Annotated in this window: 37 protein-coding genes and 4 pseudogenes (1 of these 41 cut by a window edge); 11 read left to right on the top strand and 30 right to left on the bottom strand. The window is 38.1% G+C overall.

All coding sequences use genetic code 11. The features are described 5' to 3' along the window. From HNQ69_RS05005 to HNQ69_RS04910, 20 genes and pseudogenes are all read right to left on the bottom strand, one after another. Positions 1-224, bottom strand: a pseudogene (locus HNQ69_RS05005) (BID domain-containing T4SS effector); the annotation flags it as partial. A gap of 314 nt (positions 225-538) precedes the next feature. Further along, a complete protein-coding gene (locus HNQ69_RS05000; RefSeq protein ID WP_183228971.1) occupies positions 539-1651 on the bottom strand; it encodes a BID domain-containing T4SS effector in 1113 nt (370 codons plus the stop codon). 308 nt (positions 1652-1959) lie between these two features. Continuing rightward, the gene (locus HNQ69_RS04995; RefSeq protein WP_183228970.1) at positions 1960-3558 is read right to left on the bottom strand and encodes a BID domain-containing T4SS effector; all 1599 of its coding nucleotides are present in this window, start codon (positions 3556-3558) and stop codon (positions 1960-1962) included. 136 nt (positions 3559-3694) lie between these two features. Then, complete coding sequence (locus HNQ69_RS04990; RefSeq protein ID WP_183228969.1) at positions 3695-4033, bottom strand: hypothetical protein; 339 nt, start codon at positions 4031-4033, stop codon at positions 3695-3697. A gap of 104 nt (positions 4034-4137) precedes the next feature. Continuing rightward, complete coding sequence (gene traG / locus HNQ69_RS04985; RefSeq protein ID WP_183228968.1) at positions 4138-6057, bottom strand: Ti-type conjugative transfer system protein TraG; 1920 nt, start codon at positions 6055-6057, stop codon at positions 4138-4140. Between the two features lie 177 nt (positions 6058-6234). Further along, complete coding sequence (locus HNQ69_RS08170) at positions 6235-7371, bottom strand: BID domain-containing T4SS effector (protein WP_281380936.1); 1137 nt, start codon at positions 7369-7371, stop codon at positions 6235-6237. A gap of 10 nt (positions 7372-7381) precedes the next feature. After that, positions 7382-7588: an antitoxin VbhA family protein gene (locus tag HNQ69_RS04975; protein WP_183228967.1), complete on the bottom strand. Its 207-nt coding sequence runs from the start codon at positions 7586-7588 to the stop codon at positions 7382-7384. Between the two features lie 69 nt (positions 7589-7657). Then, a pseudogene (locus tag HNQ69_RS04970) lies at positions 7658-8032 on the bottom strand (P-loop NTPase family protein); the annotation flags it as partial. Positions 8033-8660: 628 nt separating this feature from the next. Then, the gene (locus HNQ69_RS04965) at positions 8661-10289 is read right to left on the bottom strand and encodes a BID domain-containing T4SS effector (RefSeq protein ID WP_183228966.1); all 1629 of its coding nucleotides are present in this window, start codon (positions 10287-10289) and stop codon (positions 8661-8663) included. A gap of 10 nt (positions 10290-10299) precedes the next feature. Then, entirely contained in the window at positions 10300-10506 is a 207-nt protein-coding gene (locus tag HNQ69_RS04960) for an antitoxin VbhA family protein (RefSeq protein ID WP_183228965.1), read from the bottom strand. 67 nt (positions 10507-10573) lie between these two features. Then, entirely contained in the window at positions 10574-11644 is a 1071-nt protein-coding gene (gene virB11 / locus HNQ69_RS04955) for a P-type DNA transfer ATPase VirB11 (RefSeq protein WP_183228964.1), read from the bottom strand. Then, positions 11641-12798, bottom strand: coding sequence for a type IV secretion system protein VirB10 (gene virB10 / locus HNQ69_RS04950; RefSeq protein ID WP_183228963.1), 1158 nt, complete (start codon positions 12796-12798; stop codon positions 11641-11643). The genes virB11 and virB10 overlap by 4 nt, the downstream gene beginning before the upstream one ends. Then, positions 12791-13657, bottom strand: a complete 867-nt coding sequence (gene virB9 / locus HNQ69_RS04945) for a P-type conjugative transfer protein VirB9 (RefSeq protein WP_183228962.1) — start codon at positions 13655-13657, stop codon at positions 12791-12793. The genes virB10 and virB9 overlap by 8 nt, the downstream gene beginning before the upstream one ends. Beyond that, positions 13654-14358: a VirB8 family type IV secretion system protein gene (locus tag HNQ69_RS04940; RefSeq protein ID WP_210302685.1), complete on the bottom strand. Its 705-nt coding sequence runs from the start codon at positions 14356-14358 to the stop codon at positions 13654-13656. The genes virB9 and HNQ69_RS04940 overlap by 4 nt, the downstream gene beginning before the upstream one ends. Further along, positions 14312-14626, bottom strand: coding sequence for a type IV secretion system protein VirB7 (locus HNQ69_RS04935; RefSeq protein WP_183228960.1), 315 nt, complete (start codon positions 14624-14626; stop codon positions 14312-14314). Before HNQ69_RS04935 ends, HNQ69_RS04940 begins: the two co-directional genes overlap by 47 nt. Positions 14627-14830: 204 nt before the next feature. After that, positions 14831-15796, bottom strand: coding sequence for a TrbL/VirB6 family protein (locus tag HNQ69_RS04930; RefSeq protein WP_183228959.1), 966 nt, complete (start codon positions 15794-15796; stop codon positions 14831-14833). Next, on the bottom strand, positions 15783-16244 hold the full coding sequence (locus tag HNQ69_RS04925) for a TrbJ/VirB5 family protein (RefSeq protein WP_183228958.1): 462 nt from the start codon (positions 16242-16244) through the stop codon (positions 15783-15785). Before HNQ69_RS04925 ends, HNQ69_RS04930 begins: the two co-directional genes overlap by 14 nt. Beyond that, positions 16241-18595 carry a VirB4 family type IV secretion/conjugal transfer ATPase gene (locus HNQ69_RS04920; protein ID WP_183228993.1) on the bottom strand — a complete coding sequence of 785 codons (2355 nt, stop codon included), beginning with the start codon at positions 18593-18595 and terminating at the stop codon, positions 16241-16243. Before HNQ69_RS04920 ends, HNQ69_RS04925 begins: the two co-directional genes overlap by 4 nt. 8 nt (positions 18596-18603) lie before the next feature. Next, complete coding sequence (locus HNQ69_RS04915) at positions 18604-18915, bottom strand: VirB3 family type IV secretion system protein (protein ID WP_183228957.1); 312 nt, start codon at positions 18913-18915, stop codon at positions 18604-18606. A gap of 14 nt (positions 18916-18929) precedes the next feature. Beyond that, entirely contained in the window at positions 18930-19256 is a 327-nt protein-coding gene (locus tag HNQ69_RS04910) for a TrbC/VirB2 family protein (RefSeq protein WP_183228956.1), read from the bottom strand. Positions 19257-19630: 374 nt separating this feature from the next. Here HNQ69_RS04910 and HNQ69_RS04905 point away from each other — a divergent pair, with 374 nt between their 5' ends. Next, positions 19631-20383 (top strand): hypothetical protein, encoded by a 753-nt coding sequence (locus HNQ69_RS04905; protein WP_183228955.1) that lies wholly within the window; start codon positions 19631-19633, stop codon positions 20381-20383. A gap of 1679 nt (positions 20384-22062) precedes the next feature. Here HNQ69_RS04905 and HNQ69_RS04900 read toward each other — a convergent pair. Further along, a complete protein-coding gene (locus HNQ69_RS04900) occupies positions 22063-22212 on the bottom strand; it encodes a tautomerase family protein (protein WP_425486677.1) in 150 nt (49 codons plus the stop codon). An 83-nt stretch (positions 22213-22295) separates the two neighbouring features. Between HNQ69_RS04900 and HNQ69_RS04895 the strand changes: the two genes are divergently transcribed. The 3 genes from HNQ69_RS04895 to HNQ69_RS04885 all read left to right on the top strand — a co-directional run bounded on the left by HNQ69_RS04895 (position 22296) and on the right by HNQ69_RS04885 (position 27602). Next, positions 22296-22445: a hypothetical protein gene (locus HNQ69_RS04895; RefSeq protein ID WP_183228954.1), complete on the top strand. Its 150-nt coding sequence runs from the start codon at positions 22296-22298 to the stop codon at positions 22443-22445. 3310 nt (positions 22446-25755) lie between these two features. Beyond that, on the top strand, positions 25756-26601 hold the full coding sequence (locus HNQ69_RS04890; RefSeq protein ID WP_183228953.1) for a TIGR01459 family HAD-type hydrolase: 846 nt from the start codon (positions 25756-25758) through the stop codon (positions 26599-26601). Beyond that, complete coding sequence (locus HNQ69_RS04885; protein ID WP_183228952.1) at positions 26601-27602, top strand: bifunctional riboflavin kinase/FAD synthetase; 1002 nt, start codon at positions 26601-26603, stop codon at positions 27600-27602. The genes HNQ69_RS04890 and HNQ69_RS04885 overlap by 1 nt, the downstream gene beginning before the upstream one ends. 266 nt (positions 27603-27868) lie before the next feature. On the opposite strand, the gene HNQ69_RS04880 is transcribed toward HNQ69_RS04885, so the two are convergent. Continuing rightward, entirely contained in the window at positions 27869-28171 is a 303-nt protein-coding gene (locus HNQ69_RS04880) for a beta-lactamase hydrolase domain-containing protein (protein WP_425486676.1), read from the bottom strand. A 539-nt stretch (positions 28172-28710) separates the two neighbouring features. Here HNQ69_RS04880 and HNQ69_RS04875 point away from each other — a divergent pair. The 7 genes and pseudogenes from HNQ69_RS04875 to HNQ69_RS08165 all read left to right on the top strand — a co-directional run bounded on the left by HNQ69_RS04875 (position 28711) and on the right by HNQ69_RS08165 (position 34454). Continuing rightward, the gene (locus HNQ69_RS04875; protein ID WP_183228951.1) at positions 28711-28995 is read left to right on the top strand and encodes a hypothetical protein; all 285 of its coding nucleotides are present in this window, start codon (positions 28711-28713) and stop codon (positions 28993-28995) included. A gap of 33 nt (positions 28996-29028) precedes the next feature. Then, a complete protein-coding gene (gene parA, locus HNQ69_RS04870; protein WP_183228950.1) occupies positions 29029-29658 on the top strand; it encodes a ParA family partition ATPase in 630 nt (209 codons plus the stop codon). Next, positions 29655-29885, top strand: a complete 231-nt coding sequence (locus HNQ69_RS04865; protein WP_183228949.1) for a hypothetical protein — start codon at positions 29655-29657, stop codon at positions 29883-29885. The genes parA and HNQ69_RS04865 overlap by 4 nt, the downstream gene beginning before the upstream one ends. 1333 nt (positions 29886-31218) lie before the next feature. Then, on the top strand, positions 31219-31485 hold the full coding sequence (locus tag HNQ69_RS04860) for an EexN family lipoprotein (protein ID WP_183228948.1): 267 nt from the start codon (positions 31219-31221) through the stop codon (positions 31483-31485). A gap of 1839 nt (positions 31486-33324) precedes the next feature. Next, on the top strand, positions 33325-33756 hold the full coding sequence (locus tag HNQ69_RS04855) for a flagellar protein FlgN (protein ID WP_183228947.1): 432 nt from the start codon (positions 33325-33327) through the stop codon (positions 33754-33756). Positions 33757-33999: 243 nt separating this feature from the next. Further along, positions 34000-34137 (top strand): annotated as a pseudogene (locus HNQ69_RS07885) (flagellar protein FlgN); the annotation flags it as partial. 185 nt (positions 34138-34322) lie between these two features. Beyond that, positions 34323-34454, top strand: coding sequence for a hypothetical protein (locus HNQ69_RS08165; RefSeq protein ID WP_281380932.1), 132 nt, complete (start codon positions 34323-34325; stop codon positions 34452-34454). Positions 34455-34903: 449 nt separating this feature from the next. On the opposite strand, the gene HNQ69_RS04850 is transcribed toward HNQ69_RS08165, so the two are convergent. The 8 genes and pseudogenes from HNQ69_RS04850 to HNQ69_RS04820 form a co-directional block, all read right to left on the bottom strand. Continuing rightward, positions 34904-37837, bottom strand: coding sequence for an autotransporter outer membrane beta-barrel domain-containing protein (locus HNQ69_RS04850; protein ID WP_183228946.1), 2934 nt, complete (start codon positions 37835-37837; stop codon positions 34904-34906). A 1471-nt stretch (positions 37838-39308) separates the two neighbouring features. Then, a complete protein-coding gene (locus HNQ69_RS08160; RefSeq protein WP_281380930.1) occupies positions 39309-39431 on the bottom strand; it encodes a hypothetical protein in 123 nt (40 codons plus the stop codon). A 684-nt stretch (positions 39432-40115) separates the two neighbouring features. Beyond that, positions 40116-42416 carry an autotransporter outer membrane beta-barrel domain-containing protein gene (locus HNQ69_RS04845; protein ID WP_183228945.1) on the bottom strand — a complete coding sequence of 767 codons (2301 nt, stop codon included), beginning with the start codon at positions 42414-42416 and terminating at the stop codon, positions 40116-40118. 568 nt (positions 42417-42984) lie between these two features. Continuing rightward, a pseudogene (locus HNQ69_RS04840) lies at positions 42985-43482 on the bottom strand (autotransporter outer membrane beta-barrel domain-containing protein); the annotation flags it as partial. A gap of 269 nt (positions 43483-43751) precedes the next feature. Beyond that, entirely contained in the window at positions 43752-44510 is a 759-nt protein-coding gene (locus HNQ69_RS04835; RefSeq protein WP_183228944.1) for an iron ABC transporter ATP-binding protein, read from the bottom strand. Continuing rightward, the gene (locus tag HNQ69_RS04830) at positions 44507-45457 is read right to left on the bottom strand and encodes an iron chelate uptake ABC transporter family permease subunit (RefSeq protein ID WP_183228943.1); all 951 of its coding nucleotides are present in this window, start codon (positions 45455-45457) and stop codon (positions 44507-44509) included. Before HNQ69_RS04830 ends, HNQ69_RS04835 begins: the two co-directional genes overlap by 4 nt. Beyond that, positions 45450-46406, bottom strand: coding sequence for an iron chelate uptake ABC transporter family permease subunit (locus HNQ69_RS04825; protein ID WP_183228942.1), 957 nt, complete (start codon positions 46404-46406; stop codon positions 45450-45452). The genes HNQ69_RS04830 and HNQ69_RS04825 overlap by 8 nt, the downstream gene beginning before the upstream one ends. A 93-nt stretch (positions 46407-46499) precedes the next feature. Further along, positions 46500-47355: the 3' portion of a siderophore ABC transporter substrate-binding protein gene (locus HNQ69_RS04820; protein WP_183228941.1), read on the bottom strand. 92 nt of this gene lie beyond the right edge of the window; the window shows 856 of its 948 coding nt (coding positions 93-948); its start codon lies off the right edge, out of view — the gene reads right to left on this strand; its stop codon occupies positions 46500-46502.

Below are 47355 nucleotides of genomic sequence, written 5' to 3'. Positions count from 1 at the left end.
TAAGCGTCTGGCCCCATATGTGGCGTCAGTAGATCAGTTACTGTATAGGGGTCTACTAGTTTTTGGGGATTTTCCCCACCACGCGGTCTCATATAGGCATTTTCTGGTGGTTTTTGGGGTGCGTAGACAGGTTCGACTGTTTCTGGACTGTGCTGTTTTTTGTGTAGTTTATTAACCTTTGCATAGAGATCTTCTGGGTTCGGTTGTGGATGATTTTTTTTCATGCACGTTTCCTTTCAAAAAATATTGGAAACCCTCTTTGGTGCCTTCTCCATCGTTTAGGCTTTGATAGCTTTTGTGCAAAGGAAAAGATGAATTTAAATGGCCTTCAAAGATTCTGCGCTATTCTCACTCATAGTAATCGACATTTATGTCTTTTATACAGTTTTTTTATGAAATTTTATTAAGTTGTTAGAAGGAAACGATGGGGGCTCTTTTGATGAAGATTTTTCACGATCCTTCACAAAAAAACTTAGCGCAATTCACCTCACGTGATTTGCGCCAAGAGATCAGAGGAAAAGTCAAAACTTATGCCTACTTACATGGCAAAAGCCATTCCTTTTTGAGGAGTCTGTTTGCGTGGTTGTCTGTGCTGTTCTGGAGCAGTTTGTTGTCTCTCTCTTGCTTGCTGAACATGTTGTGTCACTTCCTGTGTTAAACCACGGCGTTTTTGTTCTGCGCGAGGGGTGTGCATAAGTGTCTCTCTTGCCCCTTGTACAGCATTGGTATAATTGTCAATAGCACTACACAGATGTTGCAGACTCTCTTCAGCCTGTCTGCGTGCGCTTGTTTTTAAGCCACATATGTTATAACCAGCAAGCTTATGGACAGACCTAGGATTTGCTGCAACGTCCCATGAGAGCTGTTCTCCCATAGCAGGATTTTTTAAAACACTATCCATTTTTTCCTGCAAAATATTTTTGTTGCCATAAACCTTTTTGCACCAATATTGGATTTCTTCTCTATAGGCTTTGACCAGAGGAGAACCTGCAGTTTTCTCTAGAATTTCCTCGTTCGAGAGAGAATGTTGCCTTGCTTGTTGTGGGCGGACTTGTGCGTAGACGATGTCTTCTGAACGCGGTCCCCTTTGTCCTCTGTGTCCTCCTGGGCTGACTTGTGCGTAGACGACGTCTTCCGGGCTCGGTCCCCTTTGTCCTCTGTGTCCTCCTGTGTTGACTTGTGCGTAGACGATGTCTTCTGGTCGCGGTTCTCTTTGTCCTCTGTTTCCTCCTGTGTTGACTTGTGCGTAGACGACGTCTTCCGGGCTCGGTCCCCTTTGTCCTCTGTTTCCTCCTGTGTTGACTTGTGCGTAGACGATGTCTTCTGGTCGCGGTTCTCTTTGTCCTCTGTGTCCTCCTGTGTTGACTTGTGCATAGACGATGTCTTCTGGTCGCGGTTCTCTTTGTCCTCTGTGTCCTCCTGTGTTGACTTGTGCATAGACGATGTCTTCTGGTCGCGGTTCTCTTTGTCCTCTGTGTCCTCCTGTGTTGACTTGTGCATAGACGACGTCTTCTGGTCGCGGTCCTCGTCTTCCTGTATTGACATTTTCGTCTAAGGATTCTGTTTGTTGTGGAGAGGGCTGCCTTCTGCCCGGTTTCTTAACCTGTGCGTAGAGGGCTTCTGGGTTCTGTTGTGGATGATTTTTTTTCATGCATGTTTCCTTTCAATATTTTTAGAAAACCTCTTTGGTGCACTCTCCACCTTTCACGCTTTAATAGCGTACAAACGAAGATATCAATTTGATTGGCCTCCAAAGATTCTACGCTATTCACACCCCTCGTAATCGATATTTATGTCTTTTATACAGCTTTTTTGTGAAATTTTATCAAGTATTTAGATAAATTATCGGATCTTTTTTGATAAAATTTTTCTGTAATATTTTATAATAATTTTGGGCGCAACCTGGATAAAATGATTTGCGCCAAAAGATCAGGTAAAAGGTCAGAAATCTCTCTTTGTTTAGCCGGTAAGAGCTATCGATGCAGAGCGACTAACTTTGAGAGTGCGCAGCTGACATTGTGCTTCTTTCGTAAGCTTCACGGTTTGAGCAATCTCTTTTGCTTTGCTTTTCGATAGACCAAGCATGCAAGAAAGTCTTGTATGATCATTGTCTTGTATGGCTTTACGATCTTCTGATGATAAACGACTTTGCAATTGGCGTGCAAAAGCATGCAGTTGTTGTTGCAATGGAAGAGATTGAGACAAAGCATCTCTTTGTTGTTCTGGTGGTAAGGAAAAAAGATTTTGCAAATCTCTCCCTGGCTTTTCGACAGCTTGGCTCAAGCGTTTTTGTTCTCTTTGGTGTTGCTCTAGGACTTCCTCCTTTTTTAGTCTGACTGTTAGCGCATAATTTTTAAACGCTTCTCCCAGTTGTGGAATATGGTTTTCAGCACGTCTGCGATCCGGACTTTTTATGCTTAGAATTTTTAGACCTGCAAGCTTATGAATCGATTTAGGATTTTGAGTAATTTGAGCGGAAAATTCTTCGCTTAAAGCTGGATCTGCAGTTATCAAGTTCATTTTTGTGTCTAGGACTTTCCGGTTACCATAAACAATCTTTGACAAGTCCTCGATTTTTTTTCGGCACGCTTCGACAAAGGGATCACTTTCAACCCTTGCGGACAATTCTTCCAGCGTGAGAGGTTCTAATGTCTCTTTTGGAATGAGTGTTTCTTTAAAGCTTTTAACATTTGATTTTTCAAAGCAGATGCGTGTACCGTTCTTTAATGTTTTCACTTGTTCTGGTAAAAGATCATCTTTATGGCCGACGACAAAAAAACCATCGACTTCTATAACAAAACCTTCTGATGAACAACCTTTATAAATACCATCATAGGTCTCACCTTCTTTTGCTGCAACAACGATACGATTATTGATTTCATCAAGTCCAGCATTTCTCATCTGGGAGATGAATTCTTTTAACACAAGTGTTTTTTGGGGATGTGTAATATCCTCAAAGAGATGTTGCATCGGTTCTGGATTGTTATGTTGCATTGCTTCAACACAGGCGTAGATCATACGTTCCTTTGTCACAGAAGAGAAGTCAATTTTATGGCCGGCAGCTTGTCCAAGTTTTTCCATAAACATGCGTTGCGTGCGCCCATTGCCTTTTCTAAAAGGATGTGCGTGGTCGAGAAGCATAAAGACTTCAGCTGCACTTTCAGCAAATTTTTGGCGCGATAAGCCGCATAGATTATTCTTCATATGAAGCATTCGCTCTAATGCTCTCAGCTCTCTTTGCAGCTGTGGGCCGACGGCAAAAGGAACAGCATGACCTTTGGGGCGCATAGCCGGCATACGTGCTTTGGTGCCATCTTTAAAGGTAAAGATCTGATCACGGGTTTGTCCGGCCCATTCAAAGGCGTTATGAAAGAGGCTCCAGTGAATTAATTTCAGATAGGCGGCATCAAATTTTTGTGGTGGTGGTTCATCGCGAAAGTTTATCGCTTCTTTGGCTGCATCATGGGCACAGCGCTCATAGAACCTTTGCGGGTTTTTGATGCCATATCTATTTTTCAGTGTTTGGCTATTTTTATACAGATAATTGTGCTCTAACATAAATTATCTCCTTAGAGGGGTGGATGGATGAGAGTGTGTTAAACTCTTGGTGTACAAACTCCCCCTTCGCGTATTTTTAAAGAGTTTGAGCATTTGTGAGGGAGTATCTTTCCCCCTCGGATAGGAGGTTTGCTGATTAACTCAACCATCTCACAGCGCTTTTGTAACTCTTTTGGTGTGAAAAATACAGAATGTCCGTTTTCATTGTTTCCGTGTACATTTCCTTTTTAATGTGCTTGTGGAAAGTTTTTTTGATGCGCTTTCCACCCTTGTTGATGATTTTCAAAAGTGACAGGGTGTTTCTAGAGGCTTTCCCTTCAAAAACTCTTTGAGGGATGTTTAAAGTACAGATAGAGTTGCTATGAATTATTTGATTATTTGCAGCTTGTTCATAAGGAGTGTTGAGGTTGGTCAGCACACACATAAAAGCAAGAGTTAAGAATTTCTCTCCACCATATTCTTTTTGTTGGATCATGCGGAAATTCCTTTTTAATGGGCTTTTATGAAATAGAATTTATGCTTTTACCTTTTATGCTGTTATTCTTATTTTGGTGTCCAATCCGTATAAAAGGGTATTTTTCAGTTTTTCTTTGCTTGAGGGGCAAAGCGGTTTTTTTCAGCAGCGGCTAACATTTCTTTCCTTCTAAAATAGATCGCACGACCACATCGTAAAGGGGGTTGCCCTTGCATAAGAATAATTTGTTCATCTTGACGCATCTCTTGGATAATTTCATGCGGTAAAATTAGTGCTCTTTGTTGATAATTGATGTTGTAAGAGCTCTTTCCCAGAGACAAACCTCTCGATTTGGTTGTTCCGGCGACTTCAACTGTCATTTGACCACAGCGCTCTGAAATATCCTTGGCGGTTTGGAGATCTTTAATGGCGGCATAACTGACAAAGGAGCAGCTTTCAAACCATGATCGTGCTCCCGCTTCACCAAAGTGATTGACCAACTGACCAGAAGATTGATAAAAGAGCATTAAAGAAGTGCCATATTTACGACCACGATCGCGTGCTTCTTCTAAAATATTCATATAACCAAGAAGATCAACTTCATCCAACACAAACAAAACACGCTTTTTGTAGTTTCCATCAGCGGTAATCATTGCATTGAGAAAAGCACCGATAATGACACGTCCAATTGCTGGATAACTATTCAAAATGCTTGCAGGAAGATTAAGAAAAACATCTGTATTCCCGTTTGTGATATCCGATGATGCAAAATCATTACCACAGACAAGATCGGCATAATTAGACAAAGAAAGCCACTGAGTGTCTTTTGAGGCGGTTGTATAGACCCCTGAAAAAGTTTGGTCTGCCATTTCCGTGAAAATGCCAACCATTTCACGAATAAAAGGGGAAGGTGTTGTTTCTTGAATCATGCGCAGTTGATTGACAACAGCCGTTTCTGATTGAGACAAAATCCCGCGCAATGTTTTTAAATTGCGTTCACTATCTTCATATTCATCAGAGAAGATGACATGTGCAAGAAGAGCCGTTAAAAGATTATGTGCTTGTGTTGAAAAATATTCGGCCGAAGAATTATCTGATTTTTTATCCGTGAGAAGCAATTTGGCAAAACCCACAATATTGGCTTCACGCCTTGCGCGTGGTACGCTGTCATCTAAAAGCCAATCGAGTACATTAAAATTTTTTGTTAAGATTGAATTGGGGTCGAGAACAATAACATTTCTGTTGCCCATCTTTTTGCGCGCAAATCTGACCATGGGTGCAACTTCTGTTGAGGGATCAAGACAGACAACGGATCCTGGATATGTTAAACATGTCGGAACCACTGTACTTGTTGTTTTATATCCACCAGAACCGGCAAAAAAGATCATATGAGTTGAACCAAAATCAAGATTAAAAGTGAGCAAAGGCGCTGTCCCACCCTTTCCCCATGTTGTTTTATCGCCAGGTGCAAAGGGAATATTGCACACGCTATCTTGATCAACACGGTATCTTTCGCCCACAACAATCTGACCATTTGCCGGAAAGATGTTGGCAGCTTCTCTTAAATTCATCCATTCGGCGTCACCGAAAATTCCCTTTTTTGCACGTTTGACTTTGTTTGCACGTGGAGAGGAGAGTATAAGTTGAACTGCTAAAAGAAAAACACCCGTGATGATGCCAAAGATAATCATGGGATCCATGAACTTTAAAGCATACCCCCAAGTTATCCCTTGTTGACCAACATAGGGACTTAAGCGTTTTATTTCACCGATAGTATAGTAAAAGGCAGTGGCCCCAAAAAAGACAGCTGAGACAAGCGTGATTGCTTTGCGTAAATGCAATTTTTGCGAGAGGGTATAAAACAATGACACAGTAGCGACCAACACCAGCACCAATAAAGGTTCTGAACGAAGATACCAATAGACGTGATTAGGTTTTAGATCATTTGTAATGAATAACAACAAATGAGGAACGAAGAATATCGTTAGAGCACCTAAAGCGATGGGTATTAAAATAAACGCAAGCTGCGTCTTTGTATATTTCATTTTGTCTTTTACTTTCGGTTTTAGCGGGGTATACTGTCAATGATATTTTCAAAATTGGTGTTAGGACGTTAAACACCTTCCTTTTTCATGGGAAAGAGAGTGTCAAAACAGTTTCAGCCATAAGAAAACAAAGGAAGATGAAAGGACGTACATTTTTGAGCGAAGCATTTTTTATTTTTAACTAGCCATGGCGAGCACTTTTGAGCGACTGACTGTAAGTGCTTGCGCTTGTTGATGTGCTTCTCTGGCGTGCTTGGTGATTTCTGTAATTTCTTTTGCTTTGTGTTCTGAGATCCCAAGACTTTTTGCCAGTGTTTCATGATCACTGTTCTTGAGTGCCCTCTGTTCGCTTGAGGAGAGACGGCTATTGACTTCCTGTACAAAATTACAGAGTTCTTTTTGAAGCAAAGGAGAGTTTGCTAAGGCTTCTCTTTTTTGCTCTGGTGATAAGGAGAAGAGATCTTGTAAGCCTTTGCTCGGCATTTTTACCGCTTTTCCACGGCGTGCTTGTTCGGCTTGATGCTCTTGTGTAATTTCCTTTTTAGCATATCTTACAGCATGCGCATAATTTGCAACGGCGCACCCGAGTTGCAAAACATGCTCTTCAGCATTCGCACGTGCTTGGCTTTTAAAGCAAATGAAGTCAACACCTGCGAGACTAGAAATAGAGTAAGGTGCTTGTTCAATCTGTTTGGCGATTTGGTCACCCACGCTTGGGTTTTTAAGAATCTCTACCATCTTTTCATTTAATATTCCTGAGCTGCCGTAAACAGTTTTTGCATATTTCTTGACTTGTTTGAAGCTTGTATGGACACAGGCATCTTCTGCAATCATTTCCGCCATTTCACTTTTTGTCAAAGGCGCTAATTCTTCCTTTGGGATGAATATTTTTTCGAGATCTCTGGCGCCTGTAATTTGCTTTGCTTTCTGTTCTGCTTGAAGCTCTTGAGCAATTTCTTGCCTAGCCTGTCTTACCGCATCGGTAAAATTTTCAACGGCGCACCCGAGAAGCATAACATGCTCTTCAGCCTTCGCACGTGCTTGGCTTTTAAAACAAATGAGGTCAACACCTGCAAGATTAGCAATAGCATAAGGATTCTTTCTAATCTCTTCGGCAAGTTGGTCGCCCACGTTTGGGTGTTTAAGAATCTCTACCATCTTGGCATTTAATGTTCCCGAACTGCCATAAACAATTTTTGATAATTTCTTTATTTGATTTCGACATGTGTGCACAGTGGCGGCTTCCGCAACCATTTCGGCTATTTCAATTTTTGACAAAGATACATCTGTTTCTTTTGACTGTGATTTTGGCATAGCGATCTCCTTATAATGTGGTCTTATCCATAAGAGTGTTAAATTCCTCTAGTGAAGTCTTTCCTCTGGCATATCCTTCTAAAATTTCGAGCGTTTTAGGATGAAGAGTTATACCTTCAATCGCATGAGTCCCAATGGTTGCATCAACTGTTTCGTGACGTTTTTTCAATTTTTCTGGGGTGATTGATGAAAGATTATCCGCCACCTTTATTTGCAATTTATTTTTCCTTTTCCACTTTTCAAGAGTTGCCTTTAAAAAGCCTTTTTGTGCAGGCGTTATTTTTCTTTAGTTTTCCCCAAAGATGCTGCCCCGTTTGAACGGGTCATAATAAATTTCTGTAATCTTAAATTTTCCTTCAACCTGTTTGCCTTGGATGATGAAGTCAATCATTGAAATCAACAGATCTCAGATATCATTACGCTTTCAATTACCTCCGCCCTCACTTTCTTTGACTAAAAGGATTATTTGCTCAAAGGCAAAAAGTGGTGTTGAAGCATGATCCGTTGTAATCGAAACTGGATGAACTGAATTGACATTGCGGATATAATAAAAGGCTATACCATCATGAAGCTCTTGTAAAAGAATACGGTCAAGACGTATACGTAAAGCAGATTCAAGCAATTCTTTGGGACCAACAAAAGGTAAACCTTGACCATCTTTTAAAGACATGCATGAAGCATCACCAAAAACTCCTTTTTGCAAATTTGACCTTGCTTGTGCACAGAGAGGTTGTTATGAACTGAATTGCTAAAAGAGTAACGCTGATAATGCTCCTAAAGACAACCATCGGATCCATGAACTTTAGAGTATAGCCCCACGTTATCCCTTGCTGGCCAACATAGGATCTTAAGCGTTTTATTTTACCACCAATATGTAGAGAGTAGTGATCCCAAAAAAGATAACTGATTAAGCGTAATCCCTTTGTAGATGCACTTTTTGTGAGAGGGTATAAAATAGGGATACGGTAGCAATCATTACCAGGATCAATAAGGGCTTTGAGCGAAGATAGCAATAAATTTGCCTAATTTGCAGTTCATTCGTGACAAACAACAATAAATGAGGAACGAGGAACATCGTTAAACTGCCTAAAGCGATTGGTGCTAAAATGAGCGCCAGCTGCGTTTTGGTATATTTCGTTTTTGTTTTACTTTCGATTTTATCAGGGAACGATGTAAAATGATGTCTTTAAAATAGGTGATATGATGTTAAAATTCCTTTTTCCATGTGAGCAATGGAGTATCAAATATGCCCGCCTATGAACGTTTAAATGAAGGCAAAATCTCATATTTTAGCTGGCCATAGCGAGCGCATTTGAGCGATTTATTGTGCGTGTGTAGGCTTGCTGATGTGCGTCTGTAGCCTTTTGAACAGTTTTGACAATTTCTTGTGCTTTCTGTGCTGATACACCAATACTTTTCGCGAGTGTTTCATAATCATTGTGTTTGATCGCATTATATTCTTTTGATGAGAGACGATGCTCTAAATTGCGCACAAAAACGCGGAGTTCTTGGTATAACTGAGGAGATTGAGACAAGACTTCTCTTTGTTGTTCTGGTGATAAGCAAAGGAGATTTTGCAAGTTTTGGCTTGGCTTCTCTACCGCTTTTCCGCGGCGGTTTTGCTCGATTTGATGTTCTTGAGTGATTGCATGACGCGTATATTTTACAGCATCCGTATAATTTATAATTGCGGTACAGAGCAGATGAACATGCTCTTCAGCATTTTTGCGCGCCCAGTTCTTTAATCCAAATACACTGGTACCTAAAAGAGGACAAATAGAGCTAGGAGAGTGTTCAATCTGGTCAGAAAGCCGTTGGCCTAAGTCTGGATTTTTAATAATCCCTATCATCTGTTTGTGTAATGCTTTTGAGTTGCCATAAATAATTTTTGACAAATGTTGAATTTGGTCTCGAGCTGTCTGGATACGGGCACTTTCCGCAAGTATTTTGTCAAATTCACTTTTTGTTAGAGGCGCTAGTGTTTCTTTGGGGATGAGTATATTTTTAAGCTCTTCGGCTTTTGGGGCTGTAAAGGTAATTGTATCACCAGGTTTTAACGTTTTTATTTGTTCTGGAGGGAGATGTTCTTGATTGCCGATGATATAAGTACCTTGTGCATTGAGAACAAAGCCATCAAAACTAGCGCCTTGATAGATCCCTGTGTAAGTTTCACCTTCTTTTGCAGCTATAACAACATGATCATTCATATCGCGTCCAAGTTCTTTCATGTTGTTCATGAATTCTTGTAAAACGTGTATTTTTTCTTGATTGGAGATATCCTCAAAAATATCTTTCATCGGTTGTTTATTGCCATATTGTGCTGCTTGGGTGTAGGCAGTCATCATGCGTTCTTTTGTTACAAGCGAAAAGTTGAGTTGATGTCCTGCTGCTTTGGCGAGACGTTCAAAAAAGAATTGTTCTGTGTGTTCATTGCCATCTATGAATGGATGTATATTTTTGAGAGAAATAAACATTTCTACTGATTCAAAGATAAATTCTTCGCGTGTTAAGCCTTGTAAATTGTCTTTTTCGGCAAGCGTTTTCTCTAATCTTTGTAAATTTTCGAGGATTTCTTTATCGGTTACGAAAGCATTGTCCCATTCCGTTCTTTTCATTTCTGGCATGGCAGCAACGCTGCCGTCTGTAAATGTAAAGGGAACCGTGCGAATATTTCCAGCCCATTCAAACGTATTCTTGAACAACTGATAATGGATATCGCATAGATAAGCAGAATCAAAATACTCTGGCAATGGTTCGTTACGCAGAACCTCTAATGCCTTTTCTGTATCATGCGAACATTTTTCCAAAAAGAGTTTTAAATTTGTTTCTCCATATTTATTTTTGAGTATTTTGGTACCAGGATAGATATAATGATGGGGTGAGGGGATTCCTTTTGTTTTTGACTTTGCTTTTGGCATAGCGACCTCCTTATAATGTGGCGTTGTCCATAAGAGTGTTGAATTCCTCTAGTGAAGTCTCTCCCCTTGCATATCCTTCTAAAATTTTGAGCGTTGTAGGATGAAGGGTTATATCCTCAAGCATGTAGGTGCTGATGACTGCATCAACCGCTTCTCTGCGTTTTTTCAATTCTTTCGGCGTGTTGGATAAAAGATTATCCGTCACCTTTGTCTGCATTTATTTTTCCTTTTCCACTTTTTAAGAGTCGCCTTTAAAAAGCCTTTTGATGCAGGTGCGTTCTCCCTTAGTTGCCGCCAAAGATGCTGCGTTGTTTGAACGGGTCATAATAAATTTCTGTGATCTTAAATTTTCCTTCAACCCGTTTGCATTGGATGATTATGTCAATCATTGAAATCAATAATCCCCGAATATCCTCACGCTCTAAATCACCGCCTCCTTCACTTTCTTTGACCAAAAGAGTCATTTGCTCAAAAGCAGAAAGCGCTGTTGAGGCATGAACTGTTGTAATCGAACCTGGATGGCCTGAATTGACATTGCGAATATAATAAAAGGCTGTACCATCTCGAAGCTCTTGTAAAAGAATGCGATCAGGACGCATGCGTAAAGCAGATTCAAGCAATTCTTTTGGACCGACAGAGGCTAAGCCTTGTCCATCTTTTGAATAGATCATGGAAACATGATTAGGCTGTGGCACCACCAATTCTGCTGTATCTTCAATGGTGATAATACGCTCATCATCGGGAATTTTGGCGATTAATGCTTTAGACAATGTTGTTTTACCAGAGCCGGTTTTTCCTGAAATCAAAATATTTTTTTGACATTTTACAGCCTGGTTTAAAAAAGAAACAAAGTCTTTCTTATAGTAGGTGGTTACTAAATTATGCTCAATGCTTTTCAGTTCGTTCAAATGTGATTGATAATCATTTAAGGGTGTGAACGACACCTGTTCACAAAGCGAGAAGAGACCTCTCTTTGCGAGATCTTCGAGAGAAAAGCTTTGCGATGATGGTTTGCGAATTGTCATACTGACCGTGTCTTTTTCTACCGCCGGAGGAATGACAATTTGAATACGCTCATTTCCTGGCAGGGTAGCCGATAATATTGGATTTTTGTCTGATATACTTTGTTTAGAATAGGAAGCGACAACTTTAGCAATGCCCATAAGTTCATTAAACGAAAGGGAGGGTACTTCTATTGTTTTCCATCCCTCAAACCCTTCCGTCATCACTTGATAGGGACGGTTGATGACAATTTCAAAGAGGCTGTCATCTTTCAAAAAAACACTGATTGGTTTAAGTTTTGTTAAAACAATTGCGATGGTTTCATCGTTTAACTTGTGCAGGTTTTCATTCATTTCAAAGTTACCGCAGAATTTTTATAAAAGTTTCTTGAAAGGGCGCGATTGACAATCTGCTTTCTGTTTTCGACGACTTTCAATTTATAAACACTGGAAAAGTCTAAGTCGCGGGCAACAAAAACATTGACCATTTCTCCTTGGTTTTTGGTTAGTGTTGGAGGAATATTGGTGTAATTTTCTGCAAGAATATTTGCAATATTTTGTCCAGAAGAGATTGTTTCAGTATCGTTTTTGTCGGTACTTTTTGATAAACGGCCTTTCGCATAGCTTGTTACATCTTTGACAATCGAGACAAGAAGCGCAGATCCAATTCGCTCAAACCAATGGTTATCAACATCTCCGTCCATACCAGAACGTCCTAGAGCATCTGTTGCTGGTGAGGCTAATGTTATAATGACCCCACTTGGTGTTTTGGCTCTATTCCATAGCACAAAGAGACGATTTTGCCCTTTTTTTAATCCGGCACGGTATTCGCCAACAATTTGTGTGCCTTTATCAAGCAGAACAACTCGACCATTATCTGACAAAATATCTCTAGAGACAATGCAACTGGTAAATCCTTGTTGGTCACTGCTGATCGCTGTTTCTAAGATACAGGGAATAGAGGCGCCCATCGCAATGATGTAGTTTCGGTTACCAAGTGTTGAAGCTTGAATACCTTCAAGGGTTGTTGGTTTGAGAAGATGATTAAAGCGCTGTGCTGTTTCATCAGGTTTTTTTTCGGACGGGTGAAGTAAAACACCATTATTTGTTGCTGTATTTGCTTTGTTTTGATGCGTGTTTGCATAGGCTAATACAGGAGCACGTTGTGCTGCTTCCAAGAGTGAATCATCGGAATGAAGTTGCTTTATTTTTGGCGTTGGCAGTTCCACTTTGGGTAATAGAGCGTTATTTTGTTCAATCGGATCAAGAGAGACAGGTTTGGGTTGTGCAGGGTGGAACAGTTCTGTTTGTTTAATGACGCCTTCTTTTGGAATTTCAACAGATTGTTTTTTGTCTGTGGAAAGCGTTGAATAAGCTAAATAAATACAGACACCGAAAAGAATAATAAGAGCAACTGCTTTGCTTATATTAGAATTTTGTTTTTTTCCTTGACCATCTTTTATCGTATCACGATCATTGATGTTTTTTTCATCCATTTCCTCATTCATAGCTGTTTCCTACGTTTACTTTACGTTGCACAGAGGGTGATGTCGTACCGGTTTCGGGATTAATTCCTTCTGGTACAAACCTTCGATTGAAAATACACAACACGTCATTGCCACGGCGCAAAGTAAATTGGGCAGCTGTAGCATGAACAATGACTTTGTTGCCTTTAATCGATTTTGGAACGAGAGATTCTTGCCCATCAAGGGAAACAAGATAAATAGCTGGAATTTCGGTATTGCCCAAAAATGTAAAGGTTGTTGTTTTGCCATTGTCATAGACAGAAGTAGGTTCAATTAAGGCTGAACCTTGGGCTTCATAAGCCCAATTCCGTGGTCCAAAATCTTCATGGGTATTTAAAATATCATTGACAAAGTTTTCTTCGCGCTGTGCCGCTTTTGCTGCTTCGGCTAATTTTTTCCGCAAGGCTTCATCTTCTGGATAACGAAACTTTACAAGGAAATAGGTTTCATTGCCGGCTGAAACATCGCCTTCACGCACTTGGAGTTCAAACTGATAAGATCTTTTTGTCCCGTCTTGGCGGCTTGTTACAATTTGTAAATTGGTAACGGGTTGAACTTCGCGTGGTTTTAGAAAAACAAAATGGCCGGCTGGTGCAACTTGCCAAGCAACGGAATTGCCAATTCCCACATAGGTAACTTCTTCATCATCGGCAAATTCAAGCTGTACCGAAGAACGAATAGAGCCAATGACTTGTGTGACATTGTAGGGGTCATAATTGACAAATCTAATGCGGTTGTCTTTGCGTGCACTCACAGGAGCTGTTTCTGCAAATATTGGGCTTGTATGACAGCTTATTGCAACAATAAAAGCGAAAAAGACTGTTTTTGAGAATCTAATCATTTTATCACCTCTGGGTCAGATCGATATTCCGATACTTGAAAGCCAAGCGGGTTGATTAATCGGTCTTCTGTTGAAATGCGTGCATTAATGTAGGAAAAATTTAAAATCGAAACCCAATGGGAAATACTTTCTTTTCCATTCAATTCTCTAACAGTTTTATAGTAACGCACTTGAATGAGATCTTTGTTTAAAAAAGAGATTGATTTAATTGTTACCGTAACAGTCATATTTTGATAGATGTTTTGCGGGCTTTCTGGATTACCTCCCGAATACCATTTTGCAAAACGGTTTTGTTCTTCTGGTGAGGATAAAAGAGAGATCAAACGAAAATTGTTTTCCGCCTCTGATGCTTGAAAACCTTCGCGTGCACGAACATATTTGCTCGCAAAATAGCGTGTTATCGCTTCATCATAGTCGCTTGGCGATTCTTTGAGTGCACTCACCGTATCAACAATGCCTGTTGAATTATCAACGCGGATTACAAAGGGCTCTACAGTTTTTAAGGGGGTTAATGCTGCCACAGCCAAAGCTAAGGCGATTGTCATTAATCCAAAAAGGACTGTCAAGGCCATAGAAATTTTCATCCGCACGCGCATGCCATGCATGCGATTAATATCGAATGAGCGTGCTTCTTTTATATATTCATCAAATTCATCACTTTTCACGTGCGACCTCCACAGTTTTGTCAGAGAGCGTTTCATGCTTTATGGAATTCAATGAGGCTGCTTTAAGCGTCACGTTCGCTGTTGCGTTTTCGCTTTCTAATGTATTGAGAATGATGGGGGTTGTACTAGGTCTTACGATTTTTTCTGGTGAGATGATGCCTGTATTGTTCCAATCCCATTTATCTCTATTTAAAGCCCTGGTATGTTTGCCGTTGCATCGTGGTGGTTTTTTGGGACCATGAAGAGAGGCACAGCCGGTAAGGGCGATGGTTAAGATCACAAAAAAGGTTATTTTTCGTTTCATTTTTTAAACTCACAAATAGTGTGGAATACAACGTATGAGAATTCTTGCTTTGAACAATCTCACAAAAGCGTGCTGTAAAAGATTTTTATTGGTTTTGTATAACCAAGGATATTAAGTGTTTTACGCAATATGCGTATGGCGCGTGCGCTAAGGCACGCACGCAACAAAAAAACAGGAGCAGTTCTTTTTAAAAGGGATCTGATATTAAAATCGACCACGACTACGACCTCCAATTTTTGCGGCTTTGGCTGCAACACCTGCAGCGCCAGAAAGTCTTGAAGCTGCACTTTTTGCTGCATTGCCACCCATTTTAGCGCCACCAGAGAGCATCGTGAAAATCTGTCCTCCTGAAGAGATACCAGCGTTAAAATATGGTCCACCAGAGGAAAGGGCAGAGGCAATGCCAGGAAGTGCACGGAAGAGAATGGCTCCGACTATCGAGATGACGACGACAGGAGGGAAAAGGAAATAGATTGAATCATATGTACCCTGCAGAACGTGTAGAATAATTTTGCACATAATCGTGCCAAGCATGATTACCAAAACTTGCAAAATCGTAAAATTGACCAATGTTGTAATCCAGGCATCGGTGAATTTTCTGGTTGCATTAAATAAATAGAAACTAATGAAGAGAGGTCCAAGCCCTATAATCATGACAAGAGCAACTTGTGCAAACATTTGAACAATAAAACCACCTATACAAAAGACGATAACTGCCATAATCATTAAAGAGCCAAGAAGACCAACCATGATTTTTTCAAGAAACCAAGCTTTAGATAAGACTTCTTGATAGCGAGAACTCGCCTGTAATAAAATATAATCAAAGACATTAGAGCCTGTGGGATTGCTGTTAAGGGCATTTCCAATGGCGTTTACTAAATCATTGAAGAAAATGTCTTTGACATAGATATTAAATGTATCCGCATTCGTTGCCATTGTCGTTACAACAACAATTTTAACAACATTGTTGAGAAGACTATGCATGGAAAGAGCAACGCGACCCGTCATAACATTATAGCCATACAGAAAGATGAAAATGATTGAGGCAAGATTGAGCGGTGCTGAAAGTGCCGAAGACAACCCACTCACGGTTGTGTTCATTGCACTATCAAGTGGTTGTAAAATATATCCAGAAATGCTCTCAAATGGGGCGAAACTAAAGTCGGACATCAGAACTCTCAAGTTTTTCTTTTAATTTTTGTTCCAACTCTTTATGCTGTTTTTGTGTTTCTTCTTCACGGAGTTCTTCTTTTGTTTTCGTATCTTTTGCTTGTATCATAGCAAGAGACTGAAGTTTTAAAGAACTCGCTTGGAGACTGGCTTGAAGAAGGGAGAGTTGTGTTTGAAGAGCTTGCAGTTCTTCGGATTTTCCTTCTGTGGATTTCCCTTCTGTTTTTGATTGAACATTGTTAATTTTTTGACTTATGTCCTCAATTTTTTTTGCTGTTTCCATTGCAGATTCATAAACGGATTGGGCCGTATCTGATTTTGCAGCGTTTAATTTTTGTGTACTTTCTAAGGCATTTTTATAATATTCATCGGCAATTGGTGCAGTTTGTGCTATTGCATGAGGGGTGAAAGACAAGAATAACAGGGTGACTAAGCGATATTTTTTCATTGATTTTCTCTCCTTTCATGAAATATGGGCAGCCATTTGTTGGGGTCTGTGCCATATTCGCTGATAATCTGGTTGACGAGTTCGATATTTTTTGTTGTACCGCTTAAGACGGCAATCTCATCGTTCATTCCCCGTAAATTCAGTTCTGCAACGACGGAACTTTGTCCCTGTTTGATGAGAAAACGACGAGATTCTCTACTCAATTCTGACTGTATCAGTTCAAATTCACGTTCAGTTAGTTTGAAATTTTCAATATAATCGTTGTAATTTGCTTTTTGATTTGGAAAAAATATTTGGGTTGGACATTGCTCAATAATTGTGTGTGCTATGGTTGAGTTCAAAGCATCTTTGGGACTTTGCGTTGCAAAGAGCATCATGCCATTTTGTTTACGAATTGTCTTGAGGCGGTCTTGCGCAAAAGCTTTGAAGGAATCATCTTCAAGTGCTTTCCAGAACTCATCAATTACAATAATGATGCGTCGTCCATCAATAAGTTCGAGAATACGGTTAAACAGATACATCATCAAGGGGCGCCGAATTTCTTCATTGTCTAAGAAATCGGTCATGTCATAACCAATAAATTGTGCGTCTAAATTAAGATCATCTTGATCGTTATCAAAAACCCAACCTAAAGCATTGCCTTTGATCCACGGTTGTAATCTTATGGCAATCCCTTCTTTTGATGTGTTGTCAAAAAATAGTTGAAGAGCTCCCAGAGAGCGTTGTGCATGGGGCAAACTTTCTAAAGCATCGATGGCTCTAGCAATATCTTGTCGCTCTTGTTCCGTTACTATTTGCCCTTCAGTTGTGACCAGCTTCAAGATCCAATTACGAAGAAAGATTTTGTTTTTTTCCGTGTATTCCATGCCCTTTAATGGTGCGATGCCGGTGGGCTGCCCATTTTTTAAAGGTTTATATTTTCCACCTCCAGCACGCACAAAAATTTCCGCTCCTTGATCTTTGTCAAAAAAGACCATTGTCGGATTGTGTTTTTGCAATTGTGCAAGAAGAAAATTAACAATCACCGTTTTACCCGATCCCGATGGACCACAAATAAAGGTGTTGCCAAGGTCACCATAATGAAAATTAAAATAATAGGGTGAACCAGCTTGTGTTTTCAACAATGCTACAGCAGAGCCCCAAATATTTCCTTCCAATTTGCCAATGGGGAAAGAATGAAAGGGCGATAGAGCTGCAAAATTTCTACTGGTAATGGCTCCAGAACGGGCACGATAGCTAAAATTTCCAGGTAACTGCGCCCACCATGCAGCTTCCAATCCTAGGTCTTCTCTGGAGATAACCGCACCCCCATTGGTTAAATGAGAACGTGCTTTTGAGAGATGTTCAGCCAAAGCCTTTGGATGGTCAGCAAAAACAGCTAAAGAGAGATGATGTTCGCCCAAAACAAAACGATTTGACTCTAATTCATCTAAGGCTTCATCAAGCGCTTCAATTTGTGAGCTGGCACGATCGGCTGCATTAATCATTTGGTTCTGTTTGCGCCCCATAATGGCACTGGCAACTGCTTTACTCTTAAAGACAAAGGATTGTGTTAAGATAAATTCAAACGGTGCTGTAAGCAAACCATCGGTCATCCCTGGGCGTGTTTTCGAAGGGTATTCTTTCCATCCAAACATGCCAACAAAACGTTCATTGCTTTCATGACGAATTTCAATTGTTTCTTTGCCAAAAATAACACGATCTGAATAAATCGTTGAGGCAATGGTGCCAAAGGTGAGAGGAATACGTTCACGTCTTCCTCCCACTAATTGATGGAGAAATTCACTTTGCTGGGAAAACAAAATGCCCTCATGTTCATAAATTGACAAAAGACGCGGTTCATAGCTCTCTAACCCTTGGATAAAATCCTCGCTTAACTCTTCGAGTTTCCGAATTGCTTCCTTATCTGGTTCAGATTGTGTTTTCTTTGCTTTTGTTAAGCGTTGAAAAAATGTAGAAAGTTGCTCAGTCTTATCCGCTGCTGGATTCCACAGGAGTGAAACGAAAAGGTCATTTCTATAGAGTTCCTGCGAAACCATTTTCTTTTTGTATTTTTCATCTAGTGTTGCTGCAAAAGATGAAGAAAACTGACTCTCTGGATAGACTGTTTCGCGACGACGAATAATATGAGAATATAAAGCAACACGTTCATCTGCAATATTTTTCAAGAGCGTATTTAATTGATTATGTAAGGAATTGAGTTGATCGATATCTGCAGTGTCAAAATTTACACCCTCAACAGCTATCACCGTCATTAAGCAGCGTGAACTCAATGCAATAACGTGTTGGTTAACGTGGCGTATGTAGGGAATATAGTCTTCAGGCAAAGATTCCCGTTTCATAATTGACACTTTCTTTTTCACCTGCGCAGTTCCTTATAAGTACGGATAAGGCGGAGTGGGGAAGTAGATCCTCCTCCCCATCGTTGAAGATTTTTTTGCTTGCCTCGCGTGTTGAGCCAAGCAAATAAGACGCGAAATTGATTGTGGTCATGTTTTGTCACTTCACGCAAAACAAAGTGCATTCCAACGCCAAACCCAATCATGGTAAAACCACTTGTCAGAATAAAGAGAATGGATGTCGCCATGACATTCAGTGCCATGGCTTCCATTGTGACACCTGCAAACATAGCAGGTCTTGTACAGGCAAGGAAAAGGGGATCTTCATTCATTTATGTCGTGTCCCTTAAGGTACTGCTACTGTCGAGCCCACTAATTTAGTAACGAGGGTGGGAGCTCCAAAGACAATACCAATGCCGATAATACAGTAAGCTGCTTTGCGTAAATCAATAAAGCCGTACATCCAGCCAATGCCCACGGCAGCAACACATATAATTGCAATGAGCTTTGCTGTTGAACCTGTCATCATACTAACAATATTATCTAAAACACTATCAATATTCCCCAGCCCACCCGTATTGGGAGCGGCATAAGAAATATTTGATAAGGCGAACACTGCCAACAGTGCTATGATAACGATAAAAATGAGGTTCCTGGATATATTATCTGTCATTTTACCTCTCTCTAGAAAGAACTTTATTACTTATTAACCATGCTCTTGTCTCTAAACACCGAACAGTTCTGTTGTCTTTGACTTACACTCTACATCACTCATCGGTTGTTTTTGTTTTATGAAAGCCTTGATAGTGGTTCTTGCTCACTCTCAAATTTTCTTCCAAAGAAACAGAAGATTTTTACAATACGGTTGTGCTACACAAAAATGGCAATTTTAAGTTGTATCTTTTTCAGGGTGGCAATACCTATCTTACTGTAAGAAAGAGCCTTTTTCTTTACAGAATGTAGTTAACTCAACCTATCCTGCTGAGAGTTTTCTCCTTAAGAGGAGCAGGAAGATTGTTGATGAAAATGTGAAAGGACAGAGAAAAAATGAACTTTTTAAGCGAATGTATTAAACGTGTGCGATTTAAACTGATTGTCATTATTTACATTATGGGTTCTATATTATGGGGAATCATCCAGTATAAAGATAAAATAGATCTGAGTGGTTTCAAGACATTTACGATGCAAGATATACAAAATATCCAAAATATTGTTGATATGCCTTCGAAAGATAAAAAGCCAGTGGAACCCATCACTAAACGACGATTAGCAAAAAATGAACCAGCTTTTGATTTGCAAAAGAGTGCTTCATCAAGCAATGTGGCTGTTTTTCAGGGTATGGCATCTGTTAGTAGTGGTGTGACATTTAAATTGTTTACTCCTGTTGCGCAATCTTGGCGTACGCATATTACGCGCAATATTCATCTTTATGGTGTAGATACTTGTGCTCCACGCCAAAAAGCAAAATTAAACGATCAAGAATGGCCTTGTGGTGCGGTGACAACGGCTTGGCTCGTCACGAAAACCCTGGGTCAGAATTTATCCTGTAAGCAGGTTCTGATGCATAATGGTGTTTCGTATGCGCAATGTTTTGTGAATGGGGTTGATTTAGCTGAAGCAGGTCTTGCAGAAGGTATGTTGGTGCTTTCAAAAGAGAATAAAAATCCTATTCCGGCACAATATCGGAGTGCTGAAGATACAGCACACAAAAACAAAGTTGGTCTTTGGTCAAGTGATTTCATCGAACCTTTAAAATGGAGACAGGATAATGGATCTTACAATCCCTTTGCCAGCTTTTGATTGATTTCAATAACATATTCATTTGATGTTTATGTCACTATGGATTGATTTTAGGATCCACCATAGTATTCATCGGAATGAACTTTTAAAATATTTTTATGAGAGAAAAAATTTATTGTTTTATTCTTTAATTTTTATGGGTGAGATCTATGCGTCATTCACAACGTCTTTTAATTTCAAAATAACAATAACGTTGTAGCTGATTTCCTTTTTAGGCATATCCATTCGATAATTGATGTAGAAATCTGGTATTTAAATTGTTTAAGGTGCAAATAATATGATATCTATTTACCTTGTTTTTTAAACCAATTTTTAAATTTTTTAAGTTCTGTTTTTTAAAAAAACACTAAAGGAGTTAGATGGTAATTGGTATTTAATTCTTTCGATAGAGCTCCAATAAAAAAGTTATTTCTATCCTCTACAACTACATATTCATTCTATGAATTTGTTATGGATGAAAAATGAACTTTCACCATGTGCTCTAAAATATCAATTTTTGAAAGAGGGCTGATTTTTTTATGGAGTATTGTCTTTTAACATATCTTTGACTTATGAGATTAGTTTTTATAGAAATTTTTGTGAAGTATAGCTTTTCTGCTTTCTTTATCTGTTGATACATAACGTTTTAGCGTTGTCATGTCTTTATTAAATTGCGTTTCATTTTTTGGGTATGCATTAAAGAAATGAAATGGGTTTGGTGGAGATTCGTTCTATTTATCGGCTCTCATGAGAAAATTTTCTTTTTGATCAAATTTTTTCTTTTGCTGTTTAACCAATTCTTTTCTGTATTTTTTCAGTGAATAATTCAGAGGATATCAATGGGTTGGCAATTTCGACTCCTCAATCTTATACTAAGATGATTGTTAGCAGATTTTACACATCTGTTGAGATTTTCGGGTTTGATGTTCATTTCTCCGTTTTTGCGTGTTGGATTTAAAAATTTCGAAAGTTATTGATAATAAGTTTTCCGCATTGATCTACCGGAGGGCTAAATTCAGGGGTTTTTATATACCCTTTTGAAATTAGTTCTACAATGTAAGATTTTTTTCTATTCATTCAGGTTTGAAAGGAACAGTATATCTCTTATTTTCTGATGGTGGTTCATACATTCTCAGCATTTCTAACAATGTTTTTACAGCTGTAACTGGTTGGGTAGAGAGAACATCCTGATTTTCAAGCTATAAGGACATAACGTTTATGAAATCTATGATTTTTTCTTTCGTTTTCTCATTTTTATAATTTAATTTTGTTTGGTCAATTTGATAACCTAGAATTTTAACAATATAATCTGTTATTATTGCTTATAGCGTTCCAAAGCTTTGTGGCTGCGCAGTGTATGATTAATATTTTGCACCCATCTCTCTTGTTTTCTCTTGTTGAGCTAGGAAATGCTTTCATTTATCTTGCAATTTTTCGCATGTCGTATGAGTCCTATAGCTTTTTGGTCGTTCTTATTACGTAGGGTCATCCTTCTTATAACAGATATTTATAGACTTATTAAAAAAATGAATTTGAGCAATGGGGAAAGCCTCTTTGATTATGTCAAAAACGGTATCCTCAACTTTTCTAATAGCTGTTTGGTTTGTTGTTTTTTCACTCAGTTGCAAGGTATGATTTTGCATGCTGATTAGCTGATTAACAGTAGTGGCTAAATTAATTGTCGTCAGATATTTGGAGGGTTATTCATTCTTTGGGGTTTTCCTTAACTGTGTAACGGGAACACCGCTGATGCTCCAATTGTCCGTTTCTACTTCATCAATCACTATGACAGTTGTTTTCGGATTTTTATTCAAAACATCGACCAAAAGTTGCGTTACCCCTTCAATCAGTTGGCGTTTTTGCTAAGAGGTAACAGCTTCATTGGTAATTTTAATGTTTACGTAAGGCATAAAGTCTTCACGGTTTAAAAATTTTGAACAAAACAGGTCAGATAAATAAACGTGAAAAGATTAAAGATCAATACATAACAGGCATGTCTTTTAAAGTTGGTCTCTATAGAGGTGAAATCTGCAGGCTACTGGCAGAAAAAGCGGCATTTATTGATACAGAAGAAAAGCGTTGAGTGGTGATAAATAAGCAAATTCAGATCAAGTCGCCCATGGACTCCATGAACCATCGAAAGCCCCTATAGGAGAAAGATCAAATTAAAGAATAACATAAGTTAAGTTCCTGCTACACTGAAGATTGGCAATAGGAAAAGAATACAGGCATAGCGCTGCCAAACGAAATCGATGTCAGTAAGTGACTGAATATCATCGGCAACAGAGGAAGAAGCAAAACAGTGGGAGACACAAGCAAACGACAACTTAGCAACAGTATAATTTCACTTGATAGAGCGCGTATCATTATTACTAGAGGCGTGAATAATCCATCAATACGGTGTGAACTTTCATATGCGACGCTATGCATAGAATGCCTGCAATTAGTGTGATGCTTTGTCACGCATTAAGTCTACTAATAACTGCTAACGCAACAATATACTAATAACTGCTAACGCAACAATAAATGTCAGCCAAAAGAGTGTCAAAAAAATCCAAATTATTGTTCTCGGTTTCTCTTTAGTCGCTTCCCCCTTATCGCAGCCAGGATTATGTAGCGGTAAACCGGAGAAATGTACAACAACAATAGACTGAAGAGAAAAATAGCCCCCCCAACGTGGGGATATATCAAAATATCGCTGTTCTAGACATAGCGGAAAAAACTGTTGCTGCACACAGGATGGCAGGCACTAGTCCCATCGTGATGCTGGTCATTCATATAGCAAGAGCAGCCAAAAAGAGGGGAAAACATTTTACTTCGAGGGCGTCAATCATGAGAGGGATGGTATCCCAATGCATTGGCCAAGTTAGGGGCGCAGTCAGTCGTGATGGACAGAATAAGCAAAGCTGTTCCAGGGTGCATAAATTGCTGAGATAAAAGTTTTAAATGCTATTATCTACGTCACAGAGCGCAAGCAGCTCTAGGACTCCTGATAGCGAGAACTATCGGCAAAGCGCACAAGTAAGGTGTTGAGATCAGGTAAGCCTCATATTCGTATTATAAGGGACAGGCAAACGGAATGGCTACACCACTGCGATTACTCTCCGACTGCCAGTGTTGTCTTACTCGAGAGTAAATGGTCAATAACATTTGCTTCTCTGAATGGAAAGAAGAGTGGGGGAGAAAGAAGCGTGAGGAGAACGAAAAGTGTGGTTCTTGTCGAAGGAAAGGTGGAAAAAATGAAGAGTATCCGTATTTTGCTATAGCAGATGTTGACAACATGCGTACCTGGAGGCTCTTCACAGCATTAATACGCATTAATCGTCGAATCTTTGACGGGTTGACTAAGGATCTACTCGTACATGTCAATGACACAGTGTGCCTTGCATCCTGCAGTGCACGTGCGTTGATCAGCGGCCTAGGCAAAATATATGTATAAAAGTTCTGCTCCTCCACTGGTTACGCAACGTCCATAATGTATTTTCGCCTGTGTTTTTGTGTTTATGGGGTACTGCCGACAGTTGATATCAATACCGTCGGGGTGATATCGTTAGCTGATAAATGATCGGATGATGCTCTGAGCGAAGAGCTTGTGCATAGAGGCTTTCTCCATCAAACAAGAATTGCCAAAGAGCTATATGAACTCAATACTGCAAGATTATTAAATACAGTAAAGCAGCTTGTAGAGCAATAATGATATGTAACACATTGGTCGTAAAAAATTTCATGATGTGCGAAAAGGTTTGTGCAACTCTCTTCGTAGTATGGGTAAAGTGGTGGTTTGTCATTGCTTCTTAAGAGTAAGTGCTACTTTTTGGAAAAGGATTTTCTTCGCTATGGCAACAGTAAAGCAATGATCAAAACTTTTAAAGGGTCTTTCGCTAAGCTAGCACTTGCGCTATGGATGTGTGCCGCTTCTGCTGCGTTTATCGGAGTAGGGGCGTTTTATTGAGCACTGTTGATGTTCTTGAAAATCATGTGAAGTTTGTGGCGAATTATGCTCAATATCATTGATGAACAAGGCGTATAGCTTATCCAAAAAACGAAAAGGTGGCTTTTTTTATGATGCGTGTGAAAGGTAATTTTATTGCACTCTGCGTTGTGGAACGATACGGGAGTGTATTTTTCAAGATCAGTTGAACTGTTGATCAACCAAGCACGAAAAGATAGTATAAAAGTGGAGCAAGAACTCTACAGCTAAATACAAACTAAAGCTCTAGCCTGAATACAGTAATCTTCTTGTCATTTAGGATAAGAAAATTTAAATCCCTAGCTTCTATCTTGGGTAGAATTAAGTATTGAAGAGAGCTAAAATGAAAAAAATCATTTTATTATACATGATTATGTTAACCATAGGATTAAGTATTACTGGTTGATGTAAAAGTAAAGAATAAAAACGTCAAGCACAACAAGAAAAAAATACTAAGAAGTTCTTTGATAAAGAATTAACCTCTACAGATCGTGGCCATGGATTTTGACAAATATTAGGAATAGAGGTCGCAATTATTTCTTGTAAGAAAGAAGTTCCAGCCTCTTTCTGTAAAGGAGCCTTTAATTTATTCTCTTTATTTTGTATACCTAAAATTATGTTATCTTCTTACATTGATTAAAGTGGCTTTTGGGTATTAAATTTGCTGTTGAAAAACTTAAAGATCAGTTACTTATTTTGAATGTACAAAGGCATTTAAAAAAGAAATTATTTCATTGGTTGGTATCTACGGTATGAATATTATATTTGTTTTCATGTTTTGTGGAATGGAGAGGAGGTTATATTTAAGTTTGTAGAGCATCAAAAAAATGAAAAAAGCAGCTTTAAAGTATAGAGGAAAATTTTTGTTAAAAAAATTAAAAATTCCTCATTGAACGATCTTTATCAATCATACCAATCTATAAGAGTGCTTGAAGCCATGAAATGCTTCAGGAGAAGGTATTTTGTGCAATATTTGGAATGCTTTTTTTAGCTTAAAACCAATATAGTGCATAAGCCATGACTCATATTTTACGTGCTATGTGTTCAGTTTTTGCTTCAAAAAGAAGGATTCTTTATGGTCGTTTTTTTCTTTAAATGTTTCTTCGTTTGTTTTTAAAATAAAGACTTGAATATTTCAGGTAAGAAACGGTATTAATCCAGTAATTGTTAGAATTGAAGTGTTTATTCGTAGAAATACAGTGGAGAAATATACGCTTTTAAAATGAGGCGTTTTGAGAATTTTGCACCACTTAAGAATAACTTAATTTATTTTATTCTTTCTCATGATCTCTCTATGCGATGCAAATTGTGATGCGGGGAAATACAGTGTTGAAAAAGCAGATGACAGAAGAGTTATCTTTCGATAAGTAATTTTAAAGCAAAAAACAGTTTGATAAATGGCAAAGAGATAAAGAGGTGCAATATGAATGAACTTACCCATATTGATACTGTTATAGCGCATTATGATGCTGTTTTTTGCGATGTTTGGGGTGTTGTGCACAATGGTGTTCACGTATTTGAACCGGCATTGAAAGTATTGCTCAAAATTCGACAGATGGGAAAAACTGTTATTTTCTTGACCAATTCACCTCGACCACGAGAGGATGTCATTGCTCAGTTACAAAGCATGAACGTTCATAGTGATTATTATGATGCCATTATCACTTCAGGGGATGTAACCCGTGATCTTATTCGTGCTGCACCGCGTAAAGTTTTTTTCATTGGTCAGCAACGTGATTTGATGTTGTTTGAAGGGTTAGATTGTGAACTGGTTGAAGAATGGGAAGCCTCTGTCGTGGTTTGTAGTGGCTTTCTTGAAGGTCTTGATGAAAAACCGTCTTCTTATGAGGACATGTTTCAGCGTATGCGAGCGCGAAACTTGCCTTTTATTTGTGCTAATCCCGATGTCATTGTCCATTATGGAAAGAAGGAATTTTGGTGTGCTGGTGCACTGGCGCGTCTTTACCAACAATTAGGGGGAGAGGTGCGTATTGCTGGAAAACCCCATGCGCCTATCTATGAGGGTGCCTTTGAAAAACTTCAAAAAATTCGTGGAACAGTGGAAAAAAGCCAGATTTTAGCTGTTGGTGATGGTCTTTTAACCGATGTTAAAGGCGCAATCCATTTTGGTCTCGATGTTCTTTATATCATGGGTGGCATTCATCGTTATGATTATATGCAAAACGGTGTGGTGGATAAAAAAGCGTTGAATTCTTTTCTTAAACGTCATGGCTATAAGCCACAAGCGATAATGTGGGCACTTCAATAATGTCTGATTTTTTGCGTCTTCAGGGGATTCATATGCTTCCTTTGGCTTGGCGGGGAGCGGTGTTAGCACTTGGAAATTTTGATGGTGTTCATCGTGGACATCAGGTGGTACTCCAAAAAGCGCTTGATTTAGCACGCATAAAAAATAAGCCAGCTGTTGTTTTAACTTTTGAACCACATCCAAGGAGTTTTTTTCAACCCCTGGCCCCTGTTGATCGCTTGACAGAAGCTACTGAAAAAGCTGAAATTTTTAAAATCCTCGGGTTTAATGGAGTGATTGAACAGCCATTTGATGCAAATTTCGCGGCTCTTTCAGCAGATGAATTTATCAATGTGGTTTTAAAAGAAGCCTTTGATGTTTCGGGGGTGGTAACAGGTGAAAATTTTCAATTTGGTCATCAGAAAAGTGGGAATGCACACCTTCTTTCTAAAAGGGGAAAAGAGTGTGGGTTTGAGGTTGTTCAAATTCCTTGCGTCTCTCGTACACAAGATTTACAATCATTAATCATTTCCTCTAGTTCTATTCGGAAGCTTCTTTTACAAGGTCAGGTAAAAACAGCAGCCCATTTGTTAGGCTATCGTTATCGGGTGCGTTCAAGTGTTATTCAAGGCGAAAAACTTGGCCGCCTTTTAGGGTTTCCTACTGCTAATCAGATGCTCGCTCCTCAAGTCAGTTTGGCGCAGGGTGTTTATGCAGTAAGATTGCGTCGTGCTAATGGTGTTTTACATGATGGGGCCGCAAGTTTTGGGTGTCGTCCGACGGTTGTGAAAGATGGTGCACCGCTTCTGGAAACTTATTTGTTTAACTTTAACGATGATCTTTATGGAGAAAGTTGCACTGTTTCTTTCTTTCAGTTTTTGCGTGGGCAAGAAAAATTCGATGGGCTTGAACCCTTGATTGCACAAATGCAACGTGATGAAAAAGCAGCAAAAGAAATTTTGGCTGCAGTACAACCATTATCGCAGTTAGATCAGCTGCTTACTTTTAAAAATAGGTCTTAAGTTGATCTGAAAAGGAGATAAGAGCAGAAAAAATAGCACTTAAACTGATAATGATCAGGAAAATATATTCTAAAATATCGTAGAATATATGGGTTTTTCGTTGTTGCGAAGGAGAATCGAATGTCTGGAGATCTGATTTCAGCATTATTTTTATCTTTTTCATAAGTTTATGAAAGTTTGAGGCTTTTGTTGTCGCTCAATAGTTTATTACTTATTTCTTTCTAATCCTTTAAAATAAGTATTAAAGACAGGTTAACCGGTAAGATTCATTGAGCGTGTTCCGTGGTGGCAATAGGTGAGAAGGAGCTTAGAGGCTGTTTTATAATAGTTTTCATGGCTTCAATGTCGGATTGTTTTATGGTCGGTGGCACAATAAGAATATTATCTGCTTTTATATCATATTCGTATGCGGCTACTTTAATGATGGAAAAATCAGGTTGATGGGGATCTTCGTGATCAGGATGGTTGCAGATAATCGTTTTAAAGCCTGTTTGTGCTAATGTTTTGATGTCTTCAATACTGATTTTGGCACTGATAAAAATATCAGGGTCAATTTGTTGTAAATGCATGGTTGTTTCTTCCCAATAACACCACTTTATGATGCTCTTTGGTACGCTAACAGAACATGATAAGGATAAGATTTTGGTGATATCTTAACAAAAATATCTCCTTTGTCGAGAAAAAGAGAACGGGTTGGAAAATGAACTGTGATGGGGCAGGTTATCTTGTCCGCAATCTGTTCATTATTCTCTCTTTTATACTTATACTCTTTAATAGATATTGCATCGTTTATTCTTAAAAGAAGATAATCAAATAGTCATTGACTTTCACGTTACAAGAGAGATGAGAAGGTGATAAAAACCGTTGAGAAAAGATCCCGTATGCTCCTTGTGATTTATTTTAGTACAGGAGCAGAGATGTAACACGGAATGGCCTAATCTTAAATAAAATGTGAGATCTTATCTGATTATGATGGGACCATTTGCACTGTAGTGTGATTATTTTTTTGCGGGAGTTTTTTTACAGAAAGATTGGTTTTCTGATGATGATGCTAAAATAAAAGGGATGCTTCAATTCTAAATAATTTTCCCAAATTTGGGAAAGTGTCGTGTGTCAGCAGTTTTTTAACAAAAGTGTTTCGCCTGGTATGCGGAATTGTCGGCTTAAATTGATCGATCCGGTAGAGGACTCCGTGTTTCAAGAGATATCATTTATTGTCTTTGCGTGGGTTATATCGTGGGTTATATCGACTGTTTGTATAAGGATAAAAGGACTTAAAGCATTCAATAGTGGCTGTAGATGGTCTATTGTCGATAGCTTTTATCGTAAAAGAGGGGAAATCATTGTTTTGCCTATGTCAGATGCTTGTTCTGTGTTGTTGTTTTCTGTATAATCGTAAAAACGATAAAGCTGAAAGGCGTAATCCATGATCATTGGACTCTTAAATCAAAAAGGGGGAGTAGGAAAAACCACGTTGAGCGTGAACCTTGCTGCTAGCTTTGCACGTACCGGAGCACGTGTGTTGCTTATTGATGTTGATCCGCAAGGGAGTGCATTGGATTGGGCTGCGGCGCGTGAGGGTGCTCCCTTGTTTTCAGTTGTCGGTTTACCGCGCGCAACCGTTCACAAAGAGATTACACAGGTTGGTCATGATTACGATCATATTGTGATTGATGGTCCTCCACGCGTGACTGAACTTGCACGCAGTGCTCTCATGGCTTCGGATTTCGTGCTTATTCCAGTGCAGCCTAGTCCATATGATATTTGGGCGGCTGATGGAATCGTCAAGCTTATTGATGAAGCACGCGTCTATAAAGAAGATCTAAAATCTGCTTTTGTTATTAATCGTAAAATAGTCAATACAGCGATAGGGCGTGATGTTGGTGAGGCCCTTGGAGGGTATCCTATGCATGTCCTTTCTGCTAGCGTTGCCCAGCGTGTAATTTTTGCGGAAGCTGCAGCACAAGGGAGAGCTGTCTATGAAGTTGATAAGCAAGGACCAGCAGCAGCAGAGATTGAAGCTGTTGCAACGGAAATCAAGGAGTTCGCACGATGAACAAAAAAATTAAGATTGGTACAAAGCCAACCAATAAATCAATTCCTTTAACGGCGGATGCATGGGTAGAAAGCCGCAAAGGTAAAGTGGATGAAGCTATGAAGCGTCTCACAATTGATGTGCCGGAAAGTTTGCATCGTTTGATTAAGATGAGCTGCGCAAGTCGTGGCAAAAAAATAGCAGATGAAGTGCGCGAATTGCTTTCACAAAAATACGGAAAAGTGTAAAAAATGATATACGATAATATGTTTTCATTGACTTGATTTTTTTCTAAGAAGTAGGTTTTATGGATGTAAAATTTATTGGGGATATATTATAGTTGTCTATTGTGCTGGATTTACTTTGTTCATTATGTGATCTGCAAGGTGCGCCTAGAAATAAATTATATAAGTGGTTAGCAGAGACAACGTATTTCGAGAGAAAGCAATCGGTTTACAGATTGCTGGGGGTTAGGAAGCTTGGTTATTGAAGGCGAGGAGGGAACGAACATTGCTTATTCTCTTTGGTGATGGAAAGAGGTGGTGATTTTTTGCCAAAATCATCTTACTTTTTGCAAAGTTCAAGGTCGTAAAATTATTTTCATCAACAAAATACTGTGCATAATGAATTTGTTGAATAATACGTATTTTTCTAAAAGTGATGTCGATTCTTTTTAATGAAAATCACACTGTAACAAAAACTTTTTCTTTTTTCACTATGGTCACTTAATTCCACTTGTGTGTTGTAAAATGCCATGTTTCACAGAACTTAACAGCTGATAATTGGATATTACGAATACTTCTTCATCTTTTATCTACAGGTGTGATCATTATATAAAGTAACCTTGATATAAAGTAACCTTGTTACCTGTATAGACTGGTCAGATTTTTTTATAAAACTGTTTTGATAATAATTCTGAAGAAAAAGTTATTTTTTGTTTACTTAATTATAAAAAAGCAAATATACTACTTTAAAAGTAGCGCTGATTATTTTTTCATGTATACGCTGTTCCATTTTATTAAGTTATATTAATATTTAGAGGGTGGGACTAAAAATAAAAATTACTTCACTAATGGTAGCCCTTTGTAATATTAGCTTTCTTCAAATATACAAAAGAAATCATTTGCCATTCTCTAGGTATTATTTTAAATATATGGAAAATTATATCAAAGCTTTCTTTACTTTTTCGGCGATTTAAGGATGATGATAATGCGATCAGGGAATTGAAGATATGTTGTTTTGTTTACTGAAGAATTGCAAGGATTACAAGCGTTACGGACGTTTATAATTAAGATTTCGTATTTCTCAGATCTCATTACGAAGTGGTTTATGAAGGAGAAGAAGCGATTAAAAAGCTTCTGAAAAGCGCTAAGATATCAAATTTTCTGAACTTCAAACATTGAATAGTGGTGTGGGCAATGTTACAAACACAAGTCTTACAAATGCAAGCTTCTATCATCATGCAACATGTTCAAATTGAGGTTATCAATACTCGTCAAAAGGAAGTGTTTCAAGCATGATATAGAAATTATGTAAACAACTACATTATTATTAAATGAAAGGCTAAAGGGGAATTAAATTATGAACAAAATTCTTATAACAACACTGCTTCTTTGCACTGGGCTGCTCGTTGTTGGTTGTCAAGAAAAAACTTATAGCGTAGAAGATTTTAAGAAAGATCAGAAATTACTCGATGAATGGCGAAAGAAATGCGAATCTTCAGATGCATCTGTATCGTCATCTCAGAATTGTCAGAACGCACAAACAGCTGCTCATGAGCTTACATTAGAGGATTCCAATAAAAAATTAAATGAATCGGATGAAAAAGCTCCTGAGTTTAAAGAATAGTCGGAGAGCAGTGAAGTTATAAATAAAAATAAAGATGATAATAGTATTTCTTTTCTCTTCAAGTGAGAGATAATTTTGGCTTCAAAATTAAAAATATAGATTTCAATAAATGAGAAACCTCCTCCCTGTTGTGGAGGTTTTTCTCTTTTGGATGCGCGCATTTAGCAATCTTTATGAAAAAACAGACTTTACCTAAAACAATATAGGCAAAAGCTATGATAGACTTGTACATCCCATAAAAAAACAATGAAGTCTGGAGTTTGTTGTTTTCTGTTTTTCAAGAGAGAAAAGATGAAAAAATTATTCAAAAATGAATAAGATTCAAGGGACAATGAAACATTCAGCCTATTTGTTAACAATCTGTACAAAAAGCGAAAATTATAACACGAAAAATGGTTGGAATTAGTAGATGATTTATCTTCTGCCTTAAAATTTTTTTATTTAGAGAATTTGAGATGCTCATTTGCGCAGATCATGAAAAAGCTCAGAGAGTTTCATGCATCTCGCTTACGAAAGCCAAGACGACAAGAGAGTCCATGGTGATAATCGAGGATAAATAAAGCATAGCAGTTGTTATCAGCCAGAAGAACCTCTTTCTTTTTTTACCACACCAATTTTATAAATAACAATTACAGTCTGTAATGTATGCTGATCTAACGTACGCGTAAAACTTAAAATTCTTCTTTTTTCGTATGAGGATTTGAGGCGCTTTAGCACTGTGAGGCTTGAAAAAAGTAAAAACTTATTATGTTTCTTTGCTTTTTATATGCAAGTGCTGTGTGGCAAAAAACTCTTTTCATATAAGTTTTCTGCTCGATTTTATTCCATGGTAACATTGACTAAATAAAGCTGCTTGAGAATAAATATCAAATATGATCATTGAAGGAAAACAGTAATAATCTAACCACTCATCCTGAATGTTGGGAATAAAAGAGAATTCGTAACAGAAATATTGTTTTTGCAGAGGAAGTTATTGTTTCTAGTTTTTTTATGGATTGGGTGAGTACAAAGAAGCAGTATTAACAGCAAACTCTGTATTATTTTTAGTTCAATGATATGCGATACAATTATATCGCAAATAAAATACTAAAAATCCAGTATGGAATAGTTTTAAGAAAATTTATGTGGTTAAAAAATTATAGGACAGTACGTTTTTTAGAAACTCTTGAAGTGATTAAAAAAATTCTATATAGTCGCTCCTTGCAAAGAAAAGCGAATGATAATTGAAAAAGGGAGATTTATAGCATTAGCTATTGTGAGATGTCTTTTTTGACCTTGCCATGTGGCTGGTCTGTTCAAAGGAGTGCTCTTTTTGTTTTGTGCGAAATGTTGCGCATGTGCGCAAATGAGCCTGTCAGAGGGAGATGTCTTTTTGAATGGGTATAAGCTGCGTCTTGTAGCGGCTAGATGTATGCAGCCATTGGGCGCATGGAAAGCCAAATCCTATGAAGGGTGAGATGCTGAAATCTTTAAAGGGTTTAGGTCTTTATATGCTGCAAATTTTTGTTGGCAAATGTATGTGTCAACGGATTGTCGTTTTGTAGCCAATAAAGGCAAAATAGATTTGGAGATTTCCACTATCTGCTGTGTAGTGATGTGAGGATTTGTAGTGTTTTGGTGAACGGGTATCGCATCAACGGTAATTTGGAAGCAAAAAAATATTTCGTAGATGGGTTAAAAGTCAGACAGGTATACGCTTTAGGATTATCGTGCTGTTGTCGTTGGAGGAGCAATATTCGCACAATGTAGTCGTTGAGTGTATCAGCATTGAAGAGAAGCTATTTAATCTCCCTTTATTTGAAGAGCAAGATTGAATAATACTGTGAAGGGGAAGTAAAAATGTCTGTAGTGCAATATGATGATGATAGTTTTTCATCAAAAGCAAAAGTCCTTGATAATAATCTTATTGATCGTGATTGGGCTATGACAAAGTTTGTCGCTTCTGTTAGAGGGTTGGCACAAGTGGTCGATTATGAAAGCAATATGCTAGAGAGCAGTGGTATTCCAGATTATAAAGAAATAAATTTATGTAAAATACGTGGCTTACGTGACCTCAATAAATCGATCAGTGATGTGAAACGTTATATGAATGCAGATATTGAGAATGAGGTTGAAAGCTTGTTGTCAGATTTACAGGAAAAATTACACCGTAATAGTGAATTGCTTAAAACGCATTTGGATGCAATAAATGATTTTTCACAAGCTATGCAAATGACAACGCGTATAAAAGAAACCGATGAAATCGATGTATCCATCGAGCGTTCTAAGTAATTTTACGGAGAATGTGGGTTTATTTTAGGAGAGTGTGGGTTTATTTTAGCGGTTGTAAGTGTTTTTAATCTCTTTTTGTGTGTTTTAATACTGAGTGCTATAATTTACGAAACTTTTATTTTCATATTACAAAAAAGAGCTGCTCCTTATATATAAAGAGATTGATTTTGGATAGGGAAGAGTGTGTGTATTCTCATTCTTGTAGGTGAGAAGGGTTTTTTCCTTATTTAGAGAGCAGTCATTATTCCAAATTATGAAAAAATAACTTTATGTAAAATATGTGGCTTCCGCGATCTCCATAAATCGATCAGCGATGTGAAATGCTGTATGAATGCAGATATTGAGAATGAGGTTGAAAGTTTATTATCGGATTTACAGGAAAATTACACCTGAATTACTTCGAAGAGAGGGATTCTCGCTTTGTTTTTGAATAGGGGATGGTTTTTTCTGTTGTATGTAAGGTTCATTTTTGTATACGATATTCTACTAAAATGTTGTTTTTATGGAGAGAGCGTTTTTTGTCTCTGTACATTAGAGAGAAAATTTACAAGTGAACGGTAGGAAGCGTGGGCAGTCAATATTATAATATTGGTGATGATGTTGTTCTGATAAGAGGCATCCTTAAAAGTTTTGATGATCTTCAGTCATGTAGAGAAGAAGACAATATTGTTTTTTTCCATGATGGTTATAATCCATGATGGTTATAATTTGTGTCGGTGTTTGCCAACATGTACCAACTGTTGATGGGGGATACTTCGTGTTAACTTTGAAGCTATCGACATTGAAGAGCAAGCATGAGACGCTGATAAAAAAGTGGTGCTTTTTTATTTAAACATCAATGCTTCAACTTTTCAATAGCAATAGGGTCTTATTATAAAGTACGTGATGCACAATCACCGTTCTGAAGCAATTATATAACATTGTGTTGCATATTGTTTTACTAAATTGGATAGTGGGATCTCTTATTTACAAACTTCATGGGAGGAACTCCTGGCGGGAGAAGGCTGTATGGTTGTTGCTTAAATGATTTTTAGAATTTTTGTATCAAAAATTTTTTGAATAATAGGTGATCTTAAACAAGAGAGATTTAATAAATAAAAAGCAGCACAAAGTGCTGCTTTTTCATGGAATTTAGATGATGTCTTGTTTAAAAACGATACCGTATCCCACCAGAAAAACTGGTTCCGGATACACCTCCTTTTTGAAGTTTCTGCCGATAATTAAGATCACCATGGAGTGCGATACTTTGAGAAAGGTGTGCATTCACACCAATTCCACCCTCAAGGAAGGAGCCGGTAGGATCACGATGAAATATGTCAGCGATTTTTATTGTTTCACCATCACCAAAAGTTCTTATCATGTTCAGTTTACCATAAAAGGAAACAGCATTGCCTTCTTCTGCGGTAGTTAGAGTTTGTGTCAATTGTCCCCCGATACGGAACAACCATTGATGAGGATTGTTCATATTCACTTCAAAACCATCGGCATCTGAGAGAACATCGAACATGAGCTTTTGGTAAACAAATTGCGCTTGTGGTTCAAATATCAGCCCGTTAACACCGGTTGTTAATTTTTGACCAATGGTCGCAGATGCACTGAATGTTTCAGTGCCATCCAATTTTGCGGCACTTCCGATGAGAGCTGTGGTAAGAGTTCCTTTCAGGGATCCGTAAGAGAGGAGTGTGTTTACGTGTAGACCATTTCTATGTTGAATGCCACTATAAGCCGTAAGCGACCATTTATCCAGTAGCGTCTTTTCAGAATCTTCTATATCCTTTGGTGTAAAAGCAAGTTTTCCGTATGTTCCTAGAAGACCAAAATGCGTGCTGATCTCTTTACCTTCTCGTGCAACCAAGACGACACCTAGTTGTAAAGCACCATAGTTCACATCAGCATCGTAGCCATAATGTAGCGGATCACGGTTGGAAGAGAAGGTGACTTTTTCGCCGTAGGAAGACAAGAAGATACTTTTCTTTTTATTATCTTCTGTGCCAAACACTGTTGCCTGTATATTGTCTAACAATGTGTTTTGGTTGTTTACATCAGTAAATCCAGCAGAAAACACAGCACTGGGCATAACCAAATAGTTTGCGACCTGTGGCAAAAGAGCCCTAATCTTTTTATCCTTATCAAGGTAGGCATTCTGTAATCGGAAATCCCAGAAATTGTCGTCATTCTTCCCAAACAGATTTTGGCTCGCATGGGATGCTCCTGGTGCATAGGCAGTGAGTTCATATTTGTAAGGAGAACCACCCATGGTCATATAGCCTTTTGCTAACTTGAAGGCATTTTTATCTGCTTTCCCCGAAACCTGAATAATTGAAATACCCTGGGTTGTTGAAGGAAGAGAAGCCATATGTTCTTTCCAAACAGAACTGCTATTGGTCACTTCTTTATTCTTTTCTGCGAGATTAATGTAAACGATAGAGGTTCCTGAGACATCACCATTAATCACAATGCGATCGGTTTCCTGCTCAGTCACTGGGGAATGGCTACTCCATTGAGAGTTTAAATGAATCTCTGCAGTCCCCTTTGCACTATAAACCACTGTCGCACTGGGCATTTTCCCTTCTTGCTGTAGGGGAAATCCTACGAACAAAGTCTGATAATTTCCCTCCGTTGGCTTGTCAAACACTATAGCACTTTCTGTGAGGTTTAGTGCAGAAAGGTTAGAATGTGACTTTTCATCCACACCAAACAATGCTGGCTCAGATGAATTTTCATCATTCATCATAATATTTTTATTGGCTTTTAAGAACCATTTTGCATTATTTTCTAGATTAAAAACTGTTTTATTCTCTTGTAATGTTATAACTCGGCCTTCTAAAAAAGAACTGTCTGCAGTTACTATAAGCGTGTGTGGCAAAGTTCCTGCCTCTTTTTCATTTTTTGCTAAAATACCGGCATGAATTTGTGAATTTTTAAGGTTGATTTCACCACTCGCGTGTGTCCCATAAACACCAATACCAATACCACTTGGAGCCAAAATTTTTGTATTGGTAAGTGTCACTTTATTGGAAGCAATTTTTTCTAGGGCAGGATTCTCTCTTTCATCATCATCATCGGGCGCATATGGCTTCATGAGAATATCTTGTGTGCCTCGAAAAACAATACCATGGGTTTTAGAAGCACCGGTAACATTTACGGTTGAATTCTTAAGATCAATTGTACCATTTGTGGTTAACAAACCAACCGATTTTGCTTTCACAGTAATATCTGTTGCATTAAGAGTTGCTCCATCTGATGCACTCAATGCAATAAACTCTGCTGAAACTTCTCCTCCCATAATCTTTATTGTCGAATTGTTTCCCTGTGCAGCTGCAGCAACAAATTTATCGTGAATTTTGACATTTTGTCGTACTAGAGTCTTGCCCCCTTGAACTTCAATTCTGGAGTCCATATTTTCACCTGGTACGGGGTTTTCAACCGTTAACGATATCCCTGTTTCTGGTTTTTCAGCATTAAACTCTGGTTTTTCAGCATTAAACTTTGTAGGATTGGATTGTGTAGGCCTTAAGAGTACTGATGTTGATTTTTCAGGAGCAGGTTTTTCAGTTGTTGGTGAGAGTAGTGGCGTGAGGTCTGCAGGTGCTGATTGTGTAGAGGCAGAAGGATGAAGTGAAGTTTCTTCTGTGGAAGGGGGAGTAGAAGGAAGGGAAACACCTTGACGTCTTCTAGATTTAGCAACTTCTGATGTCGCCATAGATCTTGTAACACCACTTTGTGTGGAGATGGGCTCAGGAGGTGGAGCTTGTAAACTTTCGGTAGATTGAGATTCTGTTATTGACAGTTCTGTATCGGTTCGGGCAAGGTCACGCTGCGCTCTAGGGGGAGCAACCGTATTTTCCATTGTAGGATTTTCAGATTTGAAGGATACAGTAGGAAGGTTCGTAGGCGTATTTTGTATTGTAGATGCATCCTCAGTACGTTTAGTTCTTGAGCTCTTGGATGGAAGTTGCGCAGATGAGAGATTTACAGACATAGATGATGAGAGGGGTGTTGCATTAAGGGCATAAGACAGGCTGGAATAAGAGCAAAACAGAATTCCAGAAACTGTGTAGAGTAAGAAGTCTTTCTTCATATAGATATATTCCTAAATGTTTACTTTCCCCTCTCTCAAAAAACAAAATTTTTAATCCACTATGTTTCTTTTTATATTGCAAATTGAAACATATGAGGCACTCTTTATATTTCAAGACATGAAGCAAAGTATTTTTAAAAGCGATCGTACATTTCATTAGAAATGTTTATCTCCGATACACTGGCTTTTTTAAGTTTATGCTGATAACTTGGCCTTACCAGGGTGCGTGATATTTTGTAACAATGCAGATTAACACCAAAACCACTTTTGACGAGAAGCAATCTGAAGACTCTTATCACTTTGCATGGGACTCTTTTCACTAAAAATCTTGAGAGCATTCGTTGACCTTTAGAAGGAAGCGGTATGGCTTTTTTTGCGTTAAACGCCTACCAATTCATAGCAATCCTAGGGATTACTCCTGTTAATTTTAAAATTCTCAGAATCTTAAGAGAGGGCCAAGTGAAGAGACTGATGAAGAAGTTGTGCTTTTGGTTCAAGCATACTTCCTTCAATATTGGGGAGCAGTCTTTGACCAAGGATGGTGGCTCCTAATGTTTTTGGGTCTTTATTTTGGCGTTTTTGATGAGAGTGGTGGTAATATTTCCCTTGAAAGTTGTGTAAGAGAGCAATGTATTTGCTTCTATGTCACTGCTACACTGAATGTTCTCTTATGTGGTACGTGGCCATTTATCAAGCATATTTTTTGAGAACCTTCTCTGTTTTTTAGGATGAAAATTCATTTGTCCTCTATCTCCAAAAGACAAAAATCTGTGTTGATATTTTTATCTTCTAGCACTCCTCATGTAAGATCTGCTTGCAATGTAGCGTAGCGAAGATCTGCATCAGTGCTATCTTGTGATGGATGAAAATTGAGGAAGATAATGTGATCCTATGGTCATAAGGAGATAAGAAAATTCCTCTCTTTGGATTATCTTTTGGCTCAAACATGGTTCTTTACATATTGTCTTCGAATATATTTTGATTGTTTATATTAGCAAATCCAATAGAGAATAGAGCGTGAGGTGTTGCTAAATAATTTACCATTTGGAGCATTTGTTTTTTAAAGGATTAACAAAGGCATGAGATAAGACTGCGGTTTCTTGATTATCTTCAAGTTTCGATAACTTCTCAGTATCAGCGGCAGTTTGGTTGGCAGCATCACTCTTTAGGGAAAAATTTATATGCGCTTCTGGTGATGAGGTAAGAGATATTTTCGATGATGAGGAAGAGGTGTGGGTTCTTGGTCCAACGATAACATTCGCTTGCAAATCTTTATTGACTTTAGGCTATAGAATAACTTTACGATCTGTTACCGGGAAGGATTTATCCTTACGTTTTGGAAAAGTGTATGAGCAGGTAGGAATTTATAGGGAGCACCTTCTTCTTTTGTAATGCAGTAAATAAGAGGTGGTTTATTTATTTAGAGGGGAAAGGGGGAGACTGGAGATACTTCTTTTCTCTTTCCGTTTTCTTATCGCGTCCGTTCTAAATTGTCTATGAATGCTTTCTGTAAGATATCGGAAAGCTCCTTATTTTGCCCTTGTAAGGCATTATCCAATGTTGCTACTTTATCCACTTCCACTGTTTTGTGCAAGAATATTTGCCTTATTTTATAGCGCATTCCAATGGCGGTTGTCTTGCCTCATTCATTGTTCCCGCTTAGCATAAACATGCTGTTGTTTATCGGTATCAAATATTGCTGCTGCCTGTGCAGCTCTGGAAAGCACATCGCTCTAACCTTGTCATAAATTTTCTTTTTTTTCAACCAATTCTGACGTAATCGTTTAAGGTGTGCTCTGACTTGCATCATGTGCTGCATATCAGAACCATAGAGACCGATATTTGAGAATTTTTTGTTAATGTTGTCCTTCATCTTTTCTAAATTCTCTTTTTTTACTGAAAGGTGAACTCTCTTTCATCATGTCACCAGAAGCTATTATCTCAAGATTTTTTTCTGCCGGCGTTGGCGTGTTATTAAATTTGACATCGGTGCTCTTGATCAGGCAATTTGATAAAGTTTTCAATTGTACTCCGCGTTTGAGGACTGAGATCAGGGATGCTATTTGTATAAGTTACGTTAAAATAAGAAAAAACAAAATAAAACTATTTGTATATAAGAATAAACACTTTTTATGGAGAGAGATGCCTCTGATATATTTTTCTCTTTTTGATAAAATAATGATTTTTGATTGATTACGTTTTTTATAAGATACAAAAGAAAACAGCGCTGTTTATATTTCAGCGCTGTTTACATTTGAAAGATAAAAATCACAGACTTTTAAAAACGGTAGCGCATCCCACCGGAAAAATTAACTCCAGATATACCGGCTTTTTGAAGTTTTTGTTGATAATTAACATCCATATAAAGCACGAAATTTTGAGAGAGTTGTGCATTAATACCAAGACCACTTTCAAGTGAAGATCCCATAGAATCAAGGTGGAAAGTATCACCAATCTGTATTGTGCTCTTTTCACCAAAAGTTTTCACCATGTTGAGTTTGCCATAGAAAGAAAGAATACTGTCGTTTTCAGCAGGAAGCATAGTCTGCGTTAAACGTCCACCAACACGCACCAACCATTGATGAGGATTATTCATATTAACTTTAAAGCCATCGACATCGACAAGAGTACTCAGCATGAGACGTTGATAAACAAGCTGTGCTCGTGGTTCAAAAACCAATCCTTTCGTACTCGTTTTTAATTTTTGTCCCAAGGTAGCCGATGCATTCAATGTATCAGCTTTATTCAATTCTGCAGTATTGCCGATAAGGGCCGTGGTGATATTCCCTTTAAGAATTCCGTAAGAGAAAAGTGCATTGAAATATAAACCATTGTTATGGCGGATATTACCGTACGTAGCGAATGACCATTTATCTAATATACTCTTTTCAGATCCTTCTATCTCTTTTGGGGTGAAAGCCAATTTTCCATAGGTACCCAAAATACCAAAATTCGTTGTAACATTTTCATCTTCTAGTACTGCTAACACAACGCCTGCTTGCAAGGCTGCATAGCGAATATCAGCACCATAGCCATATTGCAATGGACTACGCAGAGAAGATAATGTGGCCTTATTGCCATAGGAGGATACAATAACCCCACTTTTTTTATTATTCTTTGTTTCAAAGGCTGCTGTCCACATATTGTCTATCAGTGTATTTTGATTGTTCACATCAGAAAACCCAGAGGAAAATACAGCATTTGGCAGTACCAAATAGCTTGCCACTTGAGGTACAAGGGCTCTGATTTTTGCCTCATGGTCAAGAGTGACACTTTGCAGACGGAAATCCCAAAAATCTTCACCTTCTCCCAAGAAGCTTTGTTCCGCATTCGCTTTTCCAAGTTTTGATGTTGGTCCATAAGCATGCAACGTATATTTATACGGCAATTTATTGACCGTGGTGTAGCCATTCGCCAGTTTGAAGGCGTTTTCATTGGTTTTTCCAGAAATTTGAACGAGCGATATTCCACGCATATTCAAGGGAATAGAATTTTCTGCTTTTGATACTTCATTCTTTGAAAGACTTTTGAAATAAATCGTTGTGGTTCCTGATACATCGCCGTGAATAAGAACACGATCAGTTTTTTGTTGTTCTTTTGGGAGACCATCACTCCATTTGGTATTTAGATAAATCTTTGCATTGCCTGTCGCATTGTAAACGGTCGTCTGATTGGGCCCTATATTTTCTTGTGGTTTAGAAACTTCAGCTTTTGGTTTTTGTCCTACATTCAAGGTTTTATAATGATCTTCTGCCGGCGTATTAAACACGATAGAGCTGTTATTGAGATTAAGGATTGAAACGCTAGACTGCGTCCTTTCACTAATGTCGAGTAGTGAATAGTCTAAGAGCTTCGCTATATTATCATTATCTGTTTCATTTTTACTAACTTTTAAGAACCATTGACTGTTATTGTTAAGGGTAAAAACCGTTGTATTGTTTTGTAATATTTTTGCTCTACCTTCTAAAATCGAATTGTCAGCAGTTAATATAAGAGTGACAGGGTCAGTTCCTGGCATGTTTTTGTTTTGCAACAAGACATCGGCACGAATCTCTGAATTTTTAAGTTTTATTTCCCCACTTGAGAACGGCCCTATAATACCAATACCATCTTTTACAAGAAGTTTTGTATTGTTTAAAATTGCCTGATTGACAATTTCTTCCCCCTCATTTTTAACGTAATCTGTAATGAAACCAAAAGAGATACCGTAGCTCTCATGATTTCCTTTGACGGTTAAGACTGAATCTTCAATATTAATGATACCGTTTGTAGCTTCTAACCCTTTTATCAGTGTCTTTGCGTTAACTTTTTCAGCATTAATACGCGCACCCTTTGTGGCATTAAATAAAACCATTTCAGAGGTCATTTCCGCTTTTTTTACTGTGGCCACTACCTTTGACCCTTTTGCATTCACAGTACTCACTCTGTCGCGGATAATAACGTTTTCAAAATTTTTTTCTCCCTCAGTAACATCAACTTTGGAAATTTCACGAGTGGGGGTATTTGCGTAAGCCGAATTAAAATGAGAAAAAATCAAAGTTCCAGCAATTGTATATAATAAAAAGTTTTTCTTATACATAAATATGTCCCTAATATTGATATGCCTTTGATGCTTACTTTACCCCCCTTAATAGCGCAAATTCTGGGCAGGCTTTTATAGCATTATGTTCTTATTGTAAAGAACAAAACAAATTATTATGTGGGACTCTTTACGCTTTGAAAATTGGCATCAGAAAATCTTTTAAAATGATAATGTGAACGAATAAACATGGATTGCAGAAAAACGAGCTGGATAAATCTATATTGAAAAAACGCTATAAATCTAAGACAATTTTGAAAATTGTCTCTTGATCTAAAGCTTGTTGTTATGAAAATGCTATAGACTTGAGATGGAGGGTATTGTTTTATGCAGTTGCCAAAAGTTTTCAGTAGATTTTTATATATCAAAAATACATAATATATTATTATGTATTTTAAATGTTGAATAAAAATTCAAAATAGTTCTTATTTCTTTGTCAAGATAAGTTTGATAAGATAGGATGTTCTTATAACAAGAAAAGGCAGCCTAGTGTGCTGCCTTTTCGTTAAAATGAACAGATTTTTTAAAACGTACAAAATAGCAATACGCTTGTTTTTAAAGTTTTGTCTTAAAACTGATAGCGCATTCCACTAGAAAAACTAGTTCCTTTTATACCGGTTTTTTGAGCTTTTTGTTGGTAATTAATATCACCATGCAGCGAGACGCTTTGAGACAACTGTGCACTGATACCAACTCCATCTTCAAGTAAAGACCCCATAGGATCAAGTTGATAATTCTTATCAACATGTATTGCCTCATCATCACAAAAAGTTTTGATTGCGTTTACTTTTCCATAGAAGGAAAGGGAACGCCCATTTTCAGCGGTGATAATAATTTTGCTTAAACGTCCACCAATATGGATTAACCATTGGGAAAGATTGTTCATCTCAATGGTAAAATTATCAGCATTTGCAAGAGTATCAAACATCAAATTTTGGTAAGCAAGTTGTGCTTGAGGTTCAAATTCTATCCCTGCCATATTTGTAGCAAATTTTTTGCCAATAGTGACAGAAGCATTCAATGTTTTGGTATCTTTTAATTTTGCGGTGCGTTTAATGAGAGCAGTGGTATATTCCTGTTTGGCATGCCATCTTGAATAATGTGTCTTGCCTTAATAAAACATCAGCGTGGATTTCTGAATTTTCATATAACTTATTGATTTCATTAAATACTGGCTGGGAAACCTGGATTCGAACCAAGATTGACGGAGTCAGAGTCTGCTATTCCACCATTAAAGTATTCCACAGCATACAGATGCCGCCATTCTTAGCAGATTTTACACTGTACGCAAAGCGCAAAAAGGATCTTTATGATTATTGATTAGGTAAGAGAAATTTATTGATAATAAAGGGCGATAGGCACGCCGTTGATTGTTTTGATTTGAATATCCATATCATAAATGTCTTTAAGAATTTCTGGCTGCATGATTTCTTGAGGTGTTCCGCAATAAGCCGCTTTTCCCTTTTTGAGTGCAACAATCATATCTGAATAAGATGATGCGAAATTAATGTCATGCATAACAATGAGAATCGTTTTTTTTAGTTCATCGGCTGTACGGCGTAATTGTTTCATCATGGAAACGGCATGTCTCATATCCAGATTGTTCAATGGTTCATCTAACAGGAGATAATCGGTATCTTGACAGATGACCATTGCGATAAAAGCACGTTGACGCTGTCCGCCAGAAAGTTCATCCAAAAAGCGGTCTTTTAGATCTTGTAAATTGAGATATCGTAGTGCACTGTCAATAAATTGTTTATCTTTATTATTATACCAGCCTTTTGAATAAGGATAGCGTCCGAAACTTACTAAATCGTACACAGTTAAACGAAAAGACAAAGGATTATCTTGACGCAGGATTGAGAGTTTTTGAGCCAAAATATCATGGGGCATTTTATCAATATCCAAGCCATCGATATGAATTGATCCTTTATGGCGCGGTAAAAGACGCCTTATCAGCATTAAAAGTGTTGATTTGCCGGAACCATTGGGGCCGATGAGAGAAATAATCCCCCCTTTAGGGAGATGAAGGCATAAATTATCGATAATCAATCGAGCTCCATAAGCCTTGGAAAGATGATTGATTTCAATCATTTTAGTTTTCCCTTCATCAGGAGCATTAAGAAAACGATACCGCCACAAAATTCAACGATAAAACTTAAGCGTCCTGCCATATTGAAAATTTGCTCTAAAATAAACTGTCCACCGACCAAACAAATTATAGCCAATAATATTGCAATCGGCACAACAACACTATGTTTTGCTTGAGGAGAAAGCTCATAAGCAAGATTGGCAACTAACAGTCCTAAAAAGGTGACTGGTCCTACCAGAGCTGTGGAAATTGATACGAGAATAGAAACAAAAATAAGAATAGCTGTCGCACTTTTGTGATAATCGACTCCAAGATTGAGCGCATTCTCGCGCCCCAGAGCAAGAATATCAAGTAAATGACGTGAACGCCAGCCAATCACACTCACAATGAAGACGATGATTGTGGCAAAGCTTGTTAATGATGTATTGAATTTATTAAAATTTGCAAACATGATATCCGTTAAATTCATCATTTGATCTGGATTTAGTTGCAATTGCATGAACATGCGTAAACTGAAAAAAAAGCCGCCCAAAATGATTCCAATTAAGAGCGTCAAATGAAGTCCTTTTAGACTCCCCGAAAATAAAAAGCGAAAAAGGCTTATTGAAAAGAAAGTGAGAATAAGAGCTTCAAGGGCTAACTGTCCTTCTTCATTCAAAAAGGGCAAAGAAAGAGAGCCTAAAAAATACATTGTGATAGTTTTGATTAAAATGTAAAGCTGATCAAATCCTATAATAGAAGGCGTAATAAGGCGATTGTTAACAATTGTTTGAAATAAAACAGTAGAGATGGTAATTGTGTATGCAATAAGAAGAAGAGAAATAAGTTTTGTGAGACGAAATGTCCACGTATATATGTTGACGTTCCATGTCATGTAAAGACTGATTACGGTGCATGCCATTACAATAAGCGTTGTCAGTAAAAGTGTTATCGCTTTCTTTTTATCCAAGACGCTTTCTCCAGCGTAAAAGCAGTATAATAAGAATAAAACTACCAATAACCCCCATCATAGTACTGATGGGAATTTCAAGCGAGGAATGAATTATTCGCCCTAAAAGATCGCAGATCAAGACCAGCCCGGCGCCACTGATTGCTACCCAAGGAGTAGTATAGCGCATATTATCGCCCATGAAGTTTGAAACAAGGTTCGGAATAATGAGTCCAACAAAAGGGACTCTGCCAACTGTACAGACAACAACGGCGGTGATTGACGCCACAATAAAAAGACCAAAGAGCATGACGGTACGATAATTAAGTCCAAGATTATTGGCTAAATCTTCGCCCAGACCAGCTACTGTAAAGCGGTCAGCGGTGAAATAGGCCAATATGCAAAGGGGAAGAGAGAGCCATAAAAGTTCATATTTTCCCTCAAGAATCATCGCAAAACTGCCAAATAAATAGGCTTGAAGAGAGGGAAGCAACATTTCATGATCTGCAATGGCGTTGGTTAAGGATCCAATAACGTAGCCTAGCATAATTCCTATAAGTGGTACAATGAAGGCAGATTTTAGACGAACTCGGTGCAATAAAAATATAAAAAGTAGCGTGCCAGTCATGGCAAAAATTGTAGCAACGATCATTTTTCCTAAAACAGGAATATTGGGGAAGAAAATCATGATAAAAAGAATGCCAAGGGAAGCCGATTCAACGGTTCCAACAGTTGATGGCTCGACAAAACGATTGCGTGCAAGCAGTTGCATAATCATACCTGAGAGTGCTAATGCTGCACCTACCAAAAGTGTTGCAATTGTACGGGGAAGACGTGTTTGCCAGAAAATAAGCCACGCATGTGGATTACCTGATAATAGATCAGAAGGTGTTACATCAGAATAACCAACAAAAATGCTGAGAAGAGATAGAAGAGCAAGAATTATTATGGCTATCCAGTAATTTTTCACGTTAAATCATCTTCTAATAAAAAAGCAAAGACTGCTTATAAACAGTCTTTGCTCTTAAATTTTATTTCTATAGCAAGCAAGTTATTTGTATGCTTATTCACTTTTTGTAAAGGCTTCATTGATTTGTTGTACTGCTTCGCTAAGTCCAGTTAGACCACCACTCGCAAGGTACCAACTCCAAGAGTCCAAATAAACAATTTGATTTTTTTTGCCAGCTGTTGTGCGTTGAACAAGTTCATTATTAAGCAGTTGTTCTGCAGATTGTCCTTCCCGTCCAATTGCTGCATCCCGGTCAATAACCAAGAGCCAGTCAGGATTGGTTTCAAGAATAAATTCAGGGGAAATAAGTTGCCCATGTTTTTCCACAGTAAGTTTATCAGTTGCAGGGGCGATTCCAAATGAGGAATGAAGAATATCAAAACGCGATTTTGGACCAAAAGCACTGATCTTTCCGCCAGAGGTCATGAGCACAAGCCCCATGCCTTTTCCTTTGGTGTTCTCACGGACTTTTGCTAAACTTTCATTGAGTTTTGCAATTTCCTCTTCTGCTTCCTTTTCTTTATCAAAAACTTTTCCAAGAATAGACACATTCCGTTCAATATCTGCAAGAGAGTTTTCATTTCCTACTGTTAGATCAATTGTTGGAGCTATTTTGGATAAATCTTTATATTTAGCTTGAGTTCGAGATGATATAATAATTAAATCAGGTTGAAGAGCGGCAATTTTTTCATAATCAGGTTCAAAAAGGGTACCAATTTTTTCATATTGTGCATCATCAAATTGTTGCAAATACGTCGGTTTTTTCCCTTCAGGAACACCGGCAACTGCTTTGATACCGAGGCGATTCATATTATCCAGCGAGGCAAGATCAAACACAACAACCTTTTGAGGAGAGGCGGGAACAGAAGTGGTTCCTGAAGCGTGATGAATCGTTATGTTTGTATTATCT

The organism is Bartonella callosciuri, from assembly GCF_014203215.1.
Taxonomy (GTDB): domain Bacteria; phylum Pseudomonadota; class Alphaproteobacteria; order Rhizobiales; family Rhizobiaceae; genus Bartonella; species Bartonella callosciuri.
Note: the sequence above shows the minus strand (reverse complement) of the source record. Positions and strands in the feature narration are given on the sequence as shown.

Bases quoted from the DNA above. Each gene is read 5' to 3' on its own strand.
- HNQ69_RS04855 (WP_183228947.1), top strand. From the start codon at position 33,325: ATGTCTGTAGTGCAATATGATGATGATAGTTTTTCATCAAAAGCAAAA.
- HNQ69_RS04940 (WP_210302685.1), bottom strand. From the start codon at position 14,358: ATGAAACGCTCTCTGACAAAACTGTGGAGGTCGCACGTGAAAAGTGAT.
- HNQ69_RS08170 (WP_281380936.1), bottom strand. From the start codon at position 7,371: ATGCCAAAATCACAGTCAAAAGAAACAGATGTATCTTTGTCAAAAATT.
- HNQ69_RS04990 (WP_183228969.1), bottom strand. From the start codon at position 4,033: ATGATCCAACAAAAAGAATATGGTGGAGAGAAATTCTTAACTCTTGCT.
- HNQ69_RS04935 (WP_183228960.1), bottom strand. From the start codon at position 14,626: ATGAAACGAAAAATAACCTTTTTTGTGATCTTAACCATCGCCCTTACC.
- virB11 (WP_183228964.1), bottom strand. From the start codon at position 11,644: ATGAATGAAAACCTGCACAAGTTAAACGATGAAACCATCGCAATTGTT.
- HNQ69_RS04905 (WP_183228955.1), top strand. From the start codon at position 19,631: ATGAACTTTTTAAGCGAATGTATTAAACGTGTGCGATTTAAACTGATT.
- HNQ69_RS04835 (WP_183228944.1), bottom strand. From the start codon at position 44,510: ATGATTGAAATCAATCATCTTTCCAAGGCTTATGGAGCTCGATTGATT.
- HNQ69_RS05000 (WP_183228971.1), bottom strand. From the start codon at position 1,651: ATGAAAAAAAATCATCCACAACAGAACCCAGAAGCCCTCTACGCACAG.
- HNQ69_RS04865 (WP_183228949.1), top strand. From the start codon at position 29,655: ATGAACAAAAAAATTAAGATTGGTACAAAGCCAACCAATAAATCAATT.
- HNQ69_RS04965 (WP_183228966.1), bottom strand. From the start codon at position 10,289: ATGCCAAAAGCAAAGTCAAAAACAAAAGGAATCCCCTCACCCCATCAT.
- HNQ69_RS04915 (WP_183228957.1), bottom strand. From the start codon at position 18,915: ATGAATGAAGATCCCCTTTTCCTTGCCTGTACAAGACCTGCTATGTTT.
- HNQ69_RS04925 (WP_183228958.1), bottom strand. From the start codon at position 16,244: ATGAAAAAATATCGCTTAGTCACCCTGTTATTCTTGTCTTTCACCCCT.
- HNQ69_RS04860 (WP_183228948.1), top strand. From the start codon at position 31,219: ATGAACAAAATTCTTATAACAACACTGCTTCTTTGCACTGGGCTGCTC.
- HNQ69_RS04910 (WP_183228956.1), bottom strand. From the start codon at position 19,256: ATGACAGATAATATATCCAGGAACCTCATTTTTATCGTTATCATAGCA.
- HNQ69_RS04995 (WP_183228970.1), bottom strand. From the start codon at position 3,558: ATGTTAGAGCACAATTATCTGTATAAAAATAGCCAAACACTGAAAAAT.
- HNQ69_RS04850 (WP_183228946.1), bottom strand. From the start codon at position 37,837: ATGAAGAAAGACTTCTTACTCTACACAGTTTCTGGAATTCTGTTTTGC.
- HNQ69_RS04845 (WP_183228945.1), bottom strand. From the start codon at position 42,416: ATGTATAAGAAAAACTTTTTATTATATACAATTGCTGGAACTTTGATT.
- virB10 (WP_183228963.1), bottom strand. From the start codon at position 12,798: ATGAATGAGGAAATGGATGAAAAAAACATCAATGATCGTGATACGATA.
- HNQ69_RS04885 (WP_183228952.1), top strand. From the start codon at position 26,601: ATGTCTGATTTTTTGCGTCTTCAGGGGATTCATATGCTTCCTTTGGCT.
- traG (WP_183228968.1), bottom strand. From the start codon at position 6,057: ATGAAATATACAAAGACGCAGCTTGCGTTTATTTTAATACCCATCGCT.
- HNQ69_RS04890 (WP_183228953.1), top strand. From the start codon at position 25,756: ATGAATGAACTTACCCATATTGATACTGTTATAGCGCATTATGATGCT.
- HNQ69_RS04960 (WP_183228965.1), bottom strand. From the start codon at position 10,506: ATGCAGACAAAGGTGACGGATAATCTTTTATCCAACACGCCGAAAGAA.
- HNQ69_RS04930 (WP_183228959.1), bottom strand. From the start codon at position 15,796: ATGTCCGACTTTAGTTTCGCCCCATTTGAGAGCATTTCTGGATATATT.
- parA (WP_183228950.1), top strand. From the start codon at position 29,029: ATGATCATTGGACTCTTAAATCAAAAAGGGGGAGTAGGAAAAACCACG.
- virB9 (WP_183228962.1), bottom strand. From the start codon at position 13,657: ATGATTAGATTCTCAAAAACAGTCTTTTTCGCTTTTATTGTTGCAATA.
- HNQ69_RS04880 (WP_425486676.1), bottom strand. From the start codon at position 28,171: ATGCATTTACAACAAATTGACCCTGATATTTTTATCAGTGCCAAAATC.